49 protein-coding genes and 1 tRNA gene (1 of these 50 only partly in view) are annotated in these 57,671 nt (G+C 62.8%); 15 read left to right on the forward strand and 35 right to left on the reverse strand.

Annotated elements, in window-relative coordinates; all coding sequences use genetic code 11:
• Nucleotides 1–11 precede the first annotated feature (11 nt).
• From PQ627_RS00275 to PQ627_RS00320, 10 genes are all read right to left on the reverse strand, one after another.
• Nucleotides 12–935 (reverse strand): FKBP-type peptidyl-prolyl cis-trans isomerase, encoded by a 924-nt coding sequence (locus tag PQ627_RS00275; RefSeq protein ID WP_144658850.1) that lies wholly within the window; start codon nt 933–935, stop codon nt 12–14.
• A 128-nt stretch (nt 936–1,063) separates the two neighbouring features.
• Nucleotides 1,064–2,428, reverse strand: a complete 1,365-nt coding sequence (gene pafA, locus PQ627_RS00280; protein ID WP_274257718.1) for a Pup--protein ligase — start codon at nt 2,426–2,428, stop codon at nt 1,064–1,066.
• A gap of 1 nt (nt 2,429) precedes the next feature.
• A complete protein-coding gene (gene prcA / locus PQ627_RS00285) occupies nt 2,430–3,137 on the reverse strand; it encodes a proteasome subunit alpha (RefSeq protein WP_144658848.1) in 708 nt (235 codons plus the stop codon).
• Nucleotide 3,138: 1 nt separating this feature from the next.
• Nucleotides 3,139–3,948, reverse strand: a complete 810-nt coding sequence (gene prcB / locus PQ627_RS00290; protein WP_274257719.1) for a proteasome subunit beta — start codon at nt 3,946–3,948, stop codon at nt 3,139–3,141.
• A 79-nt stretch (nt 3,949–4,027) separates the two neighbouring features.
• Nucleotides 4,028–4,231, reverse strand: coding sequence for a ubiquitin-like protein Pup (locus PQ627_RS00295; RefSeq protein ID WP_274257720.1), 204 nt, complete (start codon nt 4,229–4,231; stop codon nt 4,028–4,030).
• A 120-nt stretch (nt 4,232–4,351) separates the two neighbouring features.
• Complete coding sequence (dop, locus tag PQ627_RS00300) at nt 4,352–5,971, reverse strand: depupylase/deamidase Dop (RefSeq protein ID WP_274258313.1); 1,620 nt, start codon at nt 5,969–5,971, stop codon at nt 4,352–4,354.
• Between the two features lie 50 nt (nt 5,972–6,021).
• On the reverse strand, nt 6,022–7,830 hold the full coding sequence (gene arc / locus PQ627_RS00305; protein WP_274257721.1) for a proteasome ATPase: 1,809 nt from the start codon (nt 7,828–7,830) through the stop codon (nt 6,022–6,024).
• A gap of 96 nt (nt 7,831–7,926) precedes the next feature.
• Nucleotides 7,927–8,991 (reverse strand): tRNA (adenine-N1)-methyltransferase, encoded by a 1,065-nt coding sequence (locus PQ627_RS00310; protein WP_144658845.1) that lies wholly within the window; start codon nt 8,989–8,991, stop codon nt 7,927–7,929.
• A 113-nt stretch (nt 8,992–9,104) separates the two neighbouring features.
• Nucleotides 9,105–10,268 carry a site-2 protease family protein gene (locus tag PQ627_RS00315; protein ID WP_144658844.1) on the reverse strand — a complete coding sequence of 388 codons (1,164 nt, stop codon included), beginning with the start codon at nt 10,266–10,268 and terminating at the stop codon, nt 9,105–9,107.
• Nucleotides 10,269–11,081 carry an HAD family hydrolase gene (locus tag PQ627_RS00320; protein ID WP_373458713.1) on the reverse strand — a complete coding sequence of 271 codons (813 nt, stop codon included), beginning with the start codon at nt 11,079–11,081 and terminating at the stop codon, nt 10,269–10,271.
• Between the two features lie 30 nt (nt 11,082–11,111).
• On the opposite strand from PQ627_RS00320, the gene PQ627_RS00325 reads away from it, so the two are divergent.
• Nucleotides 11,112–12,017: a PAC2 family protein gene (locus tag PQ627_RS00325; RefSeq protein ID WP_144658842.1), complete on the forward strand. Its 906-nt coding sequence runs from the start codon at nt 11,112–11,114 to the stop codon at nt 12,015–12,017.
• Nucleotides 12,018–12,087: 70 nt separating this feature from the next.
• Here PQ627_RS00325 and mshC read toward each other — a convergent pair whose 3' ends face one another.
• Together mshC and PQ627_RS00335 are read right to left on the reverse strand one after the other, a co-directional pair.
• On the reverse strand, nt 12,088–13,365 hold the full coding sequence (gene mshC, locus PQ627_RS00330; RefSeq protein WP_274257723.1) for a cysteine--1-D-myo-inosityl 2-amino-2-deoxy-alpha-D-glucopyranoside ligase: 1,278 nt from the start codon (nt 13,363–13,365) through the stop codon (nt 12,088–12,090).
• A 15-nt stretch (nt 13,366–13,380) separates the two neighbouring features.
• Nucleotides 13,381–14,214 carry an undecaprenyl-diphosphate phosphatase gene (locus PQ627_RS00335; RefSeq protein ID WP_262275034.1) on the reverse strand — a complete coding sequence of 278 codons (834 nt, stop codon included), beginning with the start codon at nt 14,212–14,214 and terminating at the stop codon, nt 13,381–13,383.
• A 52-nt stretch (nt 14,215–14,266) separates the two neighbouring features.
• On the opposite strand from PQ627_RS00335, the gene PQ627_RS00340 reads away from it, so the two are divergent.
• Complete coding sequence (locus PQ627_RS00340; protein ID WP_274257724.1) at nt 14,267–15,199, forward strand: aldo/keto reductase; 933 nt, start codon at nt 14,267–14,269, stop codon at nt 15,197–15,199.
• A 3-nt stretch (nt 15,200–15,202) separates the two neighbouring features.
• On the opposite strand, the gene rfbA is transcribed toward PQ627_RS00340, so the two are convergent.
• Nucleotides 15,203–16,069 (reverse strand): glucose-1-phosphate thymidylyltransferase RfbA, encoded by an 867-nt coding sequence (rfbA, locus tag PQ627_RS00345; protein ID WP_144658838.1) that lies wholly within the window; start codon nt 16,067–16,069, stop codon nt 15,203–15,205.
• 53 nt (nt 16,070–16,122) lie between these two features.
• Here rfbA and rfbB point away from each other — a divergent pair, with 53 nt between their 5' ends.
• From rfbB to PQ627_RS00370, 5 genes are all read left to right on the forward strand, one after another.
• Nucleotides 16,123–17,121 (forward strand): dTDP-glucose 4,6-dehydratase, encoded by a 999-nt coding sequence (rfbB, locus tag PQ627_RS00350; RefSeq protein ID WP_274257727.1) that lies wholly within the window; start codon nt 16,123–16,125, stop codon nt 17,119–17,121.
• Between the two features lie 27 nt (nt 17,122–17,148).
• The gene (locus PQ627_RS00355; RefSeq protein ID WP_274257729.1) at nt 17,149–18,522 is read left to right on the forward strand and encodes a sugar nucleotide-binding protein; all 1,374 of its coding nucleotides are present in this window, start codon (nt 17,149–17,151) and stop codon (nt 18,520–18,522) included.
• Between the two features lie 200 nt (nt 18,523–18,722).
• The gene (locus PQ627_RS00360; RefSeq protein WP_274257731.1) at nt 18,723–19,967 is read left to right on the forward strand and encodes a hypothetical protein; all 1,245 of its coding nucleotides are present in this window, start codon (nt 18,723–18,725) and stop codon (nt 19,965–19,967) included.
• A gap of 130 nt (nt 19,968–20,097) precedes the next feature.
• Nucleotides 20,098–22,131, forward strand: a complete 2,034-nt coding sequence (locus PQ627_RS00365; RefSeq protein ID WP_274257734.1) for a WecB/TagA/CpsF family glycosyltransferase — start codon at nt 20,098–20,100, stop codon at nt 22,129–22,131.
• On the forward strand, nt 22,131–22,964 hold the full coding sequence (locus PQ627_RS00370) for a glycosyltransferase (protein WP_274257736.1): 834 nt from the start codon (nt 22,131–22,133) through the stop codon (nt 22,962–22,964). Before PQ627_RS00365 ends, PQ627_RS00370 begins: the two co-directional genes overlap by 1 nt.
• A 43-nt stretch (nt 22,965–23,007) precedes the next feature.
• On the opposite strand, the gene PQ627_RS00375 is transcribed toward PQ627_RS00370, so the two are convergent.
• The 13 genes from PQ627_RS00375 to PQ627_RS00435 form a co-directional block, all read right to left on the reverse strand.
• Nucleotides 23,008–24,357, reverse strand: coding sequence for an O-antigen ligase family protein (locus PQ627_RS00375; protein WP_274257738.1), 1,350 nt, complete (start codon nt 24,355–24,357; stop codon nt 23,008–23,010).
• Nucleotides 24,344–25,036 (reverse strand): hypothetical protein, encoded by a 693-nt coding sequence (locus tag PQ627_RS00380; protein ID WP_274257740.1) that lies wholly within the window; start codon nt 25,034–25,036, stop codon nt 24,344–24,346. Before PQ627_RS00380 ends, PQ627_RS00375 begins: the two co-directional genes overlap by 14 nt.
• Before the next feature lie 2 nt (nt 25,037–25,038).
• Nucleotides 25,039–25,821: a hypothetical protein gene (locus tag PQ627_RS00385; RefSeq protein ID WP_274257741.1), complete on the reverse strand. Its 783-nt coding sequence runs from the start codon at nt 25,819–25,821 to the stop codon at nt 25,039–25,041.
• A 52-nt stretch (nt 25,822–25,873) separates the two neighbouring features.
• Nucleotides 25,874–26,776, reverse strand: a complete 903-nt coding sequence (locus PQ627_RS00390; protein ID WP_274257743.1) for a glycosyltransferase — start codon at nt 26,774–26,776, stop codon at nt 25,874–25,876.
• Nucleotides 26,766–27,953 (reverse strand): glycosyltransferase, encoded by a 1,188-nt coding sequence (locus PQ627_RS00395; protein WP_274257745.1) that lies wholly within the window; start codon nt 27,951–27,953, stop codon nt 26,766–26,768. Before PQ627_RS00395 ends, PQ627_RS00390 begins: the two co-directional genes overlap by 11 nt.
• Nucleotides 27,953–29,227: a glycosyltransferase gene (locus tag PQ627_RS00400; protein WP_274257746.1), complete on the reverse strand. Its 1,275-nt coding sequence runs from the start codon at nt 29,225–29,227 to the stop codon at nt 27,953–27,955. The genes PQ627_RS00395 and PQ627_RS00400 overlap by 1 nt, the downstream gene beginning before the upstream one ends.
• Complete coding sequence (locus tag PQ627_RS00405; protein ID WP_274257747.1) at nt 29,224–30,690, reverse strand: oligosaccharide flippase family protein; 1,467 nt, start codon at nt 30,688–30,690, stop codon at nt 29,224–29,226. Before PQ627_RS00405 ends, PQ627_RS00400 begins: the two co-directional genes overlap by 4 nt.
• A complete protein-coding gene (locus PQ627_RS00410; RefSeq protein WP_274257749.1) occupies nt 30,687–31,349 on the reverse strand; it encodes an acetyltransferase in 663 nt (220 codons plus the stop codon). The genes PQ627_RS00405 and PQ627_RS00410 overlap by 4 nt, the downstream gene beginning before the upstream one ends.
• On the reverse strand, nt 31,346–32,512 hold the full coding sequence (locus tag PQ627_RS00415) for a DegT/DnrJ/EryC1/StrS family aminotransferase (protein WP_274257751.1): 1,167 nt from the start codon (nt 32,510–32,512) through the stop codon (nt 31,346–31,348). Before PQ627_RS00415 ends, PQ627_RS00410 begins: the two co-directional genes overlap by 4 nt.
• A complete protein-coding gene (locus PQ627_RS00420) occupies nt 32,509–33,528 on the reverse strand; it encodes an NAD-dependent epimerase/dehydratase family protein (protein ID WP_274257754.1) in 1,020 nt (339 codons plus the stop codon). The genes PQ627_RS00415 and PQ627_RS00420 overlap by 4 nt, the downstream gene beginning before the upstream one ends.
• Nucleotides 33,525–34,634, reverse strand: a complete 1,110-nt coding sequence (locus PQ627_RS00425) for a Gfo/Idh/MocA family protein (RefSeq protein ID WP_144658823.1) — start codon at nt 34,632–34,634, stop codon at nt 33,525–33,527. Before PQ627_RS00425 ends, PQ627_RS00420 begins: the two co-directional genes overlap by 4 nt.
• Nucleotides 34,635–34,695: 61 nt before the next feature.
• Nucleotides 34,696–36,369 carry a sugar transferase gene (locus PQ627_RS00430; RefSeq protein WP_274257756.1) on the reverse strand — a complete coding sequence of 558 codons (1,674 nt, stop codon included), beginning with the start codon at nt 36,367–36,369 and terminating at the stop codon, nt 34,696–34,698.
• Between the two features lie 286 nt (nt 36,370–36,655).
• Nucleotides 36,656–36,901, reverse strand: a complete 246-nt coding sequence (locus PQ627_RS00435; protein ID WP_274257758.1) for a hypothetical protein — start codon at nt 36,899–36,901, stop codon at nt 36,656–36,658.
• Between the two features lie 39 nt (nt 36,902–36,940).
• Here PQ627_RS00435 and PQ627_RS00440 point away from each other — a divergent pair, with 39 nt between their 5' ends.
• Nucleotides 36,941–37,174, forward strand: coding sequence for a DUF5703 family protein (locus PQ627_RS00440; RefSeq protein WP_144658820.1), 234 nt, complete (start codon nt 36,941–36,943; stop codon nt 37,172–37,174).
• 10 nt (nt 37,175–37,184) lie between these two features.
• Here the strand turns inward: PQ627_RS00440 and PQ627_RS00445 are convergent, their stop codons facing one another.
• Both PQ627_RS00445 and PQ627_RS00450 read right to left on the reverse strand, forming a co-directional pair.
• The gene (locus tag PQ627_RS00445; RefSeq protein WP_144658819.1) at nt 37,185–38,345 is read right to left on the reverse strand and encodes an acyl-CoA dehydrogenase family protein; all 1,161 of its coding nucleotides are present in this window, start codon (nt 38,343–38,345) and stop codon (nt 37,185–37,187) included.
• A gap of 27 nt (nt 38,346–38,372) precedes the next feature.
• Nucleotides 38,373–39,677 (reverse strand): M20/M25/M40 family metallo-hydrolase, encoded by a 1,305-nt coding sequence (locus tag PQ627_RS00450; protein ID WP_274257761.1) that lies wholly within the window; start codon nt 39,675–39,677, stop codon nt 38,373–38,375.
• A gap of 263 nt (nt 39,678–39,940) precedes the next feature.
• Between PQ627_RS00450 and PQ627_RS00455 the strand changes: the two genes are divergently transcribed.
• Nucleotides 39,941–40,023 (forward strand) — tRNA-Leu (locus PQ627_RS00455).
• 116 nt (nt 40,024–40,139) lie between these two features.
• Here the strand turns inward: PQ627_RS00455 and PQ627_RS00460 are convergent.
• The 3 genes from PQ627_RS00460 to PQ627_RS00470 are packed head-to-tail and all read right to left on the reverse strand — an operon-like array spanning nt 40,140 to nt 43,765.
• Entirely contained in the window at nt 40,140–41,066 is a 927-nt protein-coding gene (locus tag PQ627_RS00460) for a MaoC/PaaZ C-terminal domain-containing protein (RefSeq protein ID WP_274257763.1), read from the reverse strand.
• Nucleotides 41,063–42,403, reverse strand: a complete 1,341-nt coding sequence (locus PQ627_RS00465; RefSeq protein ID WP_274257764.1) for a 3-oxoacyl-ACP reductase — start codon at nt 42,401–42,403, stop codon at nt 41,063–41,065. Before PQ627_RS00465 ends, PQ627_RS00460 begins: the two co-directional genes overlap by 4 nt.
• Nucleotides 42,404–42,412: 9 nt before the next feature.
• Nucleotides 42,413–43,765: an acetyl-CoA C-acetyltransferase gene (locus tag PQ627_RS00470; protein WP_274257766.1), complete on the reverse strand. Its 1,353-nt coding sequence runs from the start codon at nt 43,763–43,765 to the stop codon at nt 42,413–42,415.
• Between the two features lie 61 nt (nt 43,766–43,826).
• On the opposite strand from PQ627_RS00470, the gene PQ627_RS00475 reads away from it, so the two are divergent.
• Nucleotides 43,827–44,528 carry a TetR family transcriptional regulator gene (locus PQ627_RS00475; protein ID WP_443192730.1) on the forward strand — a complete coding sequence of 234 codons (702 nt, stop codon included), beginning with the start codon at nt 43,827–43,829 and terminating at the stop codon, nt 44,526–44,528.
• 48 nt (nt 44,529–44,576) lie between these two features.
• On the forward strand, nt 44,577–46,676 hold the full coding sequence (locus PQ627_RS00480; RefSeq protein ID WP_274257771.1) for an acyl-CoA dehydrogenase family protein: 2,100 nt from the start codon (nt 44,577–44,579) through the stop codon (nt 46,674–46,676).
• Nucleotides 46,677–46,801: 125 nt separating this feature from the next.
• On the opposite strand, the gene glgA is transcribed toward PQ627_RS00480, so the two are convergent.
• Nucleotides 46,802–47,998 (reverse strand): glycogen synthase, encoded by a 1,197-nt coding sequence (gene glgA, locus PQ627_RS00485; protein WP_274257773.1) that lies wholly within the window; start codon nt 47,996–47,998, stop codon nt 46,802–46,804.
• 93 nt (nt 47,999–48,091) lie between these two features.
• Between glgA and glgC the strand changes: the two genes are divergently transcribed.
• A complete protein-coding gene (gene glgC, locus PQ627_RS00490) occupies nt 48,092–49,504 on the forward strand; it encodes a glucose-1-phosphate adenylyltransferase (RefSeq protein WP_274257776.1) in 1,413 nt (470 codons plus the stop codon).
• A 68-nt stretch (nt 49,505–49,572) separates the two neighbouring features.
• Nucleotides 49,573–51,024: an SDR family NAD(P)-dependent oxidoreductase gene (locus PQ627_RS00495; RefSeq protein ID WP_274257777.1), complete on the forward strand. Its 1,452-nt coding sequence runs from the start codon at nt 49,573–49,575 to the stop codon at nt 51,022–51,024.
• A 73-nt stretch (nt 51,025–51,097) separates the two neighbouring features.
• On the opposite strand, the gene PQ627_RS00500 is transcribed toward PQ627_RS00495, so the two are convergent.
• The 3 genes from PQ627_RS00500 to PQ627_RS00510 are packed head-to-tail and all read right to left on the reverse strand — an operon-like array spanning nt 51,098 to nt 54,487.
• On the reverse strand, nt 51,098–51,949 hold the full coding sequence (locus tag PQ627_RS00500) for a transglutaminase family protein (protein ID WP_274257778.1): 852 nt from the start codon (nt 51,947–51,949) through the stop codon (nt 51,098–51,100).
• Nucleotides 51,946–52,872: an alpha-E domain-containing protein gene (locus tag PQ627_RS00505; protein WP_144658810.1), complete on the reverse strand. Its 927-nt coding sequence runs from the start codon at nt 52,870–52,872 to the stop codon at nt 51,946–51,948. Before PQ627_RS00505 ends, PQ627_RS00500 begins: the two co-directional genes overlap by 4 nt.
• 58 nt (nt 52,873–52,930) lie before the next feature.
• Nucleotides 52,931–54,487 carry a circularly permuted type 2 ATP-grasp protein gene (locus PQ627_RS00510; protein WP_039241274.1) on the reverse strand — a complete coding sequence of 519 codons (1,557 nt, stop codon included), beginning with the start codon at nt 54,485–54,487 and terminating at the stop codon, nt 52,931–52,933.
• Nucleotides 54,488–54,598: 111 nt separating this feature from the next.
• Here PQ627_RS00510 and PQ627_RS00515 point away from each other — a divergent pair, with 111 nt between their 5' ends.
• The gene (locus PQ627_RS00515) at nt 54,599–55,645 is read left to right on the forward strand and encodes a YeiH family protein (RefSeq protein WP_274257781.1); all 1,047 of its coding nucleotides are present in this window, start codon (nt 54,599–54,601) and stop codon (nt 55,643–55,645) included.
• A gap of 4 nt (nt 55,646–55,649) precedes the next feature.
• Nucleotides 55,650–57,671: the 5' portion of an aminopeptidase N gene (pepN, locus tag PQ627_RS00520; RefSeq protein WP_274257783.1), read on the forward strand. It continues 585 nt past the right edge of the window; the window shows 2,022 of its 2,607 coding nt (coding positions 1–2,022); it begins with the start codon at nt 55,650–55,652; its stop codon lies off the right edge, out of view.

Genomic DNA, 57,671 nt, shown 5'->3' on the forward strand with positions numbered 1-57,671 from the left:
TGCGATGGGGGTTACTTGACGCCCAGGATGTCCACGACGAAGACAAGGTCACCCTTGGCTTCGCCCTGGCCGGCGGCGCCGTAGGCGAGGTCCTGCGGAATAACCAACAACACGCGGGAGCCAACAGTTTTGCCTTCGAGGCCTTGCGTCCAGCCCTTGATAACGCCGGTGAGGGGGAAACTGGCGGGCTTTCCGCGGTCGTAACTGGAATCGAACTTGGTTCCGCCTACGAGGTTGACGCCAACGTAGTTGACTGTGAGGGTGTCTGATGCCTTCACAGCCGCGCCCTTGCCCTTGATCAGGTCCTGGGCGATGAGCTCCTTGGGTGCAGCCACGCCGTCAACGGAGATCTGCGGAATACCCTTGTCGTCTTCCTTCACGGTAGGAAGTCCGGCGGGAGGAGTTACGGGGTCGCCTTCAGGCTTGTCCAGTACCGGAGCAGGGTCCTTGGCGGAGAGCAGCTTGAAGACGACAAGCTGGGTGGCAGCCGCGGGCGAAGCTCCAGCGTTGCCAGGAGCGGCGAAGGCAATCTGCGAGCCAATCTTGGCACCAACGATCGCGTTGTAGATCTGCTGGTTGCCGGACTTCAGTTCGTCCGTCAGTTCAATTGGCTGCGGCCCATTGGCGTAGGCGTCTTCCACCGTTTTGCCGTCGTTGCCGTCGACGGCAACGTAGACGAGTTCGGCTGTCTGCCCGGCCTTCACACGCTCTCCGTCACCCTCCTTGACCACCTTGACGGTGGGTTCGGACACGCTGAGCGGCTTGGAGAATTCAACGCCAGGTGCTTTGTCGTTGCCGTTGTCCGTCACTTTCACGGAGTCGAGCTTGGAGATGTCACCTGCGGACTGGCTGGTGGGCTCAGGTGCCGCGTTGCTTCCCCCGCACGCGGTGATGAGCAGCAGGGCAGGAAGAAGAATTGCTAGGAGTCGGCGCACAAAAAGACACTTTCGTCGGGGCAAAGGACACTCGGAACAGCGGATGACGCCTCCAAGCAGGTTGTCTCCTGGAAAGAGACCACTATCCAGAATAGCCCGCCAAGCTGGGAACCAGCTTAAAGCGCAGATCAGCCCATGGAGTCCAGGAGCGCATCCACCCTTTCGTCCTCGCTCCGGAAGGGGTCCTTGCAGAGGATGGTCTGGTGCGCGCGGTCATTCAATTTCAGGTGGACCCAGTCGACGGTGTAGTCGCGGCCCAGTTCCTGCGCGCGGCGAACGAAGTCGCCACGGAGCTTGGCGCGGGTGGTCTGTGGAGGCGCGTCCACGGCGTCCTTGACATCGGTCTCAGTGACCAGGCGGCGGGCCGCTCCCCTGGCCTGGAGCAGGAAGAACAGGCCCCGTTGCCGCGAGATGTCGTGGTACGTGAGGTCCAGTTGGGCGATCCGGGGAGAATCGAGGCCAAGCCCGTGTCGTCGCATATAGCCGTCCATGAGCTTCTTCTTGATGGCCCAGTCAACCTCGGTGTCAATGGTGCTGGTATCGCCGCTTTCAATAGCGTCAAGCGTGCGCTTCCACAGATCCAGGATCAAGGGAACGTGGGCATTGTGTGCTCCGTTGGTGGCGACGAAGTCAGTGACCTTGGTGAGGTATTCGCGCTGGATATCGAGGGCCGTGAGCTGCCTGCCGTTGGCCAGGCGGATCAGGGCCCGGCCCGTCAGGTCGTGCGAGATCTCGCGGATGCTGCGGATGGGGTTTTCCATGCGCATGTCACGCATGATCACGCCCGATTCGATCATCCGCAGAATCAGGTCCACCGTACCGACTTTGAGCAGGGCCGTTGTCTCGGACATGTTGGAGTCTCCGACGATGACGTGGAGACGGCGATAGAACTCGGCGTCAGCGTGGGGCTCGTCCCTGGTATTGATAATGGGCCGCGAACGCGTGGTCGCCGAGGACACGCCTTCCCAGATGTGGTCGGCGCGTTGGGAGAAAGCGAAGGTGGCCCCGTGCGGAGTCTTCAACACCTTTCCGGCCCCTGCGATCAGCTGCCGCGTCACTAGGAAGGGAATCAGGATTTCAGCCAAACGCGAGAATTCACCGCGGCGCGGAATCAGGTAGTTTTCGTGGCTCCCGTAGGAGTTTCCTGCCGAATCCGTGTTGTTCTTGAAAAGGTAAACGGTTCCGTTGAAGCCCTCGGCGGCCAGCCTGCTTTGGGCCTCGTCCACCAGGTCATCGAGAATCAGTTCGCCGGCCCTGTCGTGGGCAATGAGTTGGGCAAGGTCGTCGCACTCGGCCGTGGCGTATTCCGGGTGGGAACCTACGTCCAGGTAGAGCCGCGAGCCATTGGTCAGGAAGACGTTTGAAGACCTCCCCCAACTGACCACTTTCCTGAAGAGGTAGCGGGCCACTTCCTCAGGTGCCAAAGGACGCGAATCAGGGCTGGAATAGGAAATCCCGAATTCCGTTTCGATGCCAAATATGCGTTTGTCCATCTCAGGCCTCCTCTGTGAGCAACCGGGTCATGTCCTCGGGCAGCAGTCGCCGGAACGCCCTGCGTGATCCGCGGTGGCTCTCCGAAGCACGGTAGAGGACGGCTGCCTCGACGGCGGTAGCCGGCAGGGCTTCGAGCTCCTTGTCGGCAGCCAAGGCCCGCAAGGCCAAACGCATGGCACCCGGCAGGGTGAGATCCGGCTCCCAAGCCCGGCTGACGACGTCGGAAATCTGCTCCGCCAGTCCGCCCATGACGACGAAACCGTTCTCGTCAGCGATGGAACCATCGAACGTCAGGCGGTAGAGGTGGTCCTGCTCCCGTGTCGCCCCGACCTCGGCCACCGCCAGTTCAACCTCAAATGGCTTCTGTTCAGCTGTGAAGACTGCCCCCAGGCTTTGGGCGTACACACTGGCCAGGCCGCGGGCCGTGACGTCTTCGCGGTCATAGGAATAACCCCGGACATCGGCGTAGCGGACGCCCGCCTGCCGCAGGCTTTCGAACTCGTTGTACTTGCCTACGGCCGCAAAGGCGATCTTGTCGTAGATTTCGCCGATTTTGTGGAGGGACGGTGACGGATTCTCTGCGATCAGGGCAATGCCGTCAGCGCAGCTGATGACCACGACGGACCGGCCGCGCGCGATGCCTTTCCGCGCGAAGTCGGCACGGTCCTTCATCAGTTGTTCAGGAGAGACATAGAACTGCTGTGTCATCTCAGGCCTCCCGTCCGGCGATGGCCCGCGACTCAACGATTGCCCCGGCAATGGCTGCAAGGTCGCGTTCGGGGACCCTGCGGTTTCCTGCGCGGTTGACCGTGTAAACCACTGGCCAGAGTTGGCGTACCGGGTCCGGTCCCCCTGTGGCGGAGTCGTCGTCAGCGGCGTCGTAGAGTGCCTCGACAGCTACTGCTATCGCGTCTTCTTCGGAGAGGTTCGGTTTCCACAGCTTTTTCAGCGCGCCCCTGGCGAAGACCGAACCCGATCCCACCGAATGGTGTTCCTGCTCTTCATAGCGGCCGCCCGTGACGTCGTAGGAGAACAAACGGCCCACGCCGCTGACGTGGTCGAATCCGGCGAAGAGCGGAATGACTGCCATCCCCTGCATCGCCATGGGCAGGTTCCCACGGATCATGGCACCCAGGCGGTTTGCTTTGCCCACCAGGCTCAGCAACGTGCCTTCGATCTTTTCGTAGTGTTCGAGCTCAACTTGGAAAAGGCGCGTGATGTCGATTGCCAGGCCCGCCGTGCCGGCGATGCCGAGCACCGAGAATTCATCGGCCGGGAACACCTTTTCGATGTGCCGGCTGGCGATGACATTGCCCATGGTGGCGCGGCGGTCGCCTGCCATCAGCACGCCGCCCGCATAAGTCAACGCCACGATGGTGGTGGCATGCGGTGAGGCCGGTACGGAGCCGGCGGGCAGTTGCTGGTTGAACGGAAGAAGTTCAGGACGCGAGCGTTGCAGATGCTCGGTGAATGAAGACGTTGCCTGGGTGGCCAGGGGGCCGTTTGATGGGTCCTGCATTGCTGCACTCCTTCGACTCTGCGTTCACGTGCCCGGCAGCCTCACGCCGTCCGGGTGGTAGGTCCTTGCTGTGGGCCGGTTACTGGCCGCCCTTTTGGACGAAGGCCCTGACGAACTCTTCGGCGTTCGATTCCAGAACACCGTCGATTTCGTCGAGGAGATCATCCACTCCCTGCGTTGCCTCGGATGCCTGGGCTTCGGGCGTTGCAGGCGGAGCCTCCGGGACGTCCACTTCAGCTTCGGTTTCCCGTGACTGTGGTTGTTGCTGCTCCTGAGCTGCCATTTTCTTTCTCCCTACTGTCAGTCCCCGGATCTTGGAGACTTCCTACTGCCATATTGCCACGCTGCGGGCCGCCGCGTACGGCTTTGGAGCGGTACGAATATTCCTGTGGCGCACACCGGCTCAACCCCGTGCCGGCGGCGGATTCTGGCCCAACAATTCGGCAAGGAAAGGACCCGCTTCAGTGTGTCGTTCGAAGAGCGCCCCGGTCAGCGCCCGTGTCCCGCGCAACGGTTCGCGGGTGGGAACGCGCTGCAGTTTGCCCAGTCCCGGCACGTCGAAGATCACAGAGTCCCAGCTGGCGCCGACCACGTCCTTGCCGAACCTCGAAACGCACTTGCCGCGGAAGTACGCGCGGGTGTCCGACGGCGGTTCCGTCACCGCCCGGGCGATGTCGGCGTCGTCCACTACCCGCTGCATGCGGTTGTTGGACAGAAGCCTGTAGTAGAGGCCCTTCTCGGGGCGGATGTCGGACCATTGAAGGTCCACCAGGCCGAGCCGGGCGTCGTCCCAGCCCAGTCCGTCCCTGTTCCTGTACCCCTCCAGGATCGACTTCTTCGCCACCCATTCCACGGACGAAGCCGCGGACATCACGTCGGACCCCAACGCGGTCAAGGTGGATTCCCAACGGGCCAGAACCCCGTGGCTGTGGCCGTCTCCGGAGAGTGAATCAGCCACGCCGGTTTCCTGGGCCAGTTTCGCTGCGGCCTCGTAATACATCCATTGGAGGTCCAGGGCTGTCACGCGCCGTCCGTCGAGCAGCCGAACCGTTGACGTCAGCGTGGTGTCGTGGCTGACGGCTTGAAGGGCCTGGACCGGCTCGTGGACCTCGATCTTGGGAGCCTGGCCGGCCTCAATGAGGCTCAGGACCATGGCCGTGGTTCCGAATTTGAGGTAATTGGAAGCCTGGCTGAGGTTGGCGTCCCCAATGATCACGTGCAAGCGGCGGTACTTGTCCGCCGTTGCATGGGGTTCGTCCCGGGTGTTGATGATGGGGCGGCGGATGGTCGTCTCCAGCCCCACTTCCGCTTCAAAGAAGTCCGCCCGCTGGCTGATCTGGTATCCGGGCGTCGAACTGTCCTGTCCCAACCCCACCCGGCCCGCACCGCAGACCACCTGACGGGACACGAAGAACGGGGTCAAGCCGCGAATGATGTCACCAAAGGGCACCGAACGGGGCATGAGGTAGTTCTCATGGGAACCATAAGACACCGACTTGTTATCGGTGTTGTTCTTATACAGGTTGATGGCAGGCAAACTGGTGTCTGGGGCCACCTTCCGGACAGTGGCAAGGGCCACGAGGTCACCCGCGGCGTCCCAGGCAACCGCATCCCGGGGATTGGTAACTTCCGGACTGGAATACTCCGGATGGGCATGGTCGACGTAAAGGCGGGCCCCGTTGCCGAGGACCATGTTCATCAGGAGCGATCCTGACTCGTCCGCGCCATCAAGCTCCAGTTCCTGGCGGCCGTATGCCAAGGCGACGGCTTCGGCGTCGAGGACCGGAGGCTGGTCCGTGAGTTGGCTTGGATCCGCCGCCGCCCTGTCCACAGTCCAGCCGCGGGCGTCGTGGAGCGGTTCTTCGTCCGTGTAATCCCACCGCGTCTCGGCGCCGCCGGCGGCACGCTGCCGCGTGACGGCGGCATATGCCTGGATGATCCTCGCGGACATCATGGTGGCATTGGCACCCGGTGCGGACGGCGCGTGGATACCGTATTCAGTTTCCGAGCCCATGACGCGCATCGCTCCGCCGGCGGGCAATTTCTCTGCGGGTGTACCTTCGGGTCTTGCTGTCACAGGTACTGGCCCGTGTTCGCGGTGGTCTCGATGGACTTGCCAGGTTCCTGCCCGGCCTTGCCTTGGACGATGGTCCGGATGTAGGTGATCCGTTCACCCTTCTTGCCTGAGATCCGGGCCCAATCGTCCGGATTGGTGGTGTTCGGCATGTCCTCGTGCTCCCGGAACTCATCCACCACAGCCCGCAGCAGGTGCTCGATCCGGAGGCCCTTTTGCTGGTTGGTCAACAGATCCTTGATGGCGTACTTCTTGGCGCGGTCCACGACGTTCTGCACCACAGCACCGGAATTGAAATCCTTGAAGTACAGCATCTCCGTGTCGCCGTTGGCGTAGGTGACTTCAAGGTACTCGTTGGATTTCTCGGTGGAGTACATCGCTTCCACGGTCCGCTGGACCATGGCATCCACCGTTGCCTGGACGTCTCCGCCGTACTCCGCCAGGTCCTGTGCGTGGAACGGCAGGTCAGTGGTGATGTATTTGGCGAAAATGTCCGCTGCGGCTTCGGCGTCGGGCCGTTGGATCTTGACTTTCACATCAAGGCGCCCTGGTCGGAGGATCGCAGGATCAATCATGTCTTCCCGGTTTGATGCACCGATGACAATCACGTTGTCCAGGCGCTCCACGCCGTCGATCTCGCTGAGCAGCTGGGGCACGATGGTGGTTTCGACGTCGGACGAGACACCTGTACCGCGGGTCCGGAAAAGCGAGTCCATTTCGTCGAAGAAGACAACCACGGGGCTGCCGTCCGAGGCCTTTTCACGGGCCCGCGCGAAGATCAACCGGATATGCCGCTCGGTTTCGCCCACGTACTTGTCCAGGAGCTCGGGACCCTTGATGTTCAGGAAGTAGCTCTTGAGATCGGTGTTGCCGGCGCGTTCAGCGGCCCGGGCAGCGAGGGAGTTCGCAACGGCCTTGGCGATCAGGGTCTTGCCGCAGCCCGGAGGACCGTACAACAGGATGCCCTTGGGAGCCTTCAGTCCGTGTTCGCGGTAGAGGTCCGGATGCAGGAAAGGCAGTTCCACGGCGTCGCGGATTTGTTCGATCTGCGGACCGAGGCCGCCAATGTCCTGGTAGGTGATGTCCGGAACTTCCTCAAGGACCAGGTTTTCCACTTCGGCGCGGGGAACCTTCTCCAAGGCGTACCCGGTCCGTGAATCCAGGGACAGCGCGTCGCCGACCTTGAGGTGGAGCTCCTGGAGGGCTCCGGAGAGCCGGACCACCCGTTCTTCATCGGCGCGGCCGACTACCAGTGCACGGTCCCTGCCGAGCATTTCCTTCAACGTGACCAGTTCGCCGGCCCGCTCGTAGCCAAGTCCTGCCACGATGAGGAGGGCCTCGTTGAGCAGTACCTCCTGCCCTACTGCGAGTTGGTTGACGTTGACCAGGGGGCTGACGCCCACGCGCATCTTCCGACCAGCGTTGAAGATGTCCACTGACTCTTCTGTTGCGGCCTGCCCGGAGCTTCCCGGTGCCGGCTGCCTGCGGGGGTTGACCTGGAGTACGGTCCCGAAACTGTAGGGCGGCTGCCCTTCCTGCTCCAAAGCCCCCTTCAGGCGAAGGATCTCGGCCTTGGCGGTTTCCAGCATGCTCACGAGCTTGCTGTTGTTCTGGGTAGCGGCTGCCAGCTGGCGGTCGATGTGGCGGAGCTTGTCCCGAAGGATGTTGATCTGCCGTTCGGCAACAGTCAGGTCAGTCGAGGGTTCAGGCGGCTGAACTGGGGCGATACCCCGGCCCGCCCTTTCCTCTGCCGCTGCGTTTGCGTCCTCCGGTGTCGGCCGTCCAAGGTCGTTGTTTGGCGTATCCACGATTCATCAGCCCCTTCCTGCGCTTAACAAGACCTTAGTCCCGAAAAGCCCAGGGTGCCCGGTGACATCCGGAATGCGGACCCTATTGTGACCTTTTCAGTTTGTGACCGGGGGTTCGTCCTGGACGTTGGTTCCGGCAATGGCGTCACGGGCGGCGCGGCGCAGCTTCTTGTCCGAGACTGAACGCTCCCCCACTGCGCCGGGGGTCCAGGCGTTGAGGTCCTCTTCGCTGAATTCTGTCTTGGAAGGACGCCGTTTTACGGAAATGCCGGTGACGCCATCGGCCAAACGCCGGGTCACCAGCAAGAAGCCGGTGTGGGCAACCATGCGGTGGTCGGGCCGGACGGCGAGGCCCTCCAGGTGCCAGCCGCGGACCATCGACTCCCAGGCGTCCGGCTCCGTGAAGCGGCCGTCGGCGCGGATTGCTTCTGCCGTGCGCGACAACTGGGTCACTGTGGCGACATAGTTGATCCACACGCCCCCCGGCGCCAAGACCGTGGCAACGGCGTCGAGGCATTCCCAAGGAGCCAGCATGTCCAGGACCACACGGTCCACAGAGCCGGGGGCCTCAGCCTTGACGACTTCCTCCTGGAAGTCGCCCAAGGAGATCTGCCACGCCGGGTGTGGTCCACCGAAAATGGTTTCGACGTTGCCGCGGGCGATGTCAGCGAACTCTTCGCGGCGCTCGAAGGAGTGCAGGTAACCGCCGTCGCCTACGGCACGGAGCAGCGAAATGGACAGTGCGCCTGATCCGACGCCTGCTTCCACAACGCGGGCACCCGGGAAGATGTCTGCCATGGTAACGATCTGGGCCGCGTCCTTGGGGTAGACAACGGCGGCACCACGGGGCATGGACAACACGAAGTCGGACAACAGGGGGCGCAGCGTCTGGTACTGCTGGCCAACATTGTTGCTCACCACGGAACCGTCGACCTTGCCGATGATTTCGTCGTGGTTCAGGAATCCACGGTGCGTATGGAACGCGCCGCCCACTTCCAGCATGATCGTGTTCATTCGCCCGCGCTCGTCCGTGAGTTGGACCCGCTCTCCCACACGAAAGGGCCCGCGACGCCGTGCAGCGCCCGTTGGCTGCACAGTGGAGCCTGAGGCTGCCTCGTCCGGGCTGGCGCTTGCCTCGGGGGCGGCGGTTTCGCGGTTCATGTGGTGTTCCTCGCTCTTGTACGGCTGGGCCGCTGCGTGTTGCTGGCTGCTGGGCGCCGGCGGCATGGGGTTTCTGCCAAGACGGCCGGCATGTAACTCTACCGGTCCTGTGGTCAGGCGCGACCGCTCCTGCGCGGTTCCTTACCTGTTATGGCTGTCACTACGGCTTCCTGGCGGAGCAGTCCGGTGACGACTCCGTTGTGGTCCACCACAGCGTATTCGCCGCCTTCCAACTGCGCCAAGTACTGGATCAACTCCTGGCCCTTGGACCATTCGGGGACGTACGCGCCTGCAGCCAGCGCGTGGGCAACCGCGGTGACCGGCGTCGTCGTGGCCGCCTCAAAGGGGACGCTGGCAACCGCAGGGCCGTCAACGACGCCTTGCGGCTTGCCGTCAGGTCCGCAGATCACGACGGCGGGACTCCCCGCCGGCGCTATGGCCAGGACATCTGCCACTGTCGCCGAGTTCGGCACACCGACGGCGCGGTCCGCCAGTCCGGCGGCAGTCACCAGGTAGAGGCGGCTGCGCAGTTTTGCGTGGTGGATGGAGCTGGAAGCACTCATCCAGAGGAAGCCGCAGACCAGAACGGTGACGACCGTGTACATCGGATCAGGCAATTCGCCCTTGAGGAACGGCACAACGATGAACCAGATGACCAAAGCCACGACGATGATCCTGCCGGACCAGCCAGCGGCAATGGTTCCCTTGTCCTGGCTGCCGGTGGCTTTCCAGACAGCTGACTCCACCAGGCGGCCACCGTCCAAAGGCATTCCAGGGAGGACATTGAAGATACCGATCACCAGGTTGGCGAGCATCAGGATGTCCGCGAGCATCCGCGGTATGCCGCTGAGCATTCCCGTAGACGTTACAGCCCACATAATCCCGGCGATGACGAAGTTCGACGCGGGCCCGGCGAGGGCAACGATGACCGAGCGGCCGGGCGAGGCGGTGAAGTTCTCGAACTGGGTGTGGCCACCCCACAGGTTCAGCACGATTTTCTCGGTGGGCCAGCCAAAGGCCCTGGCACTGAGTGCATGGGCGATCTCGTGCAGGAGGACTGAGACGGCCAGCAGCAAGGCGACGGCGAGGCCGGCCAAGTATCCCCAGTTGCCAATGCCAGGAAACCTGTCGATGATAACGGGGCCGTAGAAAACCACCGTGATCGCGGCGATCACGAACCAGGAGTACGCCAGGTAGACGGGCACGCCCGCTATCTTCCCCAGCGGGATGCCTTCCCTTTTCGACGCGACGTGATGGGGTGCGGGGGAACTGCTCACCTAGTTGGCCCCTTCAACGAGGTCGAGCGCCGGAAAGCGGTGATCGACCAACCGGCCAACGTCGGCAGCCGTCCGGCCAACCAAGGTGTCCCACAGGATCATGCGGTGGTCCTCGGGCAGCGGTACCTGGTGCGGAATGCCGACAGTGACCACGCCTGCGGCCATGGCGGCCGTAGCGCCGGGCACGGAGTCTTCCAGGGCGACGCAATGGTCGATGGTCAGGGTCGGGTCGTCCAGCTTCAGCCGTTCCACCGCGGTGAGGTAAGCCTCCGGGTGGGGCTTTCCGTGGGTGACGGTGTCGCCGGTGACCATGAACTCGAAATACGGCTTGGGGAGGCTTTCAACCACCACTCCCGCGAGCGGACCTTCCGACATGGTTACCAGGGCGCAGCGGATGCCTGCCGCGTGGAGTTCATCCAGCAGCTCGCGGGCTCCAGGGCGCCAGGGGACTTCCTGGCGGACCCGGGCAATGACCTGTGCGCTCAAAGTATCCACGATTTCGCGGGCCTCGAGTTTGACTCCGGCCCGCTGCAGGACAGCCGCGGAGTGAAGCAAGGACTGGCCCACCAACTGCATGGCCTGCTGGTGGCTCCAGCTGCCTCCATGTGCTTCCACCAGGGCGCGCTCGGCCGCGATCCAATAGGGTTCGGTGTCCACGAGTGTGCCATCCATATCCCAGAGCACGGCTTTGAGGAGGGGCTGGCTGGGTGTTGAATGCATGGTTTCCAGTCTACGTGGAACCTGATGGCCCACGGTCCCGGCATTGTGCTGTGGGCGAATATGGGACACGCGTTGAGGCGAAATGCCATGCATCCATCAGGGTCTTGGACGTAGGGTGAGTGGATGAACAGTGTGGACGGGACCCCCGAAGGGCAGGACATCACCGTGGAGCCCGAGCGTTTCCTCAAGGAACCCGCGGAAGGACAGCGCGTCACCGTAATGATCGCCGCCTTTGAGGGCTGGAACGACGCCGGTGAAGCAGCCAGCGATGCCCTGCACTACCTGAACAAGCTATGGGACGGCAAGAAAGTCGCCACCGTGGATGCCGAGGAATATTACGATTTCCAGTTCACCAGGCCCACCGTGCGGCGCACCTCCTCCGGTGCCCGGAAAGTGAAGTGGCCCTCCACCCGGATCTACAAAGCCGCCGTTCCGGACAGCAACGTGGATGTGGTTTTTGTCCTCGGCACGGAACCGTCTTACCGCTGGCGTGCCTACACCACCGAGCTTCTGGTCCATGCCGAAGCCCTCAAGGTGGATTCCGTCATTCTGGTTGGCGCTTTGCTGGCCGATGTTCCGCACAGCCGTCCTATTCCGGTCAGCACCACCACGGAGGACAACGGCTTGCGGGAACGGCTCAATCTGGAAGCCTCGCAATACGAAGGGCCCGTGGGAATCGTCGGGGTCCTGGCCGAATTCGCCCTTTTGGCGGGCCTGCCCACGGTCTCACTCTGGGCCGCTGTTCCCCACTACGTAGCGCAGCCGCCCTCCCCCAAGGCCCAGCTCGCCATCCTGCACAAGATCGAGGACCTGCTTCAGGTGCCCCTGGACAGCCATGCCCTCGCTGAAGAGTCTGAAGCTTGGGAACGCGGAGTGGATGAGCTCGCCACGGAGGACCCGGAAATTGCTGCCTATGTGCGTCAACTCGAAGAAGCCAAGGACACGGCAGACCTCCCGGAGGCCTCGGGTGAATCCATTGCCCGGGAATTCGAGCGGTACCTGAAGCGGCGCGGCAAGGAGCGTCCGTAGGACCCAGACGTCCGAAAACGGCAAACGGCCCCGACGAATGTCGGGGCCGTTTGCTTCTTTCCGGCGCGGTCTAGAGTTCCACGCCCAGCAAAGCGTTGACGGCATCGGATACCAGGGCAGCATCATGAGCGGACTTCTCCGCACCGTTACGTCCTGCCTCCTGGGCCCAATGGTCGACGGCGGCCAGCGCACCTGGCGCATTGAGGTCCTCGGCCAGCTCCTTGCGGATGGCCGCGATCAGCCCGGACGCAGAACCGGCTGGAGCCTGCTCCAAGGCTGCCCGCCAAACAGCGACCCTGTCTTTGGCCGCCGCGAAGTCTTCATCAGTCCACGACCAGTCGGAGCGGTAGTGGTTGGCCAGGATCGCCAGGCGGATGGCAGCTGGTTCTTCACCGGCTGCACGGAGCTTGGAGACGAGAACCAGGTTTCCCTTGGACTTGCTCATCTTCTCTCCGTCCAGACCCACCATGCCGGCGTGGGCATAGTGACGGGCCAACGGGACTCCGGAGAGGGAGTACGCGTGGCCGGCCCCCATTTCGTGGTGCGGGAAGATCAAGTCGGAGCCGCCACCTTGCACCGTGAAGGGCGCCGGAAGATACTTCTGCGCGATCACGGTACATTCGATGTGCCAGCCTGGCCGCCCGGCACCGAGGCCGGCTCCCGGCCAGCTGGGTTCACCGTCCCGGGCCACCCGCCACAGGAGGGGATCAAGGGCGTTCCGTTTGCCCGGCCTCCCGGGGTCTCCCCCGCGTTCGGCGAACAGCGCGAGCATCTCGCTTTCACCAAGGCCTGATACATCGCCGAGGGTCCAGGCATCCGTGGCGCTGGAGCTCTTTCCGGCGGCTTCGACGTCGTAGTAGACATCTCCGTCGGGTTCTCCGTCGGAGCCTTGAACGCGGTAGGCGACACCATCGGCGATGAGCTGTTCAATGGCTGGCACGATGTCGGGGATCGCCTCGACGGCGCCAACGTAATGATCCGGGGCCAGGACGTTCAGGGCGTCCATATCCGTGTGGAAAAGCTCGATTTGGCTTTCAGCCAGTTCACGCCAGTCCACGCCGGTAGCGGTGGCGCGTTCAAGAAGGGGGTCGTCGACGTCCGTGACGTTTTGAACGTAGGACACGCGGATCCCTGCATCACGCCAAGCGCGGTTCAGGAGGTCGAACGCTACATAGCTCGAAGCATGGCCCATATGCGTTGCGTCATAGGGCGTGATGCCGCAGACGTACATCGACTGCTCGGCTTGTTGTTCCACCTCCACGACACGGCCCAGAGCGGTGTCGTACAGCCGTACGGGCGGCATGCTGCCGGGCAGTTCAGGTACAGGGCGGGAGATCCACGATTTCACGACTCAACCTTAGTGCTAGGCACTGATCACACCGAAACCGAGCAGGACATACAAGGCCAACCCAAGGAAGATGCGGTACCAGACAAAGAGCCGGTAACTGCGTGTGGACACGAACTTCAGGAACCAGCCGATGATGACGTAACCCACAACGAAGGCGATGACCGTGGCCAGTGCCGTTTCGGGCAATCCGTAAGGTCCGGCCAGGCCCTCTTTCGTGACTGTTTTGTAAAGCTGGTAGAGGCCGCTGCCGAACACGGCCGGAATGGCGAGAAGGAAGGAGTAGCGTGCGGCCGCTTCACGGGTGTAACCCATGAGGAGCCCGGCCGTGATGGTGCCGCCGGAGCGCGAAACGCCGGGAATCAACGCCATTGCCTGGGCAAAGCCATACAGGATGCCGTGTTTGTAGCTCAGTTGGCTGAGATCCCGCTCCTGCCGGCCAATGGCATCGGCGACGGCGAGAATCATGCCGAAAACAATCAGCATGGTGGCAACAATCCACATGCTGCGGAACACTGACTCGATTTGGTCCTGGAACAGCAGTCCAAGGATGACGATGGGAAGGCTGCCCAGGATGACCAGCCAGCCCATGCGGGCATCGGGGTCGTTCCGTTCGACTTTGCCCGTCAAGGAGCCGAACCAGGCCCGCACAATGCGGACGATGTCACGCCAAAAGTAGACGATGACGGCGGTTTCGGTACCTAGCTGGGTGATGGCCGTAAAAGCCGCCCCGGGATCGGCTGCATCGGGGAGGAATGAGCCGACAATCCGCAGATGCGCGCTCGAGGAAATCGGGAGGAATTCGGTGAGGCCCTGCACAAGGCCCAGCAAGGCTGCTTCTATCCAGTTCACGTGAATAGACCCTACGTCATGAACACTGGTAACTGCCCGTAAGCTAGCTGCTATGCAGCAGCGTTATGTCGGGAACAGTGGGTTCCGCGTGTCGTCGATGTCCCTCGGAACCATGTCCTGGGCGCAGGAAACCGATGAGCAGGACGCTGCCGAACTGCTCTACGCGTTTGTTGCAGCAGGTGGAACAGTGGTTGACACTGCCGCGTCCTACGCGCAGGGACGGGCCGAGGCGATGCTGGGCTCCATGCTCGGAGACGTCGTCGCCCGGTCCGAAATCGTCATCTCCACCAAAGCCGGCGTGTCGTCGTCGGAAACGCGCCGCAGTGTCAACGCCTCCCGGGGGGCGCTGCTTTCTGCGCTGGATGCGAGCCTGGCAAGGCTCGGAACGGATTACATCGACATCTGGTTCGCCCAGGAGTGGGATCCGAACGTGCCGTTGGATGAAACGCTCTCGGCTCTGGAGCTGGCACAGCGAAGCGGACGTGCCCGTTACGTCGGCATTTCCAATTACAACGGCTGGCAGACGGCCAAGGCCGCGGCAGTGGCAGGTTTTACTTTGGTGGCCAACCAGTCGGAATATTCTCTGCTCAACCGCAAAGCCGAGGAAGAACTTATCCCCGCCGTCGAGGACGCCGGCCTCGGCCTGATGACCTGGGCCCCTTTGGGGCGCGGGGTTCTCAGCGGCAAGTACCGGGGACAAATTCCCGCGGATTCCCGAGCGGCTCAGGGAAGGCTGGCAACGTACGTCGAGCCCTATCTGGAACCGCGGGCATCGCGGGTGGTGGAAGCAGTAGCGATGGCAGCACGTGGGCTGGGCCGTTCTCCCTTGGACGTGTCCTTGAGCTGGCTGCTGTCCCGGCCGGGGGTGTCCACTGCGGTTGTCGGACCCAGGAACGCGGTTCAGCTCAAGGAATTGCTGGATGCGCAGTTGGCGGTTCTCCCGGCAGAGATTGCACGTGCGCTTGAGGATGTTTCCGCGGCGTAAGGGTCAGCGCCGGTCCAGGATGTCCAGCAGGTAGCTGCCGTAGCCGCTCTTGGCCAGTTTGGCCGCCTGTTGCCTGAGCTCGTCGTCAGTCAGGTATCCCATTCGCCAAGCCACTTCTTCCGGCGCGCCGATCTTCAACCCTTGCCGGTTCTCGGTGGTACGGACGTAGTTGGAGGCATCATTGAGATCACTGAAGGTTCCGGTGTCCAGCCAGGCGGTCCCCCGCGGAAACTTCTGCACATGCAGCTGCCCAAGCTCCATGTATTTGCGGTTGATGTCGGTTATTTCCAGCTCCCCGCGCGGTGATGGCTGCAGCTCCTTTGCCATGGCGACAACGTTGTTGTCATAAAAGTACAGTCCGGGCACTGCATAGTTGCTTTTGGGTGCCGAGGGCTTCTCTTCAATCGAAATTGCCAGGCCTTTATCATCGAATTCCACCACGCCGTAGGCAGAGGGGTCCTTGACCCAGTATCCGAAGATTGCGCCGCCGTCGACATCGGCATAATGGCGGAGCTGGTTGCCCATGCCGGGACCATTGAAGATGTTATCGCCCAGGATGAGCGCCACTTTGCCGCTTCCGATGTGCTCCTCCCCGAGAATGAAGGCTTGGGCAAGTCCGTCGGGTGTGGGTTGACGGGCATAGCTCACATTGACTCCGAATTGCGAGCCATCCCCCAGGAGCTTCTCGAATTGGGGACCATCCGCAGGTGTCGTGATGATAAGGATGTCGCGGATTCCAGCGAGCATCAGGGTGCACAGCGGATAGTAAATCATTGGTTTATCAAAGACCGGAACCAATTGTTTACTGATTCCGAGCGTAATTGGATGGAGCCTGGAGCCCGTGCCACCGGCAAGAATAATTCCGCGCATCTAACTGTCCTCTCCCGCTGCACATCACCGTCAGGGACGGTTACGCTATGGCCATGCAGAGAATCCTTGTCACCGGCGGGGCCGGATTCATCGGATGCAATTTTGTTCACTTCATCATGGAGCACACTGGCCTTCATGTCACTGTCCTGGACAAGCTCACCTACGCCGGCACCATGGAGTCGCTCTCGGGACTGCCTTCAAACCGTTTCGAATTCCATAGAGGGGACATTTGCGACGGCGGTCTGGTGGACGCACTGACGGCCTCAGTGGATGCCGTGGTGCACTTTGCGGCCGAGTCGCATAACGACAACTCGCTGGATGATCCCCGTCCTTTCCTGGACTCCAACCTGATGGGCACGTTCACCCTGATCGAAGCCGCCCGCAAGCACGGAACACGCTTCCACCACATCTCCACCGATGAAGTGTATGGAGACCTGGCGCTGGATGATCCCCGTAAATTCACTGAGGACTCGGTGTACCGGCCCACCAGCCCCTACTCTGCTACGAAAGCCGGTTCGGACATGTTGGTCCGGGCTTGGGTGCGTTCGTTTGGCCTCCAAGCCACCATCAGCAATTGCTCCAACAACTACGGTCCATACCAGCACGTTGAGAAGTTCATCCCGCGGCAGATCACCAACATCCTCGACGGACTGCGGCCCCGGCTGTACGGCCAAGGACTGAATGTCCGCGACTGGATCCACGTGGAGGACCATTCCTCGGCCGTCTTGACGATCCTCCAACGGGGGCGGATCGGCGAGACCTACTTGATCGGGGCCAACGGGGAGCGGTCGAACCGTGAGGTGGTGGAGAAGCTACTGATTCTGAATGGACAACAGCCGGACGCCTACGACCTCGTCAATGACCGTCCGGGACACGATCTGCGCTACGCCATCGACTCCAGCAAGCTCCGCAGTGAACTTGGTTGGTTGCCCCGGTTCTCCGACTTCGACTCAGGCCTGGCAGAGACCGTCCGGTGGTACAAGGCCAACGAGCAGTGGTGGCGGCCCCAGAAGGCGGCCACGGAGTCAAAATACGCCGGCCAAGGGCACTAAGCCGTGGATGCCAGGGAACCAATCTCCGTGCCAACCCCCATTCCTGGGTTGTTGCTGTTCGAGCTTCCTGTGCATGCCGACGGTCGCGGGTGGTTCAAGGAAAACTGGCACCGAAGCAAGATGCTGTCCGCCGGGCTGCCCGATTTTGGTCCCGTCCAGAACAACGTCTCCTTCAATGCCGTTCCCGGCACTACCCGGGGCATCCATGCCGAACCCTGGGACAAATTCATCTCCTTGGCCTCCGGGCGTATCTTCGGGGCGTGGGTTGACCTTCGCGAGGGACCTACCTTTGGGGTCCTGTTCACCGCGGAGCTGACTCCGGGCCAAGCTGTCTTCGTGCCACGTGGCGTAGGGAACGCCTTCCAGACACTGGAACCCGACACCGCCTACACCTACCTGGTCAACGACCATTGGAGCCCGGAGGCCCGGAAGGATTACACCTTCTTGAATCTGGCCGACGAACACGTCTCCGTGCCGTGGCCGATCCCCCTCAGCCGCGCTGTGGTCTCCGAACAGGACAAGAACCATCCGCGCCTTGACCACGTTGCCCCGCTGCAAAAACGGCGGACTCTCGTCCTCGGAGCCGACGGCCAATTGGGGGCCGCATTGCGGCAGGCATTCGACGGCGACAGAACGGTCGACTTTGCCGGTCGCCGGGATTTTGACATCACCAGCGAGGAGTCCTTCCGGTCGCTGGCATGGCGCAGCTACTCCACGATCATCAATGCTGCAGCTTTTACCGCAGTGGATGCTGCCGAAACTCCGGAAGGCCGCACAGCTGCCTGGACCGTCAACGCAGCCGCCGTCGCCCGCTTGGCGAGTACCGCCGTCGAACATTCACTGACGCTGGTCCATGTGTCCAGCGACTACGTCTTTGACGGCACTGCGGAACTGCACACGGAAGATGAGGCATACGCTCCGTTGGGGGTATACGGGCAGAGCAAGGCCGCCGGCGATATGGCTGTGGCAGCCGTCCCGAGGCACTACATCGTCAGGACGAGCTGGGTTGTGGGTGACGGGAAGAACTTTGTTCGGACCATGGCCGGCCTCGCTGCCAAAGCAGCATCACCGAACGTGGTGGATGACCAAATCGGCCGGCTGAGCTTCGCGGTGGATATCGCCGCGGGTATCAGGCATCTGGTGGATTCACAGGCACCGTACGGCACCTACAACATCAGTAACAGTGGGGTGCCGAGAAGTTGGGCGGCAATCGCCGCGGAGGTTTATCGGCTTTGCGGTGCGGATCCGGGGCTGGTTCGTCCCGTCAGTGCAGCCGAGTACGCGCAACCAGGCACAGCTCCACGGCCGGTCCACAGCGTGCTGGACCTGGCCAAAATTACCTCCGCGGGCTTCACTCCCCCGGATGGGTCACAGCGTCTGGCGGAATACCTCAAGGGGTAGCGAACGCACGCGAGGTTGCGCACGTCCGGCTGAAACACGACGGCGGTTTACGGAATTGTGGAGCGGATGTCATCCTTTGAGGTACTCATCATTGGGTTGCGGAAGAAGATGACGTTATGAGGGCTCGCTACGTCACGACGATGGCCTTGACACTTGGCTTGCTGTTCTGGGCAAGTACGATTCCAGGAACTGTCCCACGCGTGGCTCCCCCTCCCCAGCCGGAACCCACAGCGACGTCCATGGAACCCGCAGCTGCGCTCCATGAGCTCCCGAGGATTCCGTGGGAGGGCGGCCCGGCATATTGGCGGCAATTTTCCAAAGCCGCCGCAGCCGGCTGGAATGACCCCTCCTTTTTCCCCATCGCCATCTGGTACGGCTCCCCCGGCAGCGATGCGCAACTGAAGTACGACAAAGCGCTGGGCATCAATACGTACGTTCAGGGCAACCCGGACGCGTCCAGTGCAGCCATCTCGGCTCACGGTATGTTTACCCTTTTCGCGCCCGCGGACGCTCCTGCCAACTGGGACCGGCAGGTGGGCAGCGTTCTGGATGATGAAGTGGATGGCAGGTATGAACCCGTGCCAGGCCTGGCACATATGAAGCAATTGGCGGCCCAGCACGATCCTGCAGTGACTGGCAGATTCACTTATGCGAACTGGACCTCGGGAATCGTCACCTATGACGTGCCCATGCAGTTCTCAACGGACTACTACAGCACCGCGAACGTGAACTCCGTGGACCAATACTTCTACTCCGTCCCGCAATGCGACTGGGGTGATGGCACGCTAAGGTGGCGGACGCCGAACGGACAGAATCCCATCACCGCATCGAACTGCCGCACCGCCTCAAGCTATGGGAAAATCATGCAGCTACAGCAGGAAGTCAATGCCGCGCGCGGTGTCCAGGCGCCGCTCTGGGCGCTCCCCACGGTGGTCAGCACCGGAGGCTCAACACGCGGCTACAAGCAGCTGGGCCCTGAGCAGGTCAAGGCCCAGGTGTGGGCGTCGGTTATTCACGAGGCGAGGGGAATTGTCTGGTTCAGCCAGTCCCCGGACCAACAGGAAGTCAACGATTGCATCACCGGTGACGCCTTCCAGGACGCCCGGAAACACAGCGCCGACTGCCTGAAGGCACAGGTCGCTGCAGTGGGGGTCGTGAACCACGCCATCAGCGCCTTGGCGCCGATCCTCAACACCCAGTCCTATGTCTGGGACTTTGGCGACGGAACAGACACCATGCTCAAGGCCAAGGACGGAAGCGCCTATGTCTTTGCGATGACCGACGATGGGGCCACCGGCAGCAGAACGTTCACACTCCCTGCCGGGATAACGGGTTCCACCGTGGAAGTGCTGGACGAAAACCGTTCCATTCCAGTACAAGGGGGGAAATTTACTGATGATTTCCCGAACGAGTACACGCATCATGTGTACCGCATCGCCCTATAGGGAGCCGAAGCGCCTCCGTAGCCGTAAAGGCCCGTGGAAAAGGCTGGCGAACACGGGAAAGTCGTCCTAAAGTAGCCCTACGGCAGCCTCTGGCAGGAGGCCGGGAGACAACTCAAGAAAACATGTCGAAATGGCGGGCCTGCCCGCCATCCGCGAATCCTGGCAGTGCAGCAGCCAGGGGTCGTGGGTCACATGGTTATGCCTTGAGCTTGACCCGATCCTGGAGCCAAGAATGCTGCTGCCGAAATCCCTGCCGACCCGGAAAGCAATTCACCGGGTAGTCCCCCACCTGACATTCCCCCACCGCGTGGCCCCACGCCCCGGAACCGCACCACGCCCCCTGGGCGCTGCCCCCGAAGACCCTTGGGTGAACCTGGGCGGCGTCGCGGTCAAGCTCATGGAATTCCAGCCAGCCATTGAGGAGATCCTTGGCAGGGCCAGCGGTGTCAATGCCCCGCCGTTGGGCGTGTGCTCTGCCAATCTGGACCATATCCGCCACTTTGGTTCAGGTGGCCGCTGGTCGGGCACCCTTGAAAAGTCAGGTGCCGTGGAGTGGTTGACCCTTGTCGACGGCGCCCCGCTGGCGACGCAGGCCCGGCGCCTGACGTCAAGAAGCTGGCCTCGGCTGGCAGGCAGCGATCTCGTCGGCCCCTTGCTGGAGGCGGCAGAGCGGAGGGGGCTTACGGTGGGTTTCCTTGGTGGGTCGGTGGAAACCCAGCGTCTGATCCGCGACAGGTTCAAAGTGGAACGGCCACAGCTGAAGATCGTTGGGTGGTGGGCGCCGGCGCGCACCATTCTTGGCGACCCCCAGGCTTCCCGCCGACTTGCGGGCATGATTTCGGAGTCGGCACCCGACCTTCTGATCGTCGGCTTGGGCAAGCCGCGGCAGGAACTCTGGATCTCGGAATATGGAGCCATGACGGGTGCGGGAGTCTTGCTAGCCTTCGGGGCCGTTGTGGACTTTCTGGCAGGGCACATCAAGCGGGCCCCGTCCTGGGTGAGTTCCAACAGCCTCGAGTGGGCCTGGCGGCTGGCACTGGAACCCCGACGGCTTGCCCGTCGATACCTCGTGGACGGACCGGAAGCCTACGTGCGGCTGCGAAGGAACAGCGGTTTGGCGCTGCCCCCGGTCGTCCCGGGGCAACGCCTGAACCCGGATGCCGCCCAGCAGGGCACCGCTGTCCACAGCGTGGATGTCCCGGAGCGTGAGCCCAGCCGCGCTCCGGGGTCCTTCATGCCACCGAGCTCCACCGCGGATGTCGCCGTCGTCGTCGTCACCTACAACAACGAGGACTCCATCGGGCCCTTGATCCTGAGCCTGCGCAAGGAAGCACAGGAGCAGTCCTTGAAAGTGGTGGTGGCCGACAACTCCCCCAACCACCGCACCATCAGTGAACTGTCCCGGCATCCGGACGTCATCGCCATCAGGACCGGGGGAAACCTGGGATACGCCGGCGGAATCAACGCAGCACTCTCAGCCGCCGGAGAAGCCCGTACCTACCTCATCCTCAATCCGGACCTCCGCGTCGAGGAAGGATCTGTGCTGGCAATGCGGAGACGCCTGGAACAGTCCGGGGCGGGAATGGTTGTGCCGGTCCTGTTGGAGGACGACGGCACCGTCTACCCCTCACTGAGGCGGGAACCGGGAGTTCTGCGAGCGCTTGGGGATGCGGCCCTGGGCAGCCGTTTTGGATCCCGTCCGGCGTGGTTGTCGGAGATGGATGTCGATGAGGAGAGTTACTTGCATGGGCATCAGGTGGAGTGGGCTACTGGCGCGGCGTTATTGGTGGACGCAGCGGCCGCCAAGCTGGTGGGTGCCTGGGATGAGCGCTTCTTCCTGTATTCGGAGGAAACCGACTACTGCCACCGCATGAGGGAGGCTGGATATTCCATTTGGTTCGAACCGGCCGCCCGGATGTGGCATACGCGGGGTGGATCCGGGGCTTCTCCGCAGCTCGTCGCCTTGATGTCTGTGAACCGTGTCCGATATGGGGAAAAGTATCTTGGGCCGGCGCGGCTGGTGGCCTTTCGTGGCGCTGTCCTGGCCGCGGAGGTGGCGCGGCTGGGGAAATCCGGTCACCGCGATGCTGCGTGGGCTTTGACAAGCCGACGGCGGTGGGATCGCCTCCCACATGCCGTGCGGCCAGTCGAAAGGGAGATCTAGTGGGTGCGGGGTATCCCTCGGGAGCGGTCATTATCCCCGCCCATAATGAGGCTGCGGTAATCGACAGAACCCTGGGGTCGCTGAGGGAAGTCATCAGCTGGGGAACTGTGGACGTCGTAGTGGCCTGCAATGGGTGTACGGACGCTACGGAAGTGATCGCGTCGCGATGGCAGGGGGTCTCCGTCCTGCATGTTGCAGAGGCGTCAAAGACCGCGGCGTTGAATGCCGGCGATCAGTGCACCGGCTTGTGGCCGCGCCTTTATTTGGATGCCGACATAGAGGTCAGCTCCAAAGCTCTTGCGGATGTTTTTGCAGCCCTGCAGGATGGAACTTTGTTGGCTGCCCGGCCGGCGTTCAGTTACGACACGCACGGAGCTTCGGGGCCGGTGCGGGCCTACTACCGTGCACGCGGCAGGATCCCGGGCAATGCGGAGGGACTGTGGGGCGCCGGTGCTTATGCGTTGAGTCGTTCCGGGCACAGCCGCATGGGCGTCTTCCCCGCACTGACAGGGGACGACTATTTTGTGGACAGGCTTTTTGATGCGCAGGAGAAGGCTGTCCTGCCCACGGAGCCGGTGATAGTCCGGACGCCCCGGACATCCGCTGCGTTGTTGGCTGTGTTGCGTCGCACCTATCGGGGTAATGCCGAACAGGACCAGGTGTCAGGCGGGGCCTCCCTGCTGCGGACGGTTCGCCAGTTGCTGGGGTCGGTTCGTGGACCTCGGACGGCTTGTGACGCCGTCGTCTATGCAGTGTTCGCGGTGGCGGGGCGCCGTCGTCCAAGGTCCCGGGCCTCGTCCCCCGTATGGGACCGGGATGAGAGTCGTCGCTAGAGGCCGTTGACTGTTGCTTGCCTGTGGTTGTTCCGGGATGGGTTCATTGCTCCCCTGAAGTGACCGCCTTTTCCTTGAGGTGTGCCTCAGCGGCTTCCCGGTGCGCGATCCTCCACAATGCACCTGATATGCCCAGCATGAGGAACAGGAGGCTGGCCGCCATGGGGAAGGCAAAAGCGTCGAAGAATCCAAAAGCAAGGGCAGCTGCGGCCACGCTGGCAAGTACCGATTGGCTCATTTGACGTAGCTCATTGTCCTTTGCTGCCCTGCGGGCCTTCCAGCCACAGATAATGCCGGCGAGAACCAGCATCAGGAAGGCAAGCAGACCGGCTATGCCAAGTTCCACCAGGAGTCCCAGGTATTGGTTGTCAACAATGACATAGGCCGGGAGAAAGGTGCCGAAACCACGTCCGAGGAACAACTGTTGGCTGGCCATTCCGAAGGCCGTGGCATAGCCGTTGGTCCGGGAACTGATACTGGGGTCATCGGTGCCGATAGTAAAGAGCCCGAACAGGGTCCCGATCATGCCTGGGGTCACCACATAGATCACTCCGACCAGCAGCGCCGAGACGACGACGGCCCGTCGTCGCAGTTGCTTGGGCCAGACCGGCAGGAGAATGAGAAAAGCCAGTGCCATGCAGATCAGGGCGGCGCGGGAGACGGAAAGCATTGCGGCAACGGCAATCAGGCCAACAGGGATCCACCAGAGGAGCCTGCGCTTGGAGGTGTCGTTCAGGGCCAAAGTAATGGCAATGGGAAGCGAGGTGGACAGAACTACCCCGTATTCGAGGGGATGCAGTGACATGCCAGCCGCACGGACGAAGCCGCCACGGGAATCGATGTTTGCAATCTCGGAGCTGAGGCTAAGACCGGGTATCCTGATCCATTCAATGAGGGATGAGCCGGTGGCGAACTGCAGCAAACCCAGTGCCGCTGTCAGTCCTCCCGCCAGGGCGATCCTGCGCAGCAGTGTCCTGACCCCTTCCCGGGTGGTCAGGCCATCGGTAGCTATGAGCAGGATTCCCGCCCAGCCCGCCAGCCTGATGAGCCCGGCGTCGGCGGGGCTGGCCTCGGTTTCGGGGAGACCTCTGACCATGGCGTATGCGTAGCTGGATGCTGCAACGATGAGGAACGCGGACAGTGCTGCCCGCAGGGGGTGGAATCGCCTGACCGACGGGGTGGTGCGCAGAAGTTGGTGCAGGACCCACCATGCCAAACCCAGGATCGCGAAAAGTGTGTTGGGCCGGCCGATGGAGCCGAGGGACGCGATGACAAGATTCGATGGCAGAGCGCACGTGAGTACCAGATAGATGGTGAGGAAGATCGGCGCATCCGATTTCCCGGTAGCCCCCTGGACACTGTCGCGATGAAGCAGCCCATTAGCCCGGTACACGGGATGTCACCTTATCCTGCTGCTGATCTGTCTGTGCCGCCCGGGGGCGTCGCGGCCGGGAATCGATGGCAACCGCGGCCAGGACTGACAAAGTGGCGGCAATGCCCATCCAGAAAACGGCCCCTTTCACGCGGTTTGTTTGCGTTCCTCCGCCAAACACGATTTCCGGACTTGAGGGAGATGTAAGGGTGGTGATCAGCGCTTGTTGCACGCCTGCTTCCCGTTGGAGTTCGGTGGAGGCCGCCTTGATACGCTCCACGACGTCACCCAGTACGTTCTTCACTGTCTGTGCACTGGAGTCAACCACCTGAACGGACAAGACAGGCCACCGGAAGCTCTTGGCCCACTGCCCGCCACTGTTGAGCAACGTTACTGAGTAACCATGCCGGACGCCGGCGCCATAGAGGGTCCCGCTGGACAGGGTGAGGTCAACCGAGGCCGAGTCGTAATTGACGCGTCGTTCCACCATGGCCGCAAAGTCCACCAGGGACGCATAGTCGTCGCCGGGGATCCAGTAGGCGGGTTCGCGGTCCGGTGCGACGAAGGTGACTTCGGCCTTGGTCCAGTAAACAGGCTCGGATGTCCGGACCGCCCCCAAGGACACAAGGCCAATGGCAAGGCCGAAGGCCACTATGTACCAGCGCCTGACCAGGATACGTAGAAGGATGGCGGCCGTCATGGTCATCCCGGCCTATAGGAGCTGGGCACCACGCTGGCGGTCTCTCCTGAGAGGTAGGCTGGATCGTCCGCCTTGGGGCGGCCGCCGGGCAGGCGTTCGGCAGGCGGGGACTTCTTTTGGCGTGCCGATTGCGGCGCCGGTGGTTTTGGTCCGGAGACCTTGTGGCTGGCCCCGGCGCCCTTACGGTGCTTCCGGGACAGAAGGAGTCCATCGATAAGCACTGTCATCACGACGCTGAAGGCCACGCCTCCGGCCGCAGTAACGAGCAGAAGTTGCGTACGCGCCTTGACCTCAGGGACTGCCTTGCTGTCTTCCAGCAGTTTCATGGTGGAAATGCGGGATGTGGTGGGAACGTTCAGGACGTCCTGCAGCTCCGTCAGGGCCACCGGGGCTTGGTTCATGACAGTGTCCAGAAGCCGGAGTGCCTGGTCGGCGTCGTGGGAAGATGCGGTGATCAGGAGGATTGCGCCGCTGGTCCCCTTGTCGGCTTCAGCCGTGAAGGTGGATGCCCCTGCTTGGTCGCGGATCTTCTCTTTGAACTCTTCGGAGGACATCTTGCGGGTGAGGATGTCCAGCGCCTCGCTCATGCCTCCAAGGCCCAAATAGGGGTTGCCGGCTTCTCCAACGCTCTTGGTCGAAGGCAGCAGAACCAGGCTCGCTTGGGCTTTGTAGTTATCAGGAGCGCTCTGCTGAAGGAAGAAACAGGCGCCGACGGTCAAGGCAAGCCCCAGGACGACGATGAACCATCGCCGTATCAGGCTTTTCAGTATCTTTTGTACCTGCATGTCCTGCTCTTGCCTTTCGTTAGGTGACTTCCGGTCAGGCCAACCACGTGGTTCAGGTTCTGGACGCCGTGCTTTTCCTGCCGGCGAAAGTTGTCTTGATGCGGTCGATTCCTTCGGTGCCCAGCAAAGCTACGGTCACGGCCTTGGCTGTAGTTCGGGCCAGTTCCCGCAGCGCCCTGACGGGAGACTGAAAAAGCCGGTCGGTGATGATGGTCCTTTGGGTCGGGACGGGAACGTCCTGCAGTACGTCCGGGAAAAGCCCTTTGTACGGTTCGGGGGATACTCGCCGGCCGCGGATCCTGTTGCTGACATTGTGGTCGTGCACCACTTGCAGCCACGCAGGAGAGCCACGCAGCGACCTGACACTCATGGAATGGCCCAGATGGTTGTGCCACGCGGCCCAGCAGGTCACAGGGGCGGACCAGGGTGCGCTGACCGAGCAGAAGGCGTTGGTGGGGTCATTCCGCAGGAAAAGGGAACCTCTGCCCATGACGAGGCCGGTTGCCAGGTAGATGGCGGTAACCCGCTGGCCGCCGGCAGCACTTTGCACGCGCTGGACGAAATCGACGGCAAGGCCGTCGTCGTTGTCCACATTGGTTGTGACGAGAACCGGGCGCCCCCCTGCACCTACCGATCTGATGTCCTCCAGCAGTTCGGACGGGCTGACCTCAGCCCTGAACAGGGGCACGAACGTTCCGTCCCGGCTCAGTTCCTGAACACGTTCCAGCAGCCAGGCTGGGCTTTCCGGGTCGAAATAGATGATCCAACGGAAGTTGCGGTTGTTCTGTGCCTTAACCGAGGGAAGGCAATAGCGTTCGAACAGGATGATCCGGTCACGCAGCCAGCCCTCCTGGGCCCGCACCAGGCTCTCAAAGCCCCGGGAAGGAAGGTTGAACCTGGTCAGCAGTATGTGATCCACCGTAGAGGGCCGGTTCACTGATGCGTCAATGGTCATGGCTGACTCCTCGAACAGGCTGGGCAACGGTGCGATCGGGTTGGGAGGGTTCTGTCCGCGCTGAGGGCCGTTGACACAGCCCAATGAGGGTGGCCGCCCGCACATCCCAGGTGTTCGCTTCGGCCAACCGTCTCATCTCGTCGCGTTGACCTTGATCCGGCCGTTCCCGCAGGGCAATCCGGACCAGCTCAACGAACTCCTCAGGGCTGACCGCCACGGCCAAAGTACTGCACGTCAGCGATCGCAAAGAGGGCAGGTCAGAGGCGACAACGCGCAGTCCCGCCGACAGGTACTCCAACGTTTTGAGCGGGAAGCTGGATCGGTTGAATTCTGTGTCTGCATAGGGCGTGATCCCTACGGATGCGGTCCCGAGCAGCCGACCCAGGTCCCTTGGGTCCATCGCTCCGCGCCAATCCACATTTTCGCGGCTCAAAAAGGCATCAAGCCGGCGCCCGGTCACTGGATTCGACTCCGTCCTCGGGCCGATCACCAGGATCTCCAACCCGGCATCGCCCAGCGCCTCCAGAACATCCAGGTCCAAGCGCTCATTGAGTTGCCCCACGAGGACCGCTACCGGTCGACGGCGGTCGTCTGCGGTTTGTAGTGTCGGTGGCCGGCAACCGTTGGGAAGCACCTCCACGGTGCGGCCTGAGAAGGCGGACATTTTGGCTGCCAAATCGGGCGAGACAGCAGAGATGATGTCCGCTGCCTCGATTTTGCGTTCCAAGGACCGCCGAAGATAATCGGCACCGAACCCAATCAAGTCAGCGGCAGCCAACCAGTCGTCGGTCAGATGAAGCAAACGAACCCCGGTGCCCCATACGGGGAAGTCAATTACCGGGGAGGCGTTGACGATGATCGCCGGCGGATGCTCCGAGTTACGTAGCGCCTTCTGCATGCAGTGCCGGGCGATGGCTTTCGTGACAGGGCGTCCAGCACTGCTGCTGAACAGCGGCGGCGCGGGAAGGCGAAGCCTCGTCAGTTGCGGCGTGAGAACCTCAGGGACTCCGAGCAGGGATGGCACCAAGTGCTTCCTGACATCCCGGAAACGGAAGACGGGCGCAGGCTGGTCAACCCACATGAGAGGCCCCACCACTGCCAATGCTTCGGCAAGCAGGCGATCGGTTCCCGGCAGGTCATCCCACCGTCCGCCGGAGATGTACATGGTCGGTCCCATTACGCCTCCTTCGCGGCGAATGGTCCTGGCGCAGCCGCTTGGACCGCGACAGGACGGGCGTTGAAATCCTCTGAGGGTTGTTTGCCCCGCAACCGGAGGTAACGCCGTCGAACGACGTACGAGCCGTAGCGCCTCGCGGCGGACGCCTCGGCCAATAGGTGGGGCCGCTGTGCGGCAGTGTCAGACAGGAACTGCTGGTACAGCTCCGTTTGGCGCAGGGCTGCGGCACTGAGGCTGAATCTGTTTTCGACCACCGAGCGGCCGTAAGCGCCCAGTGCAATCCGTAGTGCTTCGTCCTGGACGAGCTTCCCAAGGATCGACACCAACCCGGCGTTGCCTGGCCCGGCTGAGCCCGGACCGGATCCGTACCACCCCTGCCACAGAAAGAGCTGCAGGGAATCAGGGGTCAGAAGCTCCCAAAAGCCCCGTTCGCCTTGGACTACGAGGGGCTTTCCGAACGACAGTCCACGAAGGGCCGACCCACCCATGCCCAGCACAGCATCTGCCACGGCATAGGCCGGCCTGGGGTCGGCAAGTTCACCGGTGAGGACCACCGTGCCCTCCCCCCGTGCTTCGTTGACGCTGCGTGCGTGGGCCTTGATGGTGGCTTCTGCCGGTCCAGTCCCGGTGATGACGAGTCGCACCGCCCGGTCCCCTGCGAGCTGGCTGACCGCGTCAATCGCTGACAGGATGCCCTCGAGCTTGAGTTCCTGGGCCAGACGGGAAACACAGACAACGGTGAAGTGGTGCTGATCCAGCCCCCACCGTGCCCGGAAGGGACGAAGGTCCAGGTCTGCGTCAAGGCTGTTCGTGCGCAGGTCCACCGGGGGTTCCAGCAAGTGGACGTTGGATCGCCCGGAGGACGACTCAGCATGCCGGATCTGTTCCGTGCCCACCATCAAGGGCATCGATGTGGGGATAAAGGGAGCGACGGCCATTGACATCACCGTTGCAGCGGCAGTGGTGCCGCGGACGATCCTTGCAGCCGCCAGGCACTCCAGCGCCGGTGGCCACTCATACCCATGCACGATGTTAATCCGGCGCTCGCGGACAATGCGCACCAGGGCGCTGATGACAGAGGGCGACGGACGTTTCCCGGGTGCCGGGGCGGCGATGAACTCCAAGCCGAGTCCCGTGGCCTTTTCCACGAGCGGGCCAGGTTGTCCGAAGAGAATGACTTCGTGGCCCAGTTGCTTTACGGCGGCCCCCAATTCGATGGCGTTCAGTTGGCTGCCACCCATGCGGAGGTCGTGCGGATAGACGAGGATTCTCATAGCGCAACTGCTTCACGCCCGCGGCCCCAGATCCGGACCTCCCGCAGGTCGTTCCGGCGAACGAGCATCATCAGTGCCATCGCAATAATGCCAAGACCCATGGACGCCGCAACGGCCGGCAGCGGTGATTCAATGGTGCGCGACACCACGAAACAGCCCGCTGCCGTCAGCACCGCCAAGGCAAAGGGCATCCACAGCCGCTTACCCACAGCCGCAAGAGATACCTTCGCCCGACGCAAGGCCCTGAGGTAAAGCGGTGACGTGACGAACAAGGCAACGAGGGTCGGGGCAGCGGCAAGTCCCGTCATTCCCGCGAGCGCGCCGCCGCCCAGCAGTGCAGGAACAAGAGCGAGCAGAGCAAAAAGCTGCACATTCAATAGGGAAAGGGATGACCCATGAATGACGAGGTAATCGTAGAGAAGCTCATGGAGGATACGGAACACTGTGAGGGGCGCCAAGCACATCAATGCCAGCCCTGCGGGCGCCCAGTCCTGTCCATAAACTACCGTGACAAGCGGGATGGCACATCCGACCATCACAGCGGCCACGGGCAGCACCACAACGGACACCGCGCCGATCATGGCCAGCAGCGCCGCGCCCATATCCTCGGGACGATCCTGCAAGCGGGAGAAAGTCGCTGGTGCCACGCTTCGCAAGGGCTGTGACAGCAGGCTCGATGGCCACCCAGCCATGTTGAAGGCCATGACGTAGAAACCCAGGACGACCGGACCAAACAGCTTACCGGCAATAAGTTGGTCAACGTATCCCACTGCGAACACCACCGCACTCGCCCCGGCCAAAGGCAGGCCGAAGGAGAGCAGGGCCCGTGCGGACTCTGCTGAGAAACCAAAGCGGTACGGCAGTGGCGAATAGACCAGGAACAGCACACCGGCCACCAAACTGGCTAGCACCCTCCCCACGGCAAGGCTCATCGCTCCCATGCCGGCGATAACCAGCAGCAATGACACTCCTGCCCCCAGCCAGACGTTGACCTGGTCGATGACCATCCGCTGTCCTTGGCGGAAGTTCCGTTGCAGCAGGGCGGCCGGCGTCGCCACCAAGCCATTGAGGACTATGCAGAAGGCCAAGGCCCTGACAACGTCGGTGGCTGCTTCGTTTCCCATGGCAGCGGTGAAAAGGGGCGCCACCGCATACGAGATGCCGAACAGGAGGACGCTGCAAGTCACGGAGATGGTGGTGACGGTAGCGGCGATTTCCTTCGGGTCTCCTGGCCAGCGGACGATCGCCAGGCTGACCCCCAACTCGTTGAAACTCAGGACCGCCACCAACGCAATAAAGGCCACCGCGTAGGTCCCAAACTCCTCGGGACCCAGCAGGCGTGCCAATGCGATGCCGATGCCGATGGTACCCAACTTGGTGACGAAGGCATTGACAACGCTGATCACGAACGCCCGGGTGGGTGTTGCTTGCCGTCGGGGGGTAACCGCGCTCCGAAGTGTCACTGCGCCCCCTCCATCGCCGGAGTATTTCCCCGCCTGATCACCCGTGCCGGCACACCGGCCCAGGTCTCGTCGTCGGGCACATCGGTCAGGACCGCGGCACCCATGCCGATCGTCGCCTTCGCGCCGATGGAACGGCGCTCGCGGACGCTGGCATTCATTCCGATGTAAGCCGCCCGGCCAACGTGCACGTTTCCACCCAGGGATACACCTGATGCGAACGTGGCGTAGTCACTGATGACGTCGTCGTGGGTGAAGGTGACTCCGGGCATGGCGACCACGTGGTTGCCGATGGTCACAGAAGCGGTCATGCTCACGTGGGCCAGGAGGATGCTTCCGCGCCCGATAATGCACCCTTCAGGAACGTTGACGGAGGGATCGATGGCGGTGGCGTACCGATCGTCGTCGAGCCCGAGGCTTCGCAGCCGCATCACGACGCCCTCCCTTCCGCTTCCGGTGCCGATGCAGACCAGGAGCAAGGCGTGGGGGAACTTCAGAGCGTCACGAATCGGCCCGAGGACATGCGCGCCGTCCACCACCCGCCCGAGTTTGTCCTCGTCGTCGTCGAGAATCCCGACGACGTCGAACGGTCCGCTGCTGCGGACCATGGCCAGCACTTCCCTGGCGAGGCCACTGGCGGCGATGAGGAGAAGTTCGCTCATCGTGAGCGTCCCGCAGCGCGAAGGACCGAATCGATGACGCGGACCTGGTCGTGGAGTTCGAGTTGGTGGTAGAGCGGGAGGATGAGTGTGTGGTCAGTCAGCCAATTGGTGACCTCCAGCGACGCACCACCGGTATCCTTCCCGGCATAAGCGGGCTGGCGGTGCGCGGCCATGATGCCCCGCCGCGCCGAGATGCCGTCCTGGGCCAGGTGCGTCATCAACTCGTCCCTGCCCAAGGGAAATGTGGTGCCCGTTTCCAGCCAGCACGATTGGAAGTTGCCGGTGCCATGGTCGGGATCGCTGACCAGCCGGAGGCCCTCGACGCCGGCAAATGCGTCGGCGTAATTGGCGGCCAGTTCGCGCCGCCTTTGGACGGCCGCCCTTAGGCGGCCCAGCTGGACAAGGCCGACGGCGGCCTGAAGGTCGGTCATGCGGTAGTTGAAGCCGACTTCGAGGTACTCCTCGGCCGGTGCCAGAATGCTGGCGTGACGCTCTGCGGCCGAGACGCTCATGGCATGTTCCCTGAGGTGCCGCGCCCTGTCCGCGAAGTCCTGCCGGGGAGTGGAGAGCATTCCGCCCTCCCCGGTGGTGAGGATCTTGCGTGGATGGAAAGACCAGGCCGCGAGTTCTGCACCGGCGCCTGCCGGGCGGCCATGGTAGCGGGAACCGATGGCACATGCCGCGTCTTCGACCACGGTGATCCCGCGGGGGTCGCAGAGTGCGCGGATGGGGTCCAGATCCACCGGCACCCCGCCTTGGTCTACGGCGATGACTGCCTTCGTGCGGGGGGTCAGTGCCCTTTCCACGGTCTCTGCCGTCACGCAACCGGACTGGAGGTCGACGTCGGCAAACACCGGACGTGCGCCCACGTAGCAGGCTGCGTTGGCGGTGGCAATGAAGGAAAATGACGGGACCACCACGTCATCACCGGCTCCGATGCCTGCGACGGCGAGCGCCAGGTGCAGGGCTGAGGTGCAACTGGACGTGGCAACGGCGTAGCCGGCCGACTGTTCTGCTGCGAACGCTTCTTCGAACTGGCGCACCTTGGGCCCCTGGGCTACCCAGCCGGAGGCGATCACTTCGGCTACGGCTTGGGCTTCCTCTTCGCCCAGCCAGGGCTTCATGACATCGATGCGCGCCATGCGCGTCTCCGAAATGGTCACCGCGCACCTACTGCCGGAGCGTCGGGGCGGGCTACCAAACGGGAAGCTGCAATTTCGGCGCGAAGCGGGCGCCACCACGAAACGAGGGTCCGCAGCCCGTCTTCGAGCCCGATCGCTGCTTCGAATCCAAGGTCCTCCCTGGCAGCAGTGGTGTCAGCCAGTCGCCGGGCCACCCCGTTGACGGCACGTTCCGGGCCGTGTTCGAGGTGCAAGCTTGATTCCATGACCCGGAGCAGGGTCTGTGCGAGTTCGGCCAGGCTGGTCTCGGTACCGCTGGCCACGTTGTAGACGCCTTCGCGGACATCGCTGACTGCCGCCAGGACATTCGCCCTGGCCACATCGTGGGTGTGAACGAAGTCCATGGTTTGCCGGCCACTGCCGAAGATCATGGGAGGCAGCCCGTCATCGATGCGTTCCATCCAGCGCACCAGGACCTCAGTGTAGAGGCCGTGGACATCCATGCGGGGTCCATAAACGTTGAAGTAGCGCAGCAGGACGTAATCCAGGCCCGACATCGCCCGGAAGCTCCTGGCCATCCCCTCGTTGAAGGACTTCGCCGCTCCGTAGAAGGTGTCGTTGTTGTGATGGTGGTGGTTTTCCTTGGTGGGAAAGTGTTCGGCCATCCCGTAGACGGAGGCGCTCGACGCGGAGATGAGTTTTGCGATTTTGTGGTCAACGGCCGCTTCGTACACGTTGAAGGTGCCGTCCACCAGGACTTCGAGGGCCAGCCGTGGTTCATCGGCGCATTGGGTGATGCGGATGGCGGCCTGATGGAACACGAGATCCTTGCCGCGGGTGAGGTCGTTGACGAGGTCCCGGTCCCGCAGGTCCCCTTCGACGAGTTGGACGCGTTCGCTGGCAAGTGCATCGTCGAGATTGGCACGCCTGCCGCGCACGAGGTTGTCCAACACGTCAATGTGGGCCACGCCGGCGTCGAGCAGTTGGTCCACCAGGGTCGAACCGATGGTTCCGGCCCCTCCGGTGACCAGGACGTCGGCACCCAGGAGCTCTTTCATCGCGCAACCTGCAGGTTCGTCTCGTTGCCGGCCACGATGGTTGACCTTCCATCGGTGCCGAGGCTTTGCGTCACGGCCTCCAGGACCGACAGGACCCTCAGCCCCGATTCGCCGCTGGTCCGTGGCCTGGTGTGGTTCCGAATGGAGGTAGCGAGCTCGGCAACAACCTGTCCAAGCGGTTCACGCTCCTGGAGCGCCGGTGACCATGTGTCGCCGAGACGGTAGGAGATGGCAGTGGCCTTCTTGTCGGCGGCGGATCGGGGTTGCTGTTCAAGGCTTACCCCACGGTCGTAAACGCTCAGCCGTTGCTGGGGATTCAGGTCGTCCCAGACGAGGGTCCTCTTTGACCCTCCTATGATCATTTGCCTGATTTTGGTGGGACTGAGCCAGTTCACGTGGATGTGGACCATGGCGTCGTTGGGCAGGCCGAAGGTCAGGTGTCCCACGCAGTCCCGGCCGGTCCCCAGGGGGTCGGCGCCGTGGGCCGAGATCTCGGTGGGATGCAGTCCCCCGGGGAGGACGAAGTCGAGGATGGACAGGTCGTGGGGTGCCAGGTCCCAGAAGACGTTGACGTCGGGTTGGACGAGTCCGAGGTTGATCCGGACCGAGTCGACATACAGGATGTCGCCCAATGCACCGCTGGCTACGAGTTCCTGGATCTTGAGCACAGCCGGGGTGAAGCAGTACGTGTGGTCGGCCATCAGCACCAGTCCCCTGGCGTTGGCTTCGTCCACCATCTCCAGTCCCTTGGCGCGGCTGTCGGCCAGCGGCTTCTCCACCAGGACGTGCTTGCCTGCGCGCAGGGCGGTCATTACAACGCCGTGATGCGTATGCGCCGGAGTTGCGACGGCGACGGCGTCCAGGTTGTAGGTGTCCAGCAGTTCGTCCAAGGACTCGACGACGGCCACCCCGCCCACCGACTCGGCAAGCTTCATCCCGCGCTCGACATCAAGGTCGCAAATGGCCACCAGGTCCCAGTCCGGGCTGGCTTTGAGGTTCCTTGCGAGGTTTGGTCCCCAATAGCCTGCTCCGACCACTGCTATGCGCAGCCTGGGCCGCAGGCCGTTGCCGTTGAGGTGTCCTGATGGAACAGTTCGTATGCTCATTTCCCACTCGGATTCTGTGTTGGTAGCAGGGTTGGTGTTTACCTGGCCTTAATTGCCGTGACTAGTAGGCTCCCGAGGGCCGGATCATGGCCCGGAAGGTGCGCCACATGATCATCACGTCCCCCGCGATGGACCAGTTCTCCACGTAGTAGAGATCGAGCCGGACCGCTTCATCCCACGGAAGATCGGACCGTCCATTGATTTGCCAGAGTCCGGTGATGCCGGGCTTGATGAGGAGCCGTCGGTGCGTATGGCGTTCGTAGCCATTGACCTCCCGCGCCAACGGCGGGCGTGGACCCACCAAACTCATGTTCCCCACCAGCACGTTCCAGAACTGTGGCAGTTCGTCCAGTGAGTACTTGCGCATCCACCGGCCACACGTCGTGACCCGGGGGTCGCTGCGGATCTTGAAGAGGACGCCGGCCCCTTCATCCTGGTTGCCGATCTCGTTCAAGCGGGCTTCGGCGTCAACCACCATGGACCTGAATTTCAGCATCCGGAATGTTGTGCCTTGCTTGCCGATCCGCTCCTGTCGGAAAAGGACCGGTCCGGGACTGTCAGCGCTGACGATCACGGCCAGCAGCAACAAGACCGGCGAAAGGAGGATCAGCGCCAGGGCCGAAACGGCAATATCCATGAGCCGCTTGAGCGTGTGTTTGCCCCCGGAGTAGTGCGGGATGTCCACGTGCATCAGTGGCAGGCCTTCCACTGGCCGCCAGTGTATCCGCGGGCCGGCCACGTTGGTCAGGGTGGCTGCCAGGACCAGTTCGGCGGCGTCTTCCTCCAAGCGCCACCCGAGTTCCTGGATGAACTGGTTTCCGCCGGGTACAGGTCCTGCCACGATGACTGCGTTCGCCCCGGTCTGGCGGACGGTGTGCGCTATACCGTACAGGGATGACAAAACCGGGACGCGGACCTGGTCAACGACCAGCACGGCACCCTTCCTCGCGCCGGGGAGGCAAGCGCCGAGGATGTCGTAAGGCGCGCCGGACTTGCGGTTGATCTGTTTGATCACATAGCGGACATCCTGCGGCTCCCCCACGACGATGGCGCGGGACAGGCACCGTCCCCGTGACTTTTCATGGGTCAGCCACCTGCGGAAGCTCCATCTGCTGCCGGTCAAGGCCACAATGCCCAGCGGCAGGGAAACCACCACGTAGGAGCTGACGGACTCCACCCGGAATACGACGGCGACGATCGCCAGGAAACCGAACACCCGGAAGCTGGCCGACAGGACCCGCTTGTATTCCTCGGCGCCCACACCAAGCACTTTGGGATCCCGGGTCCGGTAGACCTCCAAGGCAGCGAGCCAGATTATCCCGAGGATCATCAACAGGGACAGCTGGCGTACAACGGGGGTTCCGGTAGCGAATGGCAGCCCTCCGGTGTTGAGTGCATAGCCGGCTGATACGGCGAATGAAACCAAGAGGGTATCGGCAACGCGCAGGCAGGTGACCAGGGTATGAGTCCAGTCCTGCTGGTTCCGGTGTGGAGCCTTGACGCGTGAGCGGCGGTGGGTGACTGGCGGCACGAGGTCCAGGGTGACATCCGGCCTGGGCGCCGCCAGTCCCGCCTTTTCAGTCCGCTGTGCAGCAACGGACTTGTCAATCCAGGGAGACGTCGGCGGATTGACGTGGGCAATGAGCTGTTCCGTTGGGAAGGCCGTCCCCACGGCGGCATGGCTTGCACCCTTGGGTGCTGCTGCCTTGCCTAAACGCACGACTGGAACTTTCACCTTGTCAGCCTTCTTCGCAGACCGTCCATTGCCTACATATCAGTGAAGCTTCGGCCGCAGAGGGGCGCACCAGTAGTCGGTACTCAAGTTTGCGCAGCCTTACCCATGGCTGCTACGTGCGAGTACCTAGCTGGCGGCTCGGGCACTACGTGTTTCCGGGCCGTCCCCGGACAGCAAAAAGCCCGCTGTTCCGGGCCTGCAGTGCGACAAACCGAACCCGAAAAGGGCACAAAAAACCGGCCGCGGGATGGCGGCCGGTTTAAAGGATGTTCAGTTCCCGGACTGTTCAGTCGTCCACGTTCTCGAGCTCTTCGTCATCATCTTCATCCTCGTCGTCGAATACCTGGAGGGGCGTGACCTCGGAGAATGTCTCGTAGAGGGCGTCTTCGTACACTTCAAAGGCGTCGGCAACGGCGAAAAAAGCGGCTTCGACGGTAGGATCACCCTCACCGCGTCGTGCCGATGCGGCGGCCAGATGTTCTTCCAGGGCGGCGGTCAATGATTGAAGCGCGACACGCGGATCGATGCTCATGACTTCACGTTAGCCGGAAAAAGACGAAAATGGAGAGGGATGAGAGAACAATTTCCCGGCAGCTCCGTGGAGCGCCAAAGAGACTACGCCCGTCAGTACGAATACCTCGTATTGACAGTGGGACCTGACGATTCGCTCCCCGAGGCCAGGCAACGTCTGGCCGAACATTCGGAGTACGGCAAGTGGGAACTCGAACGCAGCGTGCTCTACATGGGCGGTGGACGTCGTTTCTGGTTGCGTCGCAAGGTGTACTCCGTGCAGCGCACTGTCTAGGAACCGACGACTAGCTCTCGAGGGGTCCCAGCCAGGCGCTGGCAACCGTATTGTGCGCCGATTCGTCATTGGAGGGATGGAAAATTCCGGCCAGGACGTCCCTGTACAAGCGCTCCATCTCCGAGCCGCGGAAGTAGCTCGATCCCCCGGTCACCCGGATGGCCAAATCCACTACGTGGCGGGCGTTCTCCGTGGCCCGGGATTTGATCCCCACAAGTTTCGGGAACCACTGGGCGCCATGGTCCACGAGATTGTCGACGTCGCGGGCCACTGACGATATCTGTGGGTAGATGCCATCCATCGCCAAGGCCGCCTCGGCCACTTTCCACCTGATGTCCGGGTCCTGCGCGTAGCTTCGCCCTCCGTACTTCGCTGAAACACGACGCTTCACGTTGTCCACCGCCAGAGTGAAAGCCCTCTCCGCAACGCCCGTGTAGACGGCCGCGAGCAACGTCTCGAAGCACGCGAAGATGGAAAAGATCAGCAGATCCCGGTTGGGTCCCACAGGCAGCTTCCGGAAGATGCGTTCCGCGGGAATGACGGCTCCATGCAGCAGCGTCGTGTTCGAAGCACTGGCACGCATGCCCAGGGTGTCCCAGTCGCTCAAGGTCTCGTGTCCGGGCTCGTCACGGTGGATGAAGCCGAAAACCAGCTCCCCTTGGCCGTCCCTGGCGTCCGCGTCCTTGCCGAAGGTGCCAAGCCGGGTCCATCCACGCGAAAGGCTGGTGAAGATCTTCCGCCCCGTAAAGCGGTATCCACCATCTGGCAGTGGCTCCGCGACTGTGCCGGAATCGAAAAGCATGGAATCGTTGCCGGCCTCGGAAATGCCGAAAGCGAAAATCTCGCCCCTCCCGGCTTCCTTGAGGACGAAGTCCAGTGAGTTGTCACCCCGGGCCGCCATGACACGGGCGACGCCGGTCCACACCAAGTGCATGTTGACCGCCAAAGCGGTGGCCGGGGCAGCCGTGGCGAGCCGTTGCTGCAGCGCAGCCACCGCTTCGAGACCGAGTCCCTTTCCGCCGTCGTGCTCCGGGACGAACAAGGTGAGGTATCCGGCAGCTGCCAGTTCTTCCAGGTCCTCATGGAAGAACTGGTTGTTCTGGTCGTATCCGGCAGCCCGGCCGCGCAGGCGTTCCAGGAGGGTATCGGGGAGGATTTCTTCGGGCGTCATATCAGGGCCTCCTTGGAGCGCTTGCCGCTAGTAGTTGGTCAGCAGCGTGTTCAGGACACGGGCGCCAAACTGCAGGGATTCCGCGGGCACACGCTCGTCGACGCCGTGGAACATTCCGGTGAAATCGAGTTCCTCGGGCAGCATGAGCGGCGCGAAGCCGTACCCCGTAATGCCGATCTTGCTCAGGGACTTGTTGTCCGTGCCGCCCGAGAGCGTGTAGGGAAGGACCTTGGCTCCGGGGTCCTCGGAATGGAGGGCATCAATCATCGAGTCCACCAGGTTTCCGGCAAACGGGACTTCCAAGGAAACATCCTTGTTCACGTAGCTGATGTCAATGCCTTCGCCGGCCAGCTCCTTGATGGTCTCGAAGACCAGCTCCTGCTGTCCGGGCAGGGTCCGGCAGTCCACGAAAGCCTCGGCGGATTCCGGGATGACGTTGTGCTTGTAGCCAGAGCGCAGCAACGTGGGGTTGGACGTGTTCTGCAAGGTGGCACCAACGAATCGGGCCACAGTCCCCAGCTCCTTGAGGAGGATGTCCGGGTTGTCGGCATCGAACTCGACGCCGGTCAGTTCAGTGACGCCGTCCAGGAACTGCCGGGTGGTGGGCGTCAGCTCAACAGGCCACTTGTATTCGCCGATCCGGGTCACTGCCGCCGCCAGCCGGGTGACGGCGTTGTCGGTGTTGATCTGGGAGCCATGGCCTGCCCGGCCGTGCGCCAACAGCCGCAACCAGGACAGGCCCTTTTCGGCCGTCTGGAGCAGGTAGGTCCGTTGGCCACCGATGGTGGCGGAGAAACCGCCCACTTCGGAGATGGCTTCGGTAGCGCCGTCGAAGAGTTCGCGGCGGTGTTCCACGGCATACCGGGCGCCGTACGTGCCGCCGGCCTCTTCGTCGGCGAAGAACGCAAAAATGATGTCGCGCTTTGGTTTGCGTCCCGTCCTGGCGAAGTCGCGCATGACGGAGAGGATCATCGCGTCCATGTCCTTCATGTCAACCGCACCGCGGCCCCACACGAGCCCGTCCTTCAGTTCGCCGCTGAAAGGGTCAACGCTCCACTGGTCCTTCAGGGCCGGTACGACGTCCAGGTGTCCGTGCACCACCAACGCATCAGCGCTGGGATCTTCTCCTGCCAGGCGGGTCACGACATTGGCCCGGCCCGGGGCGGACTCGAAGATCTCTGCCTCAAGGCCGACCTCGGTGATCAGGCTGGCCGTGTACTCTGCGGCTGCACGTTCGCCGGGCCCGGTGTCGTCTCCAAAGTTTGAGGAATCTATCCGGATGAGCTCCTGGCAGATCCTGACAACTTCGTCTTCGGGGCGGATGGCAGACATGGAAACTCTCCTTGCGTGGCTGGGCTGCAGGTTCCGGTGACGCGCCCGGCCTTGCCCGCAACCCGTCCCGTGTACCTTCAGCCTACTCATCAGTTGGGCCCCGGGCAGGGAATCAACGGCCCCTACGTCTTCCGGGGACACGTCGACGCCCGATGGTGGTCCTCGATTTTTCAGGCACCTGAAACCGTGTTAGAGTTTTTCTCGCTGCTTCGACGGAATGTGAAGTGCTGGAAGGCACTCGGATGTCCGGTCGAACACCACCTGCGCGGGTGGCGGAATGGCAGACGCGCTAGCTTGAGGTGCTAGTCCTCGAAAGGGGGTGGGGGTTCAAGTCCCCCTCCGCGCACAAGACCAAGGCCTGGAGTCGAAAGATTCCAGGCCTTGTTTGTTTTTATATATTTGTCTCAACAAGCGACGCCCACCATTGGTGGGCGTCGCTTGTTGGTTATCCCGGGGCGTGCGTTACGTCAGTGCTGACACCGCGCCGAAGAAATGGCGCCTTCCACTGCGCGGGTTCCAGGCCACGTAGTGGGAGCGTTCCCATGTACCTGCGGCGGATTGCACGGTGGCGATGTCCAGGGCAACTTTCGCCGGGAGGAACACGGGTGCTTCGAAAGCCACATCCCAGGTGAAGGCCTCCGACTTGACCGCTCCAACGTCGGCAAGGGCCCGGGATGCCAGGTACATGCCGTGAGCGATGGAGCCGCGCAGCCCCAGCGCCCTGGCTGAGAGCACACTCAGGTGGATGGGATTGAAATCACCCGAGACAGCCGCGTAGGAACGCCCGGTCTCCAGGCCGAGCTGCCACAGGGCAGTGGGATCCGGTGCCGAAAAATCACCCGGCGTGGATGCTGAATGCACGCCCGACTTATCGATCCCCGGGAGGAACACACCTTTCGCGAGGTAGGTTGATACCCCGCGCCAGAGCAGCTCGCCGCCGCCGCCATGTGAACGGACTTCCGCCACCACGTCCAGTTGGGTCCCCGCACGATGACCGGTCATGTTCTCTGCCCACGACCTGATGTCCAGGGATTCGCTGAAGTGGATGGCAGCGCGTTGCTCCACATGGTTCCTGAGGTGGATCATGCCCAGGAGCGGCAAGGGGAAGTCGTCCCGGTTCATCACGCTCATGGCCACAGGGAAGGCCAGCGCATGGACGTAGCCGGCAGGCAGGGTATCGCTGGCCGTCTCCCCCACCAAGTGCTGGTAGGCGGTGAGGTTTTCGACGTCGGCCCTGACGCCATGTACTTCGTGACTGACCGCAGGCAGGCGGGTGCCGTCCGTGGAGGCGCCAAGGACGCGGCGACGCGCCGCCGTCGTTGCTGCGTTGACGTAGAGCCGTGACAGCGAGGGAAGCTCCCCGAGTACTACTGGTTGTGGAGTGTTCATGCTCCCACCAGCTGTTGCCCGCACACCCTGAGCACTTCCCCGGAGATGCCACCGGCGGCATCACTGGCGAGGAAGGCGATGGCTTCGGCCACGTCCTGCGGTTGGCCGCCCTGCTTCAAGGAATTCAGCCTCCGGGCAGCTTCCCTGATGGCAAACGGCATCTTCGCTGTCATCTCTGTTTCTATGAAGCCCGGGGCGACTGCGTTGATGGTTCCGCCGTACGGTTCCAGCAAAGCCGCAGTGGACCTGACCATTCCGATCACCCCACCCTTGGAGGCTCCGTAATTGGTTTGGCCCCTGTTGCCGGCAATGCCGCTGGTGGACGCCACGGACACGATGCGCGGAGACGTCCTGAAGTGCTCTGATGCCAGGAGTGCCTCGTTGATCCGCAGTTGGGCGGCAATGTTGACCGCGATGACCGACTGCCATCTGCCCTCGTCCATGTTGGCAAGGAGCCTGTCCCTGGTGATACCGGCGTTGTGGACCACGACGTCGAGGCGGCCGTGGCGTTCGACGGCGTGTTCGACGATCCGGTGCCCGGCGTCTGCGCGCCTGATGTCCAGCTGCAGCGTGGTGCCCATGACCTCGTTGGCCACGGCTGCCAGGTGCTCCCCGGCGGCCGGAATGTCGACCAGGACCACTGTTGCGCCGTCGCGGTGCAGGGTGCGCGCAATGGCCGCCCCGATCCCCCGGGCGGCCCCGGTAACGACCGCGACCTTGCCTGCCAAGGGTTTATCAGAGTCCGTAGGCAGTACTCCCGACGCCGAGGAGACGGTCAGGAACTGTCCGTCCACGTAGGCTGAGCGGCCCGAAAGGAAGAAGCGCAAGGCGCCTAGCGCCGACGGGCTCGTGGTGGCGAGGTCGTCGGCAAGGAGTATTCCGTTGGCCGTCGCTCCCGCCCGCAGTTCCTTGGCCAAAGAACGCAGGAGTCCATCGATGCCTTGGCGGGCAGCCGCCGACGCAGGCGTGGGTGCGGACTGCGGCGTCCGGGACATGGTGACCACCCGGGCATTGGGGGCAAGGTCCCGGATGGAGGCTGCCGCCGCAAGGACGGTCTTGGCGAGGTCCTCCGGATGCTGCACGGCGTCCAGCACGAGAATGATCGCGCCCAGCTTTTCCTTCGGGAGTGCGTTCCTTCGAACATCCAGCCCCCAACCCAGAAGGGTGGTGGCGACGTCGTCGCTTCCAGCGCTGTCACCGCTGACTAGCACAGGCCCGGTCACCAGCGGTGCGCCCGGTTCATAGCGGCGCAGCTCCACCGGCTGAGGCAAACCCAGCTTTTTTGCGACGTTCCTGCCAATACCCTGACTAACGAGTTGAGTGTACTTATCGGTCATCGACTCCCCCTATGCGGCTTCCAGAAGCGCGACGACACCCTGGCCACCTGCGGCGCAAACCGAGATCAGGCCGCGCGCCGGGCGCCCGTCAACGGTTCCCTTTTCATGGAGCATCTTTGCAAGGGAAGCAACGATGCGCCCACCCGTCGCCGCAAACGGGTGTCCCGCAGCCAGCGATGAGCCGTTGACGTTCAGCTTGGCCCGGTCGACTTTGCCGAGCGCGCCGTCAAGTCCAAGGCGGTTACGACCGAATTCCTCATCCTCCCAGGCAGCCAGGGTGCTCAGGACAGTCCCGGCGAAGGCCTCGTGGATTTCGAAGAAGTCTATGTCTTCGAAGGTCAGGCCGTGGCGCGCCAGGAGCCGGGGAACAGCGAAGACGGGAGCCATCAACAGGCCGTCCTTGCCGTGGACAAAATCGACCGCTGCCGCTTCGCCGTCGAGGACAGTGGCGAGTTTGGGCAGCTTGTGCTCGTCCGCCCAAACTTCGGTTGCCAGCAGAACGGTCGAAGCACCATCGGTCAGGGGCGTGGAGTTGCCTGCGGTCATTGTGGCCTCAGACCCAAGGTTCTTGCCAAAGACAGGTTTCAGCGTTGCGAGCTTGTCCAAAGTTGTGTCGGGGCGAAGGTTGGAGTCGCGGCTGAGCCCTCGATACGGGGTGAGGAGGTCATCGAAGAACCCACGCTCATACGCGGCGGCAAGGTTGCGGTGGCTGTTGAACGCAAGCTCGTCCTGGGCTTCGCGACTGATGTTCCATTGTGCGGTGGTGAGGGCCTGGTGTTCACCCATCGACAGGCCAGTCCGGGGCTCGCCGGTGCTGGGGGCGTCTGGAGCCAGGTCCTTTGGCCGGATGCGCCCGATGATCTTCAGCTTCTGCACCGGAGTCTTGGCCCGGTTGAGATCGAGCAGGATCTCCCTGAGTCCCTCGCTGACGGCGATGGGCGCATCTGATGCCGAATCCACGCCACCGGCAATGGCGGACTCTATTTGGCCCAGCTTGATCTTGTTCGACAAGCCGATCACGGTCTCCAAGCCGGTTGCGCAGGCTTGCTGGAGATCGTAGGCCGGCGTCTCGGGTGACAGGGCAGAACCCAGAACTGCTTCGCGGGTGAGGTTGAAATCCCTCGAATGCTTGAGGACCGCTCCAGCGGCCACTTCGCCGATGCGCTCGTCCTGGAGCCCGAACCTGGCGATCAGCCCCTCCAGTGCTGCCGTGAGCATGTCCTGGTTGGAGGACTTCACGTAGGCTCCGCCGGTCCGGGCGAAGGGAATGCGGTTGCCGCCCACAATGAAGGCGCGCCGCGTTTTCGAAGATGTGGTGGTGCGCTCCGGGTTCACTCCGGTGGTCGCGTCTCCTGCAGCCATGCTTGTCTCCTTCGATCAATGCCAGTTACTGATACCCAGCGTACCTGATACGCTGGGTATCGTGAACAGCCGCCATCAGGAATTCCCCATTGCCGTAGAGGCTCCCCACGGCGAGGCCTCCGAACCCATTGACGGTCGGGCCTCCCGCTGGCAGTCCCATCGTGAGGAACGGCGCCGCGAGCTGATCAAGGCCGCGCGCAAAGCAGTCCACAGGCTTGGAAGTGACGCCTCCATGGAGGACATCGCGGGCGCTGCCGGTACATCCAAGTCGGTCTTCTATCGCTATTTCGGCGACAAGGCCGGCCTTCAACAGGCCATGGGCGAAGTTGTCCTGGGGCAAATGCAGCGCCGGATGAAGGAAGCGGCACAACTGGCGCAGACACCCCGCGAAGGCCTTTATGCGATGGTGTCGGCCTACCTGCAAATGGCCGAGTCGAGCCCCAACGTCTACGCCTTTATTACAAGGCTCACTCCGGGCGAGGCTTCCGCCCAGGATGCGATCGCAGCATCCGGGGCATTGGGCAACTTCTTTGAGCAGATCACCGAGATGATCGCCACGCCCATGCGTGAACATTTCGGCGGCGAAAAAGAAGCGGTGATCGACTACTGGCCGACCGCAGCCATCGGCTTGGTAAGAAACGCGGGCGAGATGTGGCTGGGGAGTCCCGCGGGCGCCGGGAAGCCGGACCAGGCAGCGATGGCCGCACAAATCACGGACTGGTTGTGCCTGGGCATCGCCCCGGAACTGAAGGCCACCACCTGACACCAGCGCAATGACTCATCAGTTATCGGAACCAAAGAAGGAATCAATATGACTGAAGTAGTGGATCGGGCCTCATCGGCCAACAAGCCGGCAGGCCGCGAGGACGCCGCCACTGCCCCCGAACCGAAAGTCGATGTCGCTGCTCTGGGTGAGCAGCTCCTCGGAAAATGGGCAGATATCAGGCACCAGGCCCGAGAGGTGGCCGGCAACACCGCCGTTCAGAAGATTGAGGGACTCCAGCATACAGAGCACCGTGCCCGCGTGTTCGAACAGCTGAAGTTCCTGGTGGATAACAACGCGGTCCACCGTGCCTTCCCGAAGCGTCTGGGTGGATCGGATGACCACGGCGGAAATATTGCCGGCTTCGAGGAACTGGTCACGGCAGACCCTTCCCTCCAGATCAAGGCAGGCGTCCAGTGGGGACTCTTCGGCTCCGCCGTCATGCACCTCGGGACTGCCGAACACCACGACAAGTGGCTTCCCGGCATCATGAGCCTGGACATTCCCGGCTGCTTCGCCATGACGGAGACCGGCCACGGTTCCGATGTCGCAAGCATCGCCACAACAGCCACCTACGATCCCGGCAGCCAGGAATTCATCATCAACACTCCTTTCCGCGCCGCGTGGAAGGATTACATCGGCAATGCGGCCAATGATGGCTTGGCTGCCGTGGTGTTCGCCCAGCTGATCACGCAAAACGTCAACCACGGCGTCCACGCCTTCTATGTGGAACTGCGTGATCCGGCTACCAAAGAGTTCCTGCCGGGTATCGGTGGCGAAGACGACGGCATCAAGGGCGGATTGAACGGAATCGACAACGGGCGCCTTCATTTCACCGATGTCCGGATCCCCCGCACCAACCTCTTGAACCGGTACGGGGACGTCGCTGCCGACGGTACCTATACCTCCACCATTGCGAGCCCGGGACGCCGCTTCTTCACCATGCTGGGCACCTTGGTCCAAGGGCGCGTGTCCTTGGATGGCGCTGCCGTAGCCGCAAGCAAAGTAGCCCTCAAGACGGCCATCCAATACGCCACCGAGCGCCGGCAGTTCAATGCTTCTTCCGCCACGGATGAGGAGGTGCTCTTGGACTACCAACGGCACCAACGCCGGCTTTTCACGCGTCTGGCCACCACCTACGCAGCCAGCTTCGCCCACGAACAATTGCTGCAGAAGTTCGATGACGTGTTCTCCGGCGCCCACGATACCGACGCCGACCGCCAAGACCTGGAAACGCTGGCGGCTGCCCTCAAGCCCCTGAGCACCTGGCACGCCCTGGATACCTTGCAGGAGTGCCGGGAAGCGTGCGGCGGCGCGGGCTTCCTGATTGAGAACCGCTTCGCTTCGCTCCGCGCGGACCTCGATGTCTACGTGACGTTCGAAGGCGACAACACGGTTCTGCTGCAATTGGTGGCCAAGCGGCTCCTGGCCGATTACGCCAAGGAATTCCGCAGCGCCGACTTTGGCGTGCTGGCCCGCTACGTGGTGGACCAAGCCGCAGGTGTGGCCTTGCACCGGACGGGTTTGCGCCAGGTTGCGCAGTTCGTGGCGGACAACGGTTCGGTACAGAAGGCTGCCTTGGCTTTGCGGGACGAGGAAGGCCAGCGGACCCTGCTGGCTGACCGTGTCCAGTCGATGGTTGCCGAGGTCGGAGCGGCGTTGAAGGGCGCCAACAAGCTCCCCCAACACCAGGCTGCAGCACTTTTCAACCAGCACCAGCACGAACTGATCGAAGCAGCCCAGGCGCACGCGGAGCTGCTCCAGTGGGAGGCCTTCACCGAAGCCCTGGCACAGGCCCCCGACGACGGAACCAAGCGCGTGCTGACCTGGTTGCGCGACCTCTTTGGACTGTCCCTCATTGAGAAGCACCTGTCCTGGTACCTCATGAATGGCCGGCTTTCCATGCAGCGTGGCCGCACCGTGGGGACCTACATCAACCGCCTGTTGGTCAAGATCCGTCCGCATGCAGTGGATTTGGTCGACGCGTTCGGTTACGGCCCCGAGCACCTCCGGGCACGGATCGCCTCCGGCGCCGAAGCGGAGCGCCAGGACGAGGCACGCCAATACTTCCGCGAGCAGCGTGCCAGCGGCAGTGCCCCCGCCGACGAGAAAGCCCTGCTGGCACTGAAAGCGGCGAAGTCCCGCTAGCAGTGTTGCTGTACTGTTCGGTGAACAGTCAGGGAATTCTCCGAATTCCGAGGAGTTAAAGCGCGACGGCGCCGTCCCCACCAAAGGGGGCGGCGCCGTCGTACTTTTTTGTCACCGTACTTTTGTCACGGCAGCACTGAGCGGTACACCTCGAGAGTTGTTTCCGTGATGGATTCCCAGGAGAAGTGCTCCTCTGCCCGGCGGCGCCCGGCGATGCCCATTTCCCGGGCCCGGGCGGGGTCCGAAACGACCTCGTTCAAGGCAGCGGCAAAATCACTGACGAATTTCTCCGGATCCAGCGGAGTGCCGGTGCCATCGGTGACCTGCTCCAAGGGGACCAGCAGGCCGGTTTCACCGTGTTGGACCACTTCGGGAATGCCGCCGGTGGCGCTGGCGACGACGGCCGCTCCGCAGGCCATGGCCTCAAGGTTTACGATGCCCAGGGGTTCGTAAATGGAGGGGCAAGCGAAAGCGGTGGCATGGCTCAGGACCTGGATGAGCTCGCGGCGCGGAAGCATCCTCTCGATCAGGACCACGCCCTCACGCTTGCTCTGCAGCTCTTCAATGAGACGTGCCGTCTCCGCAGCCAGTTCAGGGGTGTCGGCCGCGCCAAGGCACAGTACCAGCTGGACATCCGCCGGAAGGCTCGAAGCCGCGCGAAGCAGGTACGGAACCCCCTTCTGGCGGGTGTTGCGGCCAACGAATACGACGCTGGGTTTGGCGGGATCGATGCCCAACGCCTTGATGGCGTCGTCTTCCTCATCGCGCTCCCACAGTGAGACATCGATGCCGTTATGGACCACCTTGACCTTGTCCGGATCAACGTTGGGGTAGCTCCGGAGAATGTCCTGGCGCATGCCGTCGGAGACGGCGATGATGGCTGCGGCCGCTTCGTAGGCCGTTTTCTCCACCCAGGAGGACAAAGCGTAGCCACCGCCAAGCTGCTCGGCTTTCCACGGCCGCAGCGGCTCCAGGCTGTGAGCGCTGAGCACGTGGGGAATACCGTGAAGCAGTGAAGCGAGGTGTCCGGCCATGTTGGCGTACCAGGTGTGCGAGTGGACCAGGTCCGCTCCCGCAATGTCCGGAACGATCCTGAGATCGACGCCGAGCGTCTGCACCGCGGCATTGGCGTCGCCGAGGTCTTCCGGGGTGGCATACGAGGACACGGTCGCCCCGTGATAGTCCGCGTCGCGGGGCGCACCGAAGGCCCTGACGCGGAGGTCGACGTGCTTCGCCAGCACCCGGCTGAGCTCGGCAACGTGGACACCGGCACCGCCATAAATTTCCGGAGGGAATTCTTTAGTCACAATGTCTATTCGCACGCTAACCAACGTAGTCGTTCCGGCGTATGTGTTCTAGTGTGAAAGGGTCCGGAAAATCGGACTTTTGGGGGATACGAAGACGTACGGGGAGCAGTGACCATGGCGTTGAAGAAAGTTTTGGCAATCGTATTGGCCGGTGGCGAAGGCAACCGACTCATGCCGCTCACGGCGGACCGGGCCAAGCCGGCCGTTCCGTTTGCTGGCGGCTACCGGTTAATCGACTTTGCCTTGTCCAATCTTGTTAATTCGGGATATTTGAAAATCGTTGTACTGACGCAGTACAAATCGCACAGCCTTGACCGGCACATCTCCGAAACGTGGCGCATGTCCACGCAACTGGGCCGGTACGTTGCCTCAGTCCCGGCACAGCAGCGTGTCGGCAAGAGCTGGTTCCTCGGTAGCGCCAATGCCATCTACCAATCGTTGAACCTGATCCATGATGACGCCCCGGACATCGTGGTAGTGGTCGGCGCGGACCACGTCTACCGCATGGACTTCTCCCAGATGGTGGAACAGCACATCGCAAGCGGAGCCAAGGCCACCGTGGCGGCGGTTCGCCAGCCGCTGAACATGGCCAACCAGTTCGGCGTCATCGAAGTGGACCAGAACGATCCCCAGAAGATCGCAGCGTTCGTGGAAAAACCTGCCAGCACCCCCGGACTCGCAGCGGATCCCACCCAATTCCTGGCTTCCATGGGCAACTACGTCTTCAATGCCGACGCCTTGGTCGAAGCGCTGCATGTGGACGCTGAACGCTTGGATACCAAGCACGATATGGGCGGCGACATCATTCCCTACTTCGTGGATCAAGGCGAAGCCGGTGTGTATGACTTCACCCTGAACGACATCCCCGGTGCCACCGATCGTGACCGCACCTACTGGCGCGACGTAGGTACCATCGATTCGTTCTACGACGCCCACATGGACCTCATCTCCCCCGTGCCGGTGTTCAACCTGTACAACTCCGAGTGGCCCATCTACACCCGGCAGAGCATCTCCCCGCCTGCCAAGTTCGTCCGCGGCGGCAACAACACGGTTGGCACGGCCCTGGATTCCATCGTGGCCAGCGGTGTTGTGATTTCCGGTGGCATCGTAGAGGGCTCTGTCCTGTCGAACGATACCTATGTTGCAGCCGGAAGCCGCGTCCAGGATTCCGTCCTGATGGACAAGGTCTATGTCGGTGAAGGGGCCGTAATCAAGCGGGCGATTCTGGATAAGAACGTCAAGGTTCCCGCAGGTGCCGCCATCGGTCTGGACCCGGCCTTGGACAAAGCGCGTGGCTACAAAGTCACAGAGTCCGGGATCACGGTTCTTGCCAAGGGCCAAGAGGTTCCGGAACCCGGCGAGGCCGAGCTCGAGCTGTCCGCCAAGCATCGGGCCGCGTTGCCGGAGGCCGTCAAGGCGGCCACCCACCATGATCCCGATATCCGCGACTCTGCGGAAAAGGTGGCCGCAGGGATACAGTCCCGCGTGGGCGGTCCTGCCTCGCAAGGTGCCGCGCACTAGGCCGCACGCCTTCAACTGAACAGAACCAGAGGCAGGCCGCGCTCTCCCAAGGCTGTAAAATCAGGTCAATGAGCTCCACCGATCTGACGCCTGAAGAGATCCAGGCCTGCCTCAAGGTTCTGACCACGATCCACGTCTATGACGAAGAGCACCCGGACTACATTGCAGTCCGGCGTGCCACCGGCAAGATGTTCAAAGCCGTCAAACGCCACCGCCGGGTCACCAAGCGCGATTCCATCGCTGAGGCCGACCGTGCCGTCATCGCTTTGACGGCCACCGCGGCCCCGGACCGGATCGACGACGAGACCCGCGGCAACAAGCTCGCTCCCTCCGCCACGGGTGAGATTGCCGGACACCTGATCCGGTCTCGGCCTTGCTACATCTGCAAGCAGCACTACACCCAGGTGGATGCCTTCTATCACCAGCTGTGCCCTGAATGCGCAGCCTTCAGCCACAGCAAGCGCGATGCCCGCACGGATCTCACGGGTCGTCGCGCGCTGTTGACCGGTGGTCGCGCGAAGATCGGCATGTACATCGCCCTGCGCCTGCTGCGGGACGGAGCCCACACCACCATCACCACCCGGTTCCCCAAAGACGCCGCCCGCCGCTTTGCCGCCATGGAGGACAGCCGTGAGTGGCTGCACCGCCTCAGGATCGTTGGCATCGATCTTCGTGATCCGGCGCAGGTCATGGCATTGACCGACTCCCTGAACGAGGCCGGCCCGCTGGACATCATCATCAACAATGCCGCCCAAACCGTGCGCCGCTCGGGGAACGCCTACAAACCCCTGGTCGATGCCGAGGATGAGCCGCTTCCCGCTGCCCTGGAGGCCGCCAACGGTGGCCCGGAGCTTGTGACCTTCGGACATGCCCACGACAAGCACCCGTTGGCCTTGGCCAGCAGCGTGACAGAACACCCGGTCCTTGCCGGCGATGCCATCACCTCGCTGGCATTGTCCACCGGTTCGGCATCCTTGGAGCGGATTGAGTCAGGTACCGCCATCGACGCCGGCGGGCTGGTCCCCGACCTCGCCACCATCAACAGCTGGACACAGGTTGTTGACGAGGTGGACCCCCTGGAGATGCTCGAGGTACAGCTCTGCAACGTCACTGCGCCGTTCCTGCTGGTCAGCCGCCTGCGTGGTGCCATGAAGCGGTCCACGGCGCACCGGAAATACATCGTCAATGTCTCGGCCATGGAGGGGCAGTTCTCCCGCGCCTACAAGGGACCGGGGCACCCGCACACCAACATGGCCAAGGCTGCTTTGAACATGATGACCCGCACCAGTGCCCAGGAGATGCTGGACTCGGACGGCATCCTCATGACCGCCGTCGATACGGGCTGGATTACTGATGAGCGCCCGCACTATACGAAGGTCCGCCTGATGGAAGAAGGGTTCCACGCTCCCTTGGACCTGGTCGATGGTGCTGCCCGCGTGTACGACCCCATCGTCATGGGCGAAAAGGGCGAAGACCAGTACGGCGTATTCCTCAAGGACTACAAGCCCTCCCCCTGGTAAACCCCCTCGGAGTTTGTGTGCAGATAAGGCCCTTAAGAGCGCTTCTTAAGGGCCTTATCTGTACGAAAATTCTTTACGCGAGGCGGGTGATCTCCACGGACACGGCGAGTCCTGAGCCACCGCCGCCGGAGAGGATTCCCTTCAACGGAGGCACATCCCTGTAGTCACGGCCCCTGGCTACCGTCACGTGGTAGTCGCCGGCCGGCTTGTGGTTGGTGGGATCCCAGCTGCGCCATTCGCCGTCCCACCACTCCAGCCAGGCATGGGACTGACCGGCAACGGTTTCGCCTATGCCGGCCGAGGACCTGGGGTGGATGTAGCCGGAAACGTAGCGGGCGGGGATCCCGCTGCAGCGCAAGGCGCCGATGGCGAGGTGGGCCAGGTCCTGGCACACCCCTTGGCGTTGCATCCATGCTTGCTCGGCGTTGGTCGTCACGCCGGTGGTGCCCTTCATGTAGGTCATTTCTCCGGCCATCCACGCGAAGACCGCCAAGGCGGCCTCATGCGGATTCTTGCCTTCGACAATGCCGGGAACAATACCAAGGACTTCTTCGCCTGGACCGCTGAGGCGGGACTGCGGAAGCCAATCGCTGAATTCGTCCTGCACCTTGTCGGAGGACATGACATCCCACCCGACGATGTCGTCCTCGACGGCGACCCGCTCCGTGCGGTGCACTTCCACGGTCGCCGTGGCCAGCACCTCAAGGCTCTCGTGGGGCATCTGCATGTCGAAAGCAGTGACACGGGTTCCCCAATAATCCCGGTAGGTGCTGACGGAAGCCTGGTTGGGCGAGACTTTCAGCGAGGACTCCAGCACTACCTGCTGCCCATCAGTGAGCGGGGTCATCCGGGCTTCGTTATAGGACAACGTCACGCGGCGGTTGTACTTGTAGGCCGTCTTGTGGACGATGCTCAGCCGGGTCATGAAACTTCTCCCACCCAGGCGTGTTCATCAGCCTGATTGAAGTACTTACGGGAAATGGCATCCGATGCCTGCGTTACCGCCTTCTGCACACGTTCCATGTGCTCAGGCAGTTCGGACATGAGGTCATCGGTGCGGTGGAACTCTAGGAACGTCCGGGCCTGTCCAACGATCCGGCGGGCATCGTTGATAAAGCCAACGCGCTGGGCCGAGGGATCGAGCTTGGCCAAGCACTCATCGGCGTCGCGCAGGGCGTACACGATGGAGCGCGGGAAGAGACGGTCCAGCAGCAGGAATTCGGCAGCGTGCTGGTCACCGAAAGCTGCACGCCGGGTACGGATGAAGGACTCGTAGGCGCCAGCGCACCGCAGCATGTTCACCCAGGACATTCCAGCGGACTGGACATCACGGGTGGACAGCATCCGGGCGGTCATGTCAGCACGCTCCAACGAGCGTCCCAGGACCATGAACAGCCAGCTCTCATCGTGGCTGACAGTGGTGTCCGCAAGGCCACGCACCATCGCTGTCCGTTCCAGTACCCAGTTGCAGAAGCGGTACGTGCCCACTACGTCCTTGCGGTGCTGGTTCAAGCCGTAGTAGGTGGTGTTCAGGCTTTCCCACAACGACTGGGACACCGTCTCCCTGGCGCGCCTGGCGTTCTCACGGGCGGCCCCGAGGGAGCCGGCAATGGAGGAAGCGCTCTGTTTGTCGTAGGCCAAAGCATGAAGAAGTTCGGGCAGGCCGAAGTCTTCGCTCTGGGGCCGGGCGCCCATGACGGCCAAAAGTTCCCTGGCTACACTGCGCTGCTCGTCCAGGGGCAGGTGGTTCAGGCGCTCCAGGTGTACGTCCAGAATCCGGGCAGTGCCATCGGCCCGCTCTACGTAACGGCCGATCCAAAAGAGTGACTCAGCAATGCGGCTCAGCATGCGGCTGTGCCTCCTTCGCGTGGTGCATGTGGAAGTTCAAGTGGTGGTTGGAACGGGTTCACTGCTGCTGCTCCGTTTGGCGGTCGCGCCAGTTGCTTTCAACGGGCCACACGGAAACCTGTTCACGCAGGGTGACGGACTGCCGCGGGATGACCTCGGCCGGCATCTGGGGCGAGTTCGCCAGGACCCACGTGTCTTTCGAACCACCGCCCTGGCTGGAGTTCACAATCAGGGAACCCTCCTTGAGCGCCACCCGGGTGAGGCCGCCCGGGAGGACCCAAACGTCGTCGCCGTCGTTGACCGCAAAAGGCCGCAGGTCAACGTGGCGGGGCCCGAACTTGTCCCCCGAGAGCGTAGGAACCGTGGAGAGCTGCAACACGGGCTGGGCAATCCAACCCCGGGGATCGGCAATGACCCGTTTGCGCAAGGCATCCAGTTCTTCCTTTGAAGCGTCCGGCCCAATGACCAGTCCCTTGCCGCCGGAACCGTCAACAGGTTTGACCACCAGTTCCTCCAGCCGGTCCAGCACGTGCTCCCTGGCTTCCTTTTCCTCAAGCCGGAAGGTGTCCACGTTGGCGATGATGGGCTCTTCGTGAAGGTAGTAGCGGATCAAGTCAGGCACGTAACTGTACACAAGCTTGTCATCGGCAACCCCGTTGCCCACCGCGTTGGCGATGGTCACTCCCCCGGCCCGGGCAGCGTTGACAAGGCCCGGGCAGCCGAGCATCGAATCCGAGCGGAATTGCAGGGGATCCAGGAAGTCGTCGTCGATGCGCTTGTAGATGACATCCACGCGTTGCTCGCCGGCCGTGGTCCGCATGTAGACGCGGTTGCCGCGGCAGATGAGGTCCCGGCCTTCCACGAGTTCAACACCCATGAGGCCGGCCAAGAGCGTGTGTTCGAAGTAGGCGCTGTTGAAGACACCCGGGGTCAATACCACCACTGTTGGATCATCGACGCCGGCGGGTGCGGTTTTGCGCAGGGCGGACAGAAGCCGCCGGGGGTACTCCTCCACCGGCCTGATGTGCTGCTGCCCGAACGCCTCGGGCAAGCCTTTCGCCATTGCCCTGCGGTTTTCCAGAACGTAGCTGACGCCGGATGGAACGCGGACGTTGTCTTCCAGGACGCGGAACGTTCCGGCAGCGTCCCGGACGACGTCGATGCCGGAGACATGGACCCGGACGCCGCCCGATGGTTCGAATCCGTGCACAGCGCGATGGAAATGCGCGCTCGTGGTCACCAACTGCCGCGGTATCACGCCATCTGCCACCACCGCCATGCGCCCGTAGACGTCATTGAGGAACGCCTCGAGCGCTTTGACCCGCTGGGCGACTCCGCGTTCGAGCACGTCCCACTCATCGGCGGGAATGACCCTGGGGACGATGTCCAACGGAAAGGGCCGCTCCTCCCCCGCATAGTCGAAGGTGACCCCACGGTCCAGGAAGGTACGTGCCATCGAGTCGGCACGGGCGGTGACATCTGCGAGGGAAAGCTCGCGTAGGGCACCGGAGACCTGACCGTAGGATTTTCTGGCAACGTGGCCCGGGGCAAACATCTCGTCGTAGGCTCCGCTGCGGGCAGCGGCCTCGGAGTAATCCTGGAATAGGTCAGACATGGGAATCAGACAATCACCTTTTTGAGTCGAGCGCATTACGCACTGATTGTGTCGCGGTTTCCGGGTGCTCCCGGTTTCGCCTTCCGTGCCCCCATCCGGCAGGGTTGATGCATGCCCTTCAACAGACTTGCGTCCCAGCTGCCACGGCTGGGGCCAGGGTTGGTCCTGAGCCTGGCCGCGACCGGCCTTGCCTTCGCCATCCACGCAGTGTTGCCCGCGATTCCGGCCATGACGCTCGCTGTTGCCTTGGGTTTGCTCTCAGCCAATATACCGGGCACTGCGGTGGTGGTTGCGGGGCGCGCCCGGCCGGGCCTGGACTTCGCGGGGAAGCACCTCATGCGCGCGGGCATTGTGCTGTTGGGCCTCAAAGTCAGTCTGTGGGACGTGCTCGGACTTGGTTGGCTGTCCCTGCTGCTGATAGCCGGCGTCGTCCTGGTCAGTTTTGCCGGTACCTATGGGCTGGCGCGATTGCTGCGTTTGCCCGGCGAAGCGTCCTTGCTGATTGCCACCGGCTTCTCCATCTGTGGCGCTTCGGCCATCGGTGCCATGGCTGCCGTGCGCCGGATCCGGCACCAGGACACGGTGCTGCCGGTTGCCCTTGTGACCCTTTGCGGGACCCTGGCCATTGGCGTGCTGCCGCTGCTGATGCAGCCGCTGAACCTTAATCCGGCCCAATTCGGGGCGTGGACGGGTGCTTCCGTTCACGACGTCGGCCAAGTGGTGGCCACGGCGCAAACCGCAGGCACAGCGGCGCTGGCCATCGCCGTCGTCGTCAAGTTGACCCGTGTAGTCCTCCTGGCGCCGATTGTGGCTGCCGCCGGGTTGCACCAGCGCATTCAGCATGTGCGCGAACGCGCCAACGGTTCGTCGGACGCTGACGACGTCGATGCCAGGTTCCCGCCGATCGTGCCGCTTTTCGTGGTCGGTTTCATCGCCATGGTGGCCTTCCGCTCCACCGGATGGGCGACGCCGGAACTACTTGAAGCTGCTGCCGTCGCCCAGGACATTGTGCTGGCCTCCGCGTTGTTCGGTCTGGGCTCTGCGGTGCGGGTCAGGACCCTGATCCATACTGGTGGGCGGGCCGCGTTGGTGGCGCTGGGGTCCTGGCTGATCATCGCTTCCCTGGGGCTGGGGGCGGCGTGGATCATGATTAGATAGCTGTGTGTCGAATCACAATTTGTCGCGCGAAGAAGCCGCTACCCGCTCAGCCCTGATCACAACCCACAGCTACGACGTCACCCTTGATGTCCGCGACGCGGCAGATCCCGCAGCCGCCGGATATCCGAGCACCAGCACCGTCACTTTTTCAGCCCAGCCAGGCTCTGCCACATTCCTTGACTTCATCAATGGCGGCGTGGACTCCGTGGTGTTGAACGGGCGGGCACTGGACACCGGCAAGGTGGTGGACCGGGACAGGATCATCCTGGAAGACCTCGACGCCGAGAACACCGTTACCGTCGCTGGAACTGCCCTCTACAGCCGCTCCGGCGAGGGGATGCACCGTTTCGTGGATCCCGCCGACGGCCAGTGCTACCTGTACACGCAGTACGAACCCGCAGACTGCCGCCGCGTCTTTGCCAACTTTGAACAACCGGACCTCAAAGCCGAATTCACCTTCCACGTCATCGCCCCTGCCGGCTGGGAAGTCGCCTCGAACGGACCAGAGACCGCGCGTACTTCGGTCCCGGGCGCGGAGGCCGTAGCGCGGTGGGACTTTGCCACCACCAAGCGCATGTCCACCTACATCACGACTGTGTTGGCCGGGCCGTACTTCAAGGCGACCGACCACTGGGGTGCAACGCTCGACGACGGCACCCGCCTTGAGGTTCCGCTGGCACTTTTCTGCCGGGCCTCCTTGACGGCGTCTTTCGACGCCGACGAACTGTTCCGGCTCACCAAGCGCGGTTTGGCCTTCTTCAACGAACTCTTCGATTACCCCTACCCCTGGGGCAAGTACGATCAGGCATTCGTGCCTGAATACAACCTCGGCGCCATGGAGAACCCCGGACTGGTGACCTTCACCGAGAAGTATGTGTATGCCTCCCGTGCGACTGATGCCCAATACCAGGCGCGGGCCAACACCCTCATGCATGAAATGGCGCACATGTGGTTCGGGGACCTCGTGACCATGGCGTGGTGGGACGACCTGTGGCTCAAGGAATCCTTTGCCGACTTCATGGGAACGCTGGGCGTGGACCGGGCCACAGACTGGGACACCGCCTGGGTGAACTTCGCCAGCAAACGCAAGGCCTGGGCCTATGTCCAGGACCAACTCCCCACGACACACCCGATCGTGGCAGACATCCCGGACCTGGAAGCGGCAAAGCAGAACTTCGACGGGATCACCTATGCCAAGGGCGCGTCAGTCCTTAAGCAGTTGGTGGCCTACGTTGGCTTCGACGCCTTCATTGCCGGCTCCCGTGAGTATTTCAAGGAGCACGAATTCGGCAATACCTCGCTGCAGGATCTCCTTAAGGCGCTCAGTGCCGCCTCGGGGCGGAACCTCGGTGATTGGGCCCGCCAATGGCTGCAGACCTCCGGTATCTCCACGGTCGCAGCGGACATCGCGGACGACGACGGAGTGATGGGCGCGGTGTTGCTGCAGCAGGATGCCATCGACCCCATTACCGGCCATCAGGAACTCCGGCCACATCGCCTCCGCCTTGGCCTGTACGACGCCGACCAGACCGGCGCCCTTGTCCGGACGGAAAGCGTAGAGGTGGACATCTCCGGACCCAGCACCCTGGTAGCTGAGCTTGCGGGCAAGAAAAGGCCGGCCCTGTTGCTGGTCAATGACGATGATCTGAGCTACGCCAAAGTGCGGCTCGATCCAGCCTCCGAGCACACCGTCAGAACCTCCTTGGACAAGGTACAGGATCCCATGGCCCGGGCCCTGTGCTGGACTGCCCTCTGGGACTCGGCCCGGGATGCCGTAACACGTGCGGCACGGTACGTGAACGCCGTCGAACAGTTCGCACCGGCAGAATCGGGCATTGGCGTCCTCCTCAATGTCCTTGGGAACGCCTCGAGCGCCATCGAGCGCTTTGTACCCCCGGCGGTGCGGGCTGCTGTACGGAAGGATTTCCTCGCCGTCGCAGCCCACCAGCTGCGTGCATCGGTACCTGGCTCGGACCACCAGCTGGCCTGGGCACGGACCCTCGCGGATGTGTCCCGTCATGGCGAC

The sequence above is a fragment of the Paenarthrobacter sp. AB444 genome (genome assembly GCF_028736865.1).
GTDB classification, from domain to species: Bacteria; Actinomycetota; Actinomycetes; order Actinomycetales; family Micrococcaceae; genus Arthrobacter; species Arthrobacter nicotinovorans_B.

Bases quoted from the DNA above. Each gene is read 5' to 3' on its own strand.
- PQ627_RS00380 (WP_274257740.1), bottom strand. From the start codon at position 25,036: ATGACGGCCGCCATCCTTCTACGTATCCTGGTCAGGCGCTGGTACATA.
- PQ627_RS00445 (WP_144658819.1), bottom strand. From the start codon at position 38,345: ATGACGCCCGAAGAAATCCTCCCCGATACCCTCCTGGAACGCCTGCGC.
- PQ627_RS00425 (WP_144658823.1), bottom strand. From the start codon at position 34,634: ATGAGCATACGAACTGTTCCATCAGGACACCTCAACGGCAACGGCCTG.
- PQ627_RS00340 (WP_274257724.1), top strand. From the start codon at position 14,267: ATGCAGCAGCGTTATGTCGGGAACAGTGGGTTCCGCGTGTCGTCGATG.
- PQ627_RS00510 (WP_039241274.1), bottom strand. From the start codon at position 54,487: ATGTCTGACCTATTCCAGGATTACTCCGAGGCCGCTGCCCGCAGCGGA.
- prcA (WP_144658848.1), bottom strand. From the start codon at position 3,137: ATGACACAGCAGTTCTATGTCTCTCCTGAACAACTGATGAAGGACCGT.
- PQ627_RS00395 (WP_274257745.1), bottom strand. From the start codon at position 27,953: ATGGGACCGACCATGTACATCTCCGGCGGACGGTGGGATGACCTGCCG.
- PQ627_RS00390 (WP_274257743.1), bottom strand. From the start codon at position 26,776: ATGACCATTGACGCATCAGTGAACCGGCCCTCTACGGTGGATCACATA.
- rfbA (WP_144658838.1), bottom strand. From the start codon at position 16,069: ATGCGCGGAATTATTCTTGCCGGTGGCACGGGCTCCAGGCTCCATCCA.
- PQ627_RS00460 (WP_274257763.1), bottom strand. From the start codon at position 41,066: ATGAACACTCCACAACCAGTAGTACTCGGGGAGCTTCCCTCGCTGTCA.
- prcB (WP_274257719.1), bottom strand. From the start codon at position 3,948: ATGCAGGACCCATCAAACGGCCCCCTGGCCACCCAGGCAACGTCTTCA.
- pafA (WP_274257718.1), bottom strand. From the start codon at position 2,428: ATGGACAAACGCATATTTGGCATCGAAACGGAATTCGGGATTTCCTAT.
- PQ627_RS00465 (WP_274257764.1), bottom strand. From the start codon at position 42,403: ATGACCGATAAGTACACTCAACTCGTTAGTCAGGGTATTGGCAGGAAC.
- PQ627_RS00495 (WP_274257777.1), top strand. From the start codon at position 49,573: ATGAGCTCCACCGATCTGACGCCTGAAGAGATCCAGGCCTGCCTCAAG.
- PQ627_RS00440 (WP_144658820.1), top strand. From the start codon at position 36,941: ATGAGAGAACAATTTCCCGGCAGCTCCGTGGAGCGCCAAAGAGACTAC.
- PQ627_RS00400 (WP_274257746.1), bottom strand. From the start codon at position 29,227: ATGAGAATCCTCGTCTATCCGCACGACCTCCGCATGGGTGGCAGCCAA.
- PQ627_RS00320 (WP_373458713.1), bottom strand. From the start codon at position 11,081: ATGCATGGCATTTCGCCTCAACGCGTGTCCCATATTCGCCCACAGCAC.
- dop (WP_274258313.1), bottom strand. From the start codon at position 5,971: ATGCGCGTCATGGGCTCGGAAACTGAATACGGTATCCACGCGCCGTCC.
- rfbB (WP_274257727.1), top strand. From the start codon at position 16,123: ATGCAGAGAATCCTTGTCACCGGCGGGGCCGGATTCATCGGATGCAAT.
- PQ627_RS00420 (WP_274257754.1), bottom strand. From the start codon at position 33,528: ATGAAAGAGCTCCTGGGTGCCGACGTCCTGGTCACCGGAGGGGCCGGA.
- PQ627_RS00450 (WP_274257761.1), bottom strand. From the start codon at position 39,677: ATGTCTGCCATCCGCCCCGAAGACGAAGTTGTCAGGATCTGCCAGGAG.
- PQ627_RS00365 (WP_274257734.1), top strand. From the start codon at position 20,098: ATGGCGGGCCTGCCCGCCATCCGCGAATCCTGGCAGTGCAGCAGCCAG.
- PQ627_RS00505 (WP_144658810.1), bottom strand. From the start codon at position 52,872: ATGCTGAGCCGCATTGCTGAGTCACTCTTTTGGATCGGCCGTTACGTA.
- PQ627_RS00500 (WP_274257778.1), bottom strand. From the start codon at position 51,949: ATGACCCGGCTGAGCATCGTCCACAAGACGGCCTACAAGTACAACCGC.
- PQ627_RS00385 (WP_274257741.1), bottom strand. From the start codon at position 25,821: ATGCAGGTACAAAAGATACTGAAAAGCCTGATACGGCGATGGTTCATC.
- PQ627_RS00435 (WP_274257758.1), bottom strand. From the start codon at position 36,901: ATGAGCATCGATCCGCGTGTCGCGCTTCAATCATTGACCGCCGCCCTG.
- PQ627_RS00515 (WP_274257781.1), top strand. From the start codon at position 54,599: ATGCCCTTCAACAGACTTGCGTCCCAGCTGCCACGGCTGGGGCCAGGG.
- PQ627_RS00410 (WP_274257749.1), bottom strand. From the start codon at position 31,349: ATGAGCGAACTTCTCCTCATCGCCGCCAGTGGCCTCGCCAGGGAAGTG.
- PQ627_RS00325 (WP_144658842.1), top strand. From the start codon at position 11,112: ATGAACAGTGTGGACGGGACCCCCGAAGGGCAGGACATCACCGTGGAG.
- PQ627_RS00295 (WP_274257720.1), bottom strand. From the start codon at position 4,231: ATGGCAGCTCAGGAGCAGCAACAACCACAGTCACGGGAAACCGAAGCT.
- PQ627_RS00480 (WP_274257771.1), top strand. From the start codon at position 44,577: ATGACTGAAGTAGTGGATCGGGCCTCATCGGCCAACAAGCCGGCAGGC.
- PQ627_RS00310 (WP_144658845.1), bottom strand. From the start codon at position 8,991: ATGAACCGCGAAACCGCCGCCCCCGAGGCAAGCGCCAGCCCGGACGAG.
- PQ627_RS00470 (WP_274257766.1), bottom strand. From the start codon at position 43,765: ATGGCTGCAGGAGACGCGACCACCGGAGTGAACCCGGAGCGCACCACC.